Origin of the sequence: Amphritea atlantica (assembly GCF_900111095.1) — a bacterium.
Taxonomy (GTDB): Bacteria; Pseudomonadota; Gammaproteobacteria; order Pseudomonadales; family Balneatricaceae; genus Amphritea; species Amphritea atlantica.
The window spans coordinates 342,091-399,761 of the sequence record NZ_FOGB01000002.1 but is presented as its reverse complement, the minus strand read 5'-3'; the positions used below and the strand labels follow the sequence as shown (position 1 = coordinate 399,761).

At 52.8% G+C, this 57,671-nt stretch carries 51 protein-coding genes, 1 tRNA gene and 1 other RNA gene (2 of these 53 only partly in view); 21 read left to right on the top strand and 32 right to left on the bottom strand.

Annotation, left to right across the window (positions count from 1 at the left end; translation table 11 throughout):
* Positions 1-1,027 carry the final stretch of a malate synthase G gene (locus BMY09_RS05135; RefSeq protein WP_091354859.1) on the top strand. Its footprint begins 1,151 nt before the window's first position, so 1,027 of the gene's 2,178 nt are visible here — the last part of the coding sequence; its start codon lies off the left edge, out of view; its stop codon occupies positions 1,025-1,027.
* An 83-nt stretch (positions 1,028-1,110) separates the two neighbouring features.
* Here BMY09_RS05135 and BMY09_RS05130 read toward each other — a convergent pair whose 3' ends face one another.
* Entirely contained in the window at positions 1,111-1,707 is a 597-nt protein-coding gene (locus BMY09_RS05130) for a DJ-1/PfpI family protein (protein WP_091354857.1), read from the bottom strand.
* A gap of 127 nt (positions 1,708-1,834) precedes the next feature.
* Between BMY09_RS05130 and BMY09_RS05125 the strand changes: the two genes are divergently transcribed.
* From BMY09_RS05125 to BMY09_RS05105, 5 genes are all read left to right on the top strand, one after another.
* Positions 1,835-3,169, top strand: a complete 1,335-nt coding sequence (locus BMY09_RS05125) for an aminotransferase-like domain-containing protein (RefSeq protein ID WP_091354855.1) — start codon at positions 1,835-1,837, stop codon at positions 3,167-3,169.
* 89 nt (positions 3,170-3,258) lie between these two features.
* Positions 3,259-4,101, top strand: coding sequence for an NAD-dependent protein deacetylase (locus tag BMY09_RS05120; RefSeq protein WP_091354853.1), 843 nt, complete (start codon positions 3,259-3,261; stop codon positions 4,099-4,101).
* 87 nt (positions 4,102-4,188) lie between these two features.
* Positions 4,189-5,571: an ATP-dependent RNA helicase DbpA gene (dbpA, locus tag BMY09_RS05115; protein WP_091354851.1), complete on the top strand. Its 1,383-nt coding sequence runs from the start codon at positions 4,189-4,191 to the stop codon at positions 5,569-5,571.
* 34 nt (positions 5,572-5,605) lie between these two features.
* The gene (locus BMY09_RS05110; protein ID WP_091354849.1) at positions 5,606-5,884 is read left to right on the top strand and encodes a peptidylprolyl isomerase; all 279 of its coding nucleotides are present in this window, start codon (positions 5,606-5,608) and stop codon (positions 5,882-5,884) included.
* A gap of 44 nt (positions 5,885-5,928) precedes the next feature.
* Positions 5,929-6,120 carry a hypothetical protein gene (locus BMY09_RS05105; protein WP_091354847.1) on the top strand — a complete coding sequence of 64 codons (192 nt, stop codon included), beginning with the start codon at positions 5,929-5,931 and terminating at the stop codon, positions 6,118-6,120.
* A 220-nt stretch (positions 6,121-6,340) separates the two neighbouring features.
* Here the strand turns inward: BMY09_RS05105 and BMY09_RS05100 are convergent, their stop codons facing one another.
* The 4 genes from BMY09_RS05100 to BMY09_RS05085 form a co-directional block, all read right to left on the bottom strand.
* A complete protein-coding gene (locus BMY09_RS05100) occupies positions 6,341-8,062 on the bottom strand; it encodes a hypothetical protein (protein WP_091354844.1) in 1,722 nt (573 codons plus the stop codon).
* Positions 8,063-8,110: 48 nt separating this feature from the next.
* Positions 8,111-9,187: a DUF4297 domain-containing protein gene (locus tag BMY09_RS05095; protein WP_091354843.1), complete on the bottom strand. Its 1,077-nt coding sequence runs from the start codon at positions 9,185-9,187 to the stop codon at positions 8,111-8,113.
* 707 nt (positions 9,188-9,894) lie between these two features.
* Positions 9,895-11,238 carry an NAD(P)/FAD-dependent oxidoreductase gene (locus BMY09_RS05090; RefSeq protein WP_245756504.1) on the bottom strand — a complete coding sequence of 448 codons (1,344 nt, stop codon included), beginning with the start codon at positions 11,236-11,238 and terminating at the stop codon, positions 9,895-9,897.
* A gap of 426 nt (positions 11,239-11,664) precedes the next feature.
* On the bottom strand, positions 11,665-11,964 hold the full coding sequence (locus tag BMY09_RS05085; protein WP_091354840.1) for a DUF1127 domain-containing protein: 300 nt from the start codon (positions 11,962-11,964) through the stop codon (positions 11,665-11,667).
* A 151-nt stretch (positions 11,965-12,115) separates the two neighbouring features.
* On the opposite strand from BMY09_RS05085, the gene BMY09_RS05080 reads away from it, so the two are divergent.
* Entirely contained in the window at positions 12,116-13,000 is an 885-nt protein-coding gene (locus BMY09_RS05080; protein WP_091354837.1) for a LysR substrate-binding domain-containing protein, read from the top strand.
* A 99-nt stretch (positions 13,001-13,099) separates the two neighbouring features.
* On the opposite strand, the gene BMY09_RS05075 is transcribed toward BMY09_RS05080, so the two are convergent.
* The 5 genes from BMY09_RS05075 to trxA form a co-directional block, all read right to left on the bottom strand.
* The gene (locus tag BMY09_RS05075; protein ID WP_091354835.1) at positions 13,100-13,816 is read right to left on the bottom strand and encodes an NYN domain-containing protein; all 717 of its coding nucleotides are present in this window, start codon (positions 13,814-13,816) and stop codon (positions 13,100-13,102) included.
* Positions 13,817-14,037: 221 nt separating this feature from the next.
* Entirely contained in the window at positions 14,038-15,072 is a 1,035-nt protein-coding gene (locus BMY09_RS05070; RefSeq protein WP_091354833.1) for an FAD-binding oxidoreductase, read from the bottom strand.
* Positions 15,065-16,546 carry a 4-hydroxy-3-polyprenylbenzoate decarboxylase gene (gene ubiD, locus BMY09_RS05065; protein WP_091354832.1) on the bottom strand — a complete coding sequence of 494 codons (1,482 nt, stop codon included), beginning with the start codon at positions 16,544-16,546 and terminating at the stop codon, positions 15,065-15,067. Before ubiD ends, BMY09_RS05070 begins: the two co-directional genes overlap by 8 nt.
* 60 nt (positions 16,547-16,606) lie before the next feature.
* Entirely contained in the window at positions 16,607-17,866 is a 1,260-nt protein-coding gene (rho, locus tag BMY09_RS05060; RefSeq protein ID WP_091354829.1) for a transcription termination factor Rho, read from the bottom strand.
* Between the two features lie 270 nt (positions 17,867-18,136).
* Positions 18,137-18,463 carry a thioredoxin TrxA gene (trxA, locus tag BMY09_RS05055; RefSeq protein WP_091354828.1) on the bottom strand — a complete coding sequence of 109 codons (327 nt, stop codon included), beginning with the start codon at positions 18,461-18,463 and terminating at the stop codon, positions 18,137-18,139.
* 176 nt (positions 18,464-18,639) lie between these two features.
* On the opposite strand from trxA, the gene ppx reads away from it, so the two are divergent.
* Positions 18,640-20,154 carry an exopolyphosphatase gene (gene ppx / locus BMY09_RS05050; RefSeq protein WP_091354825.1) on the top strand — a complete coding sequence of 505 codons (1,515 nt, stop codon included), beginning with the start codon at positions 18,640-18,642 and terminating at the stop codon, positions 20,152-20,154.
* Between the two features lie 747 nt (positions 20,155-20,901).
* On the opposite strand, the gene BMY09_RS05045 is transcribed toward ppx, so the two are convergent.
* The 4 genes from BMY09_RS05045 to yrfG all read right to left on the bottom strand — a co-directional run bounded on the left by BMY09_RS05045 (position 20,902) and on the right by yrfG (position 24,751).
* A complete protein-coding gene (locus BMY09_RS05045; RefSeq protein WP_091354824.1) occupies positions 20,902-22,449 on the bottom strand; it encodes a phosphoenolpyruvate carboxykinase in 1,548 nt (515 codons plus the stop codon).
* A gap of 239 nt (positions 22,450-22,688) precedes the next feature.
* Positions 22,689-23,561 carry an Hsp33 family molecular chaperone HslO gene (gene hslO, locus BMY09_RS05040; RefSeq protein ID WP_091354821.1) on the bottom strand — a complete coding sequence of 291 codons (873 nt, stop codon included), beginning with the start codon at positions 23,559-23,561 and terminating at the stop codon, positions 22,689-22,691.
* A 98-nt stretch (positions 23,562-23,659) separates the two neighbouring features.
* A complete protein-coding gene (hslR, locus tag BMY09_RS05035) occupies positions 23,660-24,100 on the bottom strand; it encodes a ribosome-associated heat shock protein Hsp15 (protein WP_091354820.1) in 441 nt (146 codons plus the stop codon).
* Positions 24,101-24,751, bottom strand: a complete 651-nt coding sequence (gene yrfG, locus BMY09_RS05030; RefSeq protein WP_091354817.1) for a GMP/IMP nucleotidase — start codon at positions 24,749-24,751, stop codon at positions 24,101-24,103.
* A gap of 68 nt (positions 24,752-24,819) precedes the next feature.
* Here yrfG and nudE point away from each other — a divergent pair, with 68 nt between their 5' ends.
* Positions 24,820-25,362 carry an ADP compounds hydrolase NudE gene (gene nudE, locus BMY09_RS05025; protein ID WP_091354814.1) on the top strand — a complete coding sequence of 181 codons (543 nt, stop codon included), beginning with the start codon at positions 24,820-24,822 and terminating at the stop codon, positions 25,360-25,362.
* 90 nt (positions 25,363-25,452) lie between these two features.
* On the opposite strand, the gene BMY09_RS05020 is transcribed toward nudE, so the two are convergent.
* The gene (locus BMY09_RS05020; protein WP_091354811.1) at positions 25,453-25,734 is read right to left on the bottom strand and encodes a hypothetical protein; all 282 of its coding nucleotides are present in this window, start codon (positions 25,732-25,734) and stop codon (positions 25,453-25,455) included.
* 294 nt (positions 25,735-26,028) lie between these two features.
* Between BMY09_RS05020 and BMY09_RS05015 the strand changes: the two genes are divergently transcribed.
* Complete coding sequence (locus BMY09_RS05015; RefSeq protein ID WP_091354809.1) at positions 26,029-26,613, top strand: Fe-Mn family superoxide dismutase; 585 nt, start codon at positions 26,029-26,031, stop codon at positions 26,611-26,613.
* A gap of 131 nt (positions 26,614-26,744) precedes the next feature.
* Here the strand turns inward: BMY09_RS05015 and glnE are convergent, their stop codons facing one another.
* Positions 26,745-29,642, bottom strand: coding sequence for a bifunctional [glutamate--ammonia ligase]-adenylyl-L-tyrosine phosphorylase/[glutamate--ammonia-ligase] adenylyltransferase (gene glnE / locus BMY09_RS05010; RefSeq protein ID WP_091354806.1), 2,898 nt, complete (start codon positions 29,640-29,642; stop codon positions 26,745-26,747).
* Between the two features lie 286 nt (positions 29,643-29,928).
* Here glnE and BMY09_RS05005 point away from each other — a divergent pair, with 286 nt between their 5' ends.
* The 4 genes from BMY09_RS05005 to argA all read left to right on the top strand — a co-directional run bounded on the left by BMY09_RS05005 (position 29,929) and on the right by argA (position 34,541).
* A complete protein-coding gene (locus BMY09_RS05005; RefSeq protein WP_091354804.1) occupies positions 29,929-30,609 on the top strand; it encodes a TIGR00153 family protein in 681 nt (226 codons plus the stop codon).
* 47 nt (positions 30,610-30,656) lie between these two features.
* Positions 30,657-31,922 carry an inorganic phosphate transporter gene (locus tag BMY09_RS05000; RefSeq protein WP_091354802.1) on the top strand — a complete coding sequence of 422 codons (1,266 nt, stop codon included), beginning with the start codon at positions 30,657-30,659 and terminating at the stop codon, positions 31,920-31,922.
* A gap of 127 nt (positions 31,923-32,049) precedes the next feature.
* On the top strand, positions 32,050-33,201 hold the full coding sequence (argE, locus tag BMY09_RS04995; RefSeq protein ID WP_091354799.1) for an acetylornithine deacetylase: 1,152 nt from the start codon (positions 32,050-32,052) through the stop codon (positions 33,199-33,201).
* A 2-nt stretch (positions 33,202-33,203) separates the two neighbouring features.
* The gene (gene argA / locus BMY09_RS04990; protein ID WP_091354797.1) at positions 33,204-34,541 is read left to right on the top strand and encodes an amino-acid N-acetyltransferase; all 1,338 of its coding nucleotides are present in this window, start codon (positions 33,204-33,206) and stop codon (positions 34,539-34,541) included.
* A 51-nt stretch (positions 34,542-34,592) separates the two neighbouring features.
* Here the strand turns inward: argA and BMY09_RS04985 are convergent, their stop codons facing one another.
* From BMY09_RS04985 to BMY09_RS04955, 7 genes are all read right to left on the bottom strand, one after another.
* A complete protein-coding gene (locus BMY09_RS04985) occupies positions 34,593-35,942 on the bottom strand; it encodes an ATP-binding protein (protein ID WP_091354795.1) in 1,350 nt (449 codons plus the stop codon).
* On the bottom strand, positions 35,939-36,631 hold the full coding sequence (locus tag BMY09_RS04980; RefSeq protein WP_091354792.1) for a response regulator transcription factor: 693 nt from the start codon (positions 36,629-36,631) through the stop codon (positions 35,939-35,941). The genes BMY09_RS04985 and BMY09_RS04980 overlap by 4 nt, the downstream gene beginning before the upstream one ends.
* A 36-nt stretch (positions 36,632-36,667) precedes the next feature.
* Positions 36,668-36,973 (bottom strand): PepSY domain-containing protein, encoded by a 306-nt coding sequence (locus tag BMY09_RS04975; RefSeq protein ID WP_091354790.1) that lies wholly within the window; start codon positions 36,971-36,973, stop codon positions 36,668-36,670.
* Between the two features lie 29 nt (positions 36,974-37,002).
* The gene (locus tag BMY09_RS04970) at positions 37,003-37,551 is read right to left on the bottom strand and encodes a glycine zipper 2TM domain-containing protein (RefSeq protein ID WP_175483443.1); all 549 of its coding nucleotides are present in this window, start codon (positions 37,549-37,551) and stop codon (positions 37,003-37,005) included.
* A gap of 185 nt (positions 37,552-37,736) precedes the next feature.
* The gene (locus tag BMY09_RS04965) at positions 37,737-37,934 is read right to left on the bottom strand and encodes a YgaP family membrane protein (protein WP_091354786.1); all 198 of its coding nucleotides are present in this window, start codon (positions 37,932-37,934) and stop codon (positions 37,737-37,739) included.
* Between the two features lie 106 nt (positions 37,935-38,040).
* The gene (locus BMY09_RS04960) at positions 38,041-38,706 is read right to left on the bottom strand and encodes a Crp/Fnr family transcriptional regulator (RefSeq protein ID WP_091354784.1); all 666 of its coding nucleotides are present in this window, start codon (positions 38,704-38,706) and stop codon (positions 38,041-38,043) included.
* Positions 38,699-38,953, bottom strand: coding sequence for a hypothetical protein (locus BMY09_RS04955; RefSeq protein WP_091354781.1), 255 nt, complete (start codon positions 38,951-38,953; stop codon positions 38,699-38,701). Before BMY09_RS04955 ends, BMY09_RS04960 begins: the two co-directional genes overlap by 8 nt.
* Before the next feature lie 206 nt (positions 38,954-39,159).
* On the opposite strand from BMY09_RS04955, the gene ilvD reads away from it, so the two are divergent.
* Positions 39,160-40,995, top strand: coding sequence for a dihydroxy-acid dehydratase (gene ilvD / locus BMY09_RS04950; RefSeq protein WP_091354779.1), 1,836 nt, complete (start codon positions 39,160-39,162; stop codon positions 40,993-40,995).
* Between the two features lie 69 nt (positions 40,996-41,064).
* Here the strand turns inward: ilvD and BMY09_RS04945 are convergent, their stop codons facing one another.
* Both BMY09_RS04945 and BMY09_RS04940 read right to left on the bottom strand, forming a co-directional pair.
* Entirely contained in the window at positions 41,065-41,811 is a 747-nt protein-coding gene (locus BMY09_RS04945) for a sulfite exporter TauE/SafE family protein (RefSeq protein ID WP_245756503.1), read from the bottom strand.
* 2 nt (positions 41,812-41,813) lie between these two features.
* On the bottom strand, positions 41,814-43,049 hold the full coding sequence (locus BMY09_RS04940) for an EAL and HDOD domain-containing protein (protein WP_091354777.1): 1,236 nt from the start codon (positions 43,047-43,049) through the stop codon (positions 41,814-41,816).
* A 266-nt stretch (positions 43,050-43,315) separates the two neighbouring features.
* On the opposite strand from BMY09_RS04940, the gene BMY09_RS04935 reads away from it, so the two are divergent.
* The 5 genes from BMY09_RS04935 to BMY09_RS04915 all read left to right on the top strand — a co-directional run bounded on the left by BMY09_RS04935 (position 43,316) and on the right by BMY09_RS04915 (position 47,263).
* Positions 43,316-44,164: an SH3 domain-containing protein gene (locus tag BMY09_RS04935; protein WP_091354775.1), complete on the top strand. Its 849-nt coding sequence runs from the start codon at positions 43,316-43,318 to the stop codon at positions 44,162-44,164.
* Between the two features lie 101 nt (positions 44,165-44,265).
* The gene (locus BMY09_RS04930; RefSeq protein ID WP_091354772.1) at positions 44,266-44,481 is read left to right on the top strand and encodes a hypothetical protein; all 216 of its coding nucleotides are present in this window, start codon (positions 44,266-44,268) and stop codon (positions 44,479-44,481) included.
* A 40-nt stretch (positions 44,482-44,521) separates the two neighbouring features.
* Positions 44,522-44,926: an arsenate reductase/protein-tyrosine-phosphatase family protein gene (locus tag BMY09_RS04925; protein WP_175483442.1), complete on the top strand. Its 405-nt coding sequence runs from the start codon at positions 44,522-44,524 to the stop codon at positions 44,924-44,926.
* 125 nt (positions 44,927-45,051) lie between these two features.
* Entirely contained in the window at positions 45,052-46,563 is a 1,512-nt protein-coding gene (locus BMY09_RS04920) for a glycosyltransferase family 39 protein (protein ID WP_091354766.1), read from the top strand.
* A gap of 16 nt (positions 46,564-46,579) precedes the next feature.
* Positions 46,580-47,263 (top strand): phosphatase PAP2 family protein, encoded by a 684-nt coding sequence (locus BMY09_RS04915; protein ID WP_245756502.1) that lies wholly within the window; start codon positions 46,580-46,582, stop codon positions 47,261-47,263.
* Between the two features lie 33 nt (positions 47,264-47,296).
* Here the strand turns inward: BMY09_RS04915 and BMY09_RS04910 are convergent, their stop codons facing one another.
* The 4 genes from BMY09_RS04910 to BMY09_RS04895 all read right to left on the bottom strand — a co-directional run bounded on the left by BMY09_RS04910 (position 47,297) and on the right by BMY09_RS04895 (position 55,053).
* A complete protein-coding gene (locus BMY09_RS04910) occupies positions 47,297-48,109 on the bottom strand; it encodes a transglutaminase-like domain-containing protein (RefSeq protein WP_091354759.1) in 813 nt (270 codons plus the stop codon).
* Positions 48,110-48,205: 96 nt separating this feature from the next.
* Positions 48,206-49,102 (bottom strand): transglutaminase family protein, encoded by an 897-nt coding sequence (locus BMY09_RS04905; protein WP_091354756.1) that lies wholly within the window; start codon positions 49,100-49,102, stop codon positions 48,206-48,208.
* Positions 49,099-51,657, bottom strand: coding sequence for a circularly permuted type 2 ATP-grasp protein (locus tag BMY09_RS04900; RefSeq protein ID WP_091354753.1), 2,559 nt, complete (start codon positions 51,655-51,657; stop codon positions 49,099-49,101). The genes BMY09_RS04905 and BMY09_RS04900 overlap by 4 nt, the downstream gene beginning before the upstream one ends.
* 51 nt (positions 51,658-51,708) lie before the next feature.
* Complete coding sequence (locus BMY09_RS04895; protein ID WP_091354751.1) at positions 51,709-55,053, bottom strand: transglutaminase family protein; 3,345 nt, start codon at positions 55,051-55,053, stop codon at positions 51,709-51,711.
* Positions 55,054-55,676: 623 nt separating this feature from the next.
* Here BMY09_RS04895 and BMY09_RS04890 point away from each other — a divergent pair.
* The gene (locus BMY09_RS04890; protein WP_091354748.1) at positions 55,677-56,993 is read left to right on the top strand and encodes a hypothetical protein; all 1,317 of its coding nucleotides are present in this window, start codon (positions 55,677-55,679) and stop codon (positions 56,991-56,993) included.
* A gap of 34 nt (positions 56,994-57,027) precedes the next feature.
* Here the strand turns inward: BMY09_RS04890 and BMY09_RS04885 are convergent.
* The 3 genes from BMY09_RS04885 to BMY09_RS04875 all read right to left on the bottom strand — a co-directional run.
* Positions 57,028-57,103: transfer RNA gene (locus BMY09_RS04885), tRNA-Thr, on the bottom strand.
* Between the two features lies 1 nt (position 57,104).
* A non-coding RNA gene (locus BMY09_RS04880) (RtT sRNA) lies at positions 57,105-57,229 on the bottom strand.
* 332 nt (positions 57,230-57,561) lie between these two features.
* Positions 57,562-57,671, bottom strand: the 3' end of a protein-coding gene (locus tag BMY09_RS04875; protein ID WP_091354745.1) for a helix-turn-helix domain-containing protein. 907 nt of this gene lie beyond the right edge of the window; the window shows 110 of its 1,017 coding nt (coding positions 908-1,017); its start codon lies beyond the right edge, outside the window — the gene reads right to left on this strand; the stop codon is at positions 57,562-57,564.

Below are 57,671 nucleotides of genomic sequence, written 5' to 3'. Positions count from 1 at the left end.
CAACACCACCACCGGCTCCATGTATATCGTTAAGCCGAAGATGCACGGCCCTGAAGAGGTGGCTTTCGCCAATGAGCTGTTTGGTCGTATCGAAGATGCCCTGGGTCTGGACCGCTTTACCCTGAAAATGGGTATTATGGATGAAGAGCGCCGCACCACCGTTAACCTGAAAGAGTGTATCCGTGCAGCAAAAGACCGTGTGGTCTTTATCAACACAGGCTTCCTGGACCGTACCGGTGACGAGATCCACACCTCCATGGAAGCGGGCCCGATGATCCGCAAAGGCGAGATGAAAGCCGCCGCCTGGATCGGTGCCTATGAAGACTGGAACGTGGATAACGGTCTCGCTTGCGGCCTGCAGGGCCGTGCACAGATCGGTAAAGGTATGTGGGCGATTCCGGATCAGATGGCTAACATGCTGGATGCCAAGATCGGCCACCCACTGTCGGGCGCTAACACCGCCTGGGTGCCATCGCCAACGGCTGCCGCCCTGCACGCACTGCACTATCACAAAGTTGATGTATTCGCCCGTCAGGATGAACTGAAGAGCCGTCCACGGGCCAGTCTGGACGACATTCTCACCGTACCGGTGGCGAGCAATCCAGACTGGTCTGCTGAAGAGATTCAGAACGAGCTGGATAACAACGCACAGGGTATTCTGGGCTACGTGGTACGCTGGATCGATCAGGGTGTCGGCTGCTCTAAAGTGCCTGACATCAACGATGTCGGTCTGATGGAAGACCGCGCCACACTGCGGATCTCCAGCCAGCATATCGCTAACTGGTTGCACCACGGTATCTGCTCTGAAGCTCAGGTGATGGAAACCATGCAGCGGATGGCCGCCGTGGTTGACCAGCAGAATGCTGGCGATCCCCTGTACCGTCCGATGGCACCCAACTTCGACGACAGTGTCGCCTTCCAGGCCGCACTGGAACTGGTTATTCAGGGCCGTATCCAGCCAAACGGCTATACTGAGCCGGTGCTGCACCGCCGCCGTCTGGAAGCGAAGGCTAAGTTCGGGGTATAAGCTCGGGGTATAAGTTCAGAACATAAGCTTTAATCATTAAAAAACCGCGCCCAGCGCGGTTTTTTTGTCTCTCCGGATCAGTTTTATAAATAGGGCGAGATATTCGCCAGCATCCGCCTGACATACTCCGCTTTCTCCCCCACCGGGGCAACATAGTGAATCGCCTCTTCAGCAACTTTAATACCCTCCAGTCGTGCCAACACCCAGCAGGCAAGATACTGTGAAGCCAGACACCCCCCCGCACTGGCGACATTTCCCCGGGCAAAGAACGCCTGATTCAGCACCTCAGCACCGCTGTCCTGCACCCAGGGTTTAGTGGTCAGATCGGTGCACACCGGCAGATCCGTCAGCAGCCCCAACTCAGCCAGCATCAACGCCCCCGAGCACTGCGCGCCAATCAGCTGTCGTTCAGGGTCCAGGCTGAGCTGCGACATAATCGACCTGTCCGCCACGACGTCGCGGGTTTTCATGCCACTGCCCACCAACACCACATCCGCATGGTTAGCCTCACTAAGCGTAAGCTGCCGTTGCAGCACCACACCGTTCATCGACTCGACCCGCTCAGTCGGGCTGGCAATTGAGACCCGCCAGTCCGGGCGTTTCACCCGGTTGAGAATCCCCAGGGCGATCAGTGAATCCAGTTCGTTAAAGCCGTCAAATGTCAGAATCGCAATATGCATAGCAGCTCTCCTCATTAGCTCTCTTCATTAGCTCTTACAATTAGCACTTAAAAGTAGTCAGTTGCGTTGCCGCATTGTATGACCTAAATTCATGACAATAAAAAAATTGTCATGGATACAACTGAAGATGCCCCGCGCACGCTATAAACAACTGGTCGACCGGTTTGCCGACGAGATCCGTTCGGGCAGGCTGCCGCCTGGCACCCAGCTACCCACCCACCGGCAGCTGGCGGCCCGGGAAGGTCTGGCACTGGTGACCGCCTCCCGGGTCTATGCTGAACTGGAGCGAATAGGGCTGGTTAGCGGCGAAACCGGCCGCGGAACCTTTGTCAGAGAAACCGCCCTGCCGCTGGGCCATGGCATCGACCAGCCCCCGACAACAGAGGGGATGATCGATCTTAACTTCAACTCACCATCCATCCCCGGTCAGACCGGCATGCTGCGTCAGGCACTGCGACAACTATCGATCTCCGGCGACCTGGAATCCCTGCTACACTATCAGCCCCATGCCGGTCGTCTGCATGAAAGAGCGATCGTCGCACAACACCTCAAACACCGTGGATTATCGATACCCCCTGAGCAGCTGCTGATTGTCAGCGGTGCCCAGCACGGGCTGGCAACCACCGTGATGTCACTTCTCAATCCCGGCGATGTGGTTGCCGTCGATGCGCTCACCTACTCAGGCTTTAAAATACTCGCGGAGGTACATCGACTCGAGCTGGTCGCAATACCGGTCACCGCCACAGGCCCCGACCTGACAGCCCTGGAAGCACTCTGCAAACATCGGCCGATCCGCGCGGTGTATAGCATGCCCACACTTCACAACCCCCTGGGCTGGGTGATGAATAGCGAGCAGCGACAGCAACTGATCACCATTGCCCGCCAGCATAACCTGCTGATTATCGAAGATGCCGCCTACGCATTTCTTGCCGATAACCCACCGCCGCCGCTGGCCGCCCTCGCACCGGAGTTGACCGTTTACGTCTCAGGGCTATCAAAGAGTGTGGCCACCGGTTTTCGTATCGGCTTTATTGCCGCCCCTGAACGATGGATTCCAACGCTAGAGCGAACTATCCGCGCCACCACCTGGAATACCCCCAGTCTGATGACGGCTATCAGTTGTGGCTGGATAGAGGATGGCACTGTTGCCCGACTTGAAGCGGAGAAGCGCGGGGATGCACAGGCCCGTCAGACAATCGCCAGAGAGGTATTAAAAGGCTTCTCTGTTATCAGCCACCCCTCATCTTATTTTGTCTGGTTAACCCTGCCAGAGGAGGTGCGGGCTGATCAGGTAGCGATGACACTCATGACATCAAACATCTCCGTTTCGACCGCAGAACCGTTCGCCGTGACTGACCATCTTCCCCATGCGATCCGGCTGGCACTGGGATCGGTGGCGATCGACTCGCTTAAAGAGGCGCTCACGCAGGTGAGACAGGCGATTGAAAGGTTCGCCTATTAAGATCACAGTGAACCAACTGAGCGCTTCAATACGTATCTTTTAGTACTTATTCCGTTGGCCTGAGAGACCTCACCGATTACACTGAACCTATGGCCCATTCGACAGCAAGCGCCCTCAGCGACTTTATCCAGCAGCATCCCCGGTTATTTATTCTCACCGGCGCAGGCTGCAGCACCCAGTCCGGGATACCCGATTACCGGGACCATAACGGTCAGTGGAAACGCCAGCCCCCGGTGCAACACCGCGACTTCATGACCAGCCATGCCACCCGGCAACGATTCTGGGCGCGCAGCCTGATCGGCTGGCCACTGATGGCCAATGCCCGTCCCAATGCCGTGCATCAGAGTCTGCAACGGCTAGAAGAGAAGGGCTATTGCCGCCAACTGGTCACTCAGAATGTCGACCGGCTGCATCAGTTGGCCGGTCAGCAACGGGTGATCGACCTGCACGGCCGCTCTGACCAGGTGATCTGTATGGACTGTCACACACTGCATCAACGTAACCACGTGCATCAGTTGATGGCCGAAGCAAACCCAGCGTTCAGAGAGTATACCGCGACCGCTGCACCGGACGGCGATGCCGATCTGGATGGCATCGACTTCAGCCGCTTCAGGGTGACCGACTGCCCCGATTGTGGCGGCATGTTAAAGCCCAATGTGGTCTTCTTCGGCGATAATGTACCGAAAGAGCGGGTTTTCTCAGCCCTCGACAGTTTACAGCGGTCTGATGCCCTGCTCGTGATCGGTTCATCACTGATGGTGTATTCCGGATTTCGCTTTTGTAAGCAGGCGGTTCAGCAGAACATTCCGATTGCGGCGATCACCCACGGCAAAACCCGCGCCGATGACCTACTCAGCCTGAAACTGGATGGCGATATCAGCGGTTTCCTGCAGCCTGGCATCCACGCACTGCCCAGCTTAACCGCTGACTGAATCGTCCTGCGGCCTCACTTCAGGGCAGCGATTAAGCACTATTTCAGGTATACTGGCGGCCAATTTAACTCTTATCCCGAGTACACCGTGTCTGATACCGCTTTCGCCTCCCTGAACCTTCCTCCCGCTATGCTCAGCAACCTGGCTGACCTTGGCTACCACGAGATGACGCCGATCCAGGCGGGCAGTCTGCCCCATGCACTGGCCGGTAAAGATCTGATCGCCAAAGCCAAAACCGGTAGCGGTAAAACCGCCGCCTTTGCCATCGGCTTACTGTTACAGATCAATCAGCGGGATTTCGGTACTCAGGCACTGGTACTCTGCCCCACCCGGGAGCTCAGCACCCAGGTAGCCCAGGAGATCCGCCGTCTGGCGCGGTTTAAAGACAACATCAAACTGGTCATCCTCTGCGGTGGACAGTCCGTCGGGCCGCAGATCGGTTCACTGGAGCATGGCGCACACATCGTGGTAGGCACCCCCGGCCGGATTCAGGATCTGATTCGCAAAGGCAAGCTGGACCTGTCCCGCTGCAACACCGTGGTGCTGGATGAAGCCGACCGCATGCTGGATATGGGCTTCTACGAGCAGATCGAAGGGGTGATCAGAAACACACCGAAAAAGCGCCAGACCCTGCTGTTTTCCGCCACCTATCCCGAAGGGATTAAAAAACTCAGCGCCGATCTGCAGGTTGACCCGGTCGAGGTCACCGTGGAAGCGGTGCACAGCACCAGTCAGATAGAACAATCGTTCTATGCCCTGGAACAGACCAAAAAGCCGGAAGCGCTGGCGCGGATACTCAGCCACTTCAGCCCGGAATCCACCGTAATTTTTTGCAACACCAAAGATCAGTGTCGTGAAGTGTCCGATCACCTGCGCAATCTGGGCTACTTTGCCGCCGCCCTGCACGGTGATCTGGAACAGCGCGACCGGGATCAGGTGCTGGTGCAGTTCGCCAACCGCAGCAACACTATCCTGATCGCCACCGATGTTGCCGCCCGCGGCCTGGATATCAGCGACCTGACCATGGTGATCAACTACGACCTACCCCGTGATCCGGAGATCTACGTTCACCGTATCGGACGTACCGGCCGTGCAGGCAAAGATGGCACCGCCATCAGTCTCTACCGCGACTCCGAAACCTATAAGCTGGAAACCATCAGCGAATACCTGTCGCAGACCCTGGAGACCAAATCCCTCAGCAGCCTGAAAAAAGCCCGCAACGAGGAGCCGGTTAAACCGGTGATGCGAACTCTCTGCATCGCCGGCGGTCGAAAAGATAAGATACGCCCAGGCGACATCCTTGGTGCCCTCACCGGCGAAGCGGGTATCGACGGCAGCGCGGTCGGCAAGATCGATATCTATGACTATGCTGCCTATGTAGCCGTGAAGCGGGAAGAAGCCCGCAAAGCCCACAGCCGCTTAGTCGACGGCAAGATCAAAGGGCGCCGCTTTAAAGTCAGAATGTTATAAAAAAGTTTTACTGTGTGAGCAAAGGTATTTTAATATGGCTGTAGCATCGGCCCGGCATATTCTGGTAAAGACCAAAGCGGAGGCCGAAAAGCTGAAGCAACAACTGGAGAAAGGGGAGGACTTTGCCCGTCTGGCAAAAAGACACTCTCTGTGTAACTCTGCCAAACGGGGTGGTGATCTGGGTGAGTTCCGGCCCGGCACCATGGTGAAAGCGTTCGACGATGTGGTTTTCCGTAAGAAAGTATTGGAGATCCACGGACCGGTGAAAACGAAGTTTGGTTTTCATCTTATTCAGACCCTCTATCGCACCTAGGCTAACGCCGCGATACACGTCGCCAACTTACGGAGGTAGTTCCTATGAAACCGGCCAAAAAACAGAAACAACACCCCAAGTTTATCGAAGCGATGCAGAAACTCTCTGCCATGAATGAAGATGAACGCCTCTCCGACGAGAACAAAGACCTGTTTGACCAGGCGATCGCCTACGCGCCGCTGGAAGCGCAGCCTGCGTTGATGGCGATACAGCGGAAGTATGAGGAGCTTCACTAAAGGCTAAGAAGAGGCTAGACGTCGCTTCGCGACTTGCTAGTGGTTAGTCGCTAGAAAAAGCTTAAAGATCAAAAGATTAAAGAGAGCTGGGAAGCTCTCTTTTTTTGTTTGTGAATATGGGATCGGTTAAAATGGCTTCACGACTCAGGGCAACTGTCGGTGAATTGTACTTATAATAAGTGAGCTGAAGGAAAGGCTATCCAAGGGCAGCTGAGTGAAATTAATTTCTAACTAAAACTACTTCATCATACTCAGAACGGAGAGTTTCGTAATGCGCTCTTTGCAACAAACGATCCCCATCCAACTCAATAATATGGGAATCTTGCTTGTATGTGTATAGAGCCTCGTTATCCATGGCACATAGAATGACTTGATATCCGCCTGGGACGTTATCCCTTATTACATCAAGTACACTTTTATATCTGTGCTCTGCTTGTTCCTGCTGATTAGGAGTATCAATAACAAACGGGGCTAGTTCACAATGCGCTGCATGCTCAATTTGACGTAGTATTGCCAATTGGTATGCTAAAGTTCCACGAGTTCCTTCAGCTGCGCCACCACCAAGAATCTTTTTATAATCAACAGGAGACTTAACTCCGTTGAGATTTACACCTTTGGCCGATAAAGTTTCGATATTTTCTGTAAGATTACCCATGAACATCTCATTAAGTTCATCTTTATCTTTCTTTTTAAGAAGCTTTCTTTGATCTGCTTTGAGTTTCTTTTGTTGATCTTGGGCTTCTTTAGATTGCAATTGATAGCCTTCTTTAGTTTGAGCTACGCTGTAGTTCACTTTATTTTGAGATACAACGTGAAGTGCCTGCTCAAAAGCAGCCTGCTCATCAGTCGCTACGTCATCGTATTGAGATAGATACTTATCGTTTATTCTATCAATTTCAGATGATACGAGGCTAAGCTCATCTATAAGTTCCCCTTGTTGTTCGTATTTCTCATTCAGCATTGCTCTAATATTGCTTGCCTGCTGCTCAAGTGCTTCTCTATCAGCAAGAAGCCCAGCTCTACTAAGGAGTGAGTTATCATGTTCAACACCACATAAAGGACACTCTAATGAATTAGATGGGACGTTTTCTACAGCAAATCTATAGTCCTCATCTAGCTCTTTTGCCGAAGCTATCGCAATATGGCACTGCTGTTCTAAGTCATGGATTTCATTAGCTAATATAGATTGTTGCTCATACAGTTTAAACTGTTGATGTGAGAACACTTGAAGTTCTTGCTTAATCTCTGATTGAATTGATTCAAGCTCCTCCAGAGTGATCGCAATAGTTTGTGCTGGCGCAATCTCTTCAAGAACTTCAATTGCAGCAGTAATACGGTTAACTTGATGATTGGCAGCATTCTGCTTAGCTTTTTGTTCGAAAATCTCTTCTTCGATTTCAAAGTGATTAGGGGATAGGTAACCGCAAAAGTATTTAATAAGGTTTCTTCGAAAATTACTGTATTGAGCAAGGTTTTCAAAACCATTCCAAGGCTCATCCCAGCTTCTCTTCTGATCAATATAGAAAGGTAAAAAGTAAAAAGCTGGAGGAGGACAATCTAGACCATTTTGTCTGTTCGCCAAAAGTAGGTCGAAGCCCGTAACTTTTGCAAAGGCTTGTGCAAACTCCCCTGTAACCCTTGAATACTTATCCAAAAGTGAGTCTGACTTACCAAAATAAATGATGTCTTGATAGCGACTAACGATGTAGTCGACCTCATTAATCTTAAAGTAGAGAATCGCCTTCACATCATTTGATTTCCATTCTTGGTCAAATTGGGGATCGCAACCAATAGCCCAAAATAAGCTTTTAACAAGTGTAGATTTACCAATACTATTGTCTTTTCCGGTAACGAGATTGAATCTCTTCGGAAACGAGAACTGATTCCCCAGTTTTTTCGAATCGGACAAGAGAACTAGACGTTGAAAATGCAAGCCTTTCATTTTTGTGCTTCCTAAGATTCCTAATCAAGAGTTTGTAATTATTTTTCATTACTCAACCTTCAATAAGCAGTAGATAACTTCCATCAAAAGTGCATTTTGATCTTTAACTTTTCTTAGTAGCCCTTCCCTAATAGCCTGTTGCTCTAAGGCATCCACATAAGCGTTATCATTGGAAAAATCGTCTTCATTGATTTTGTCATGAGATGCCCTAAATGAATTAGTGATATCAATATCTAAGGCACTCATGAAACCTGCTCTTCGAAGGGCTAGTAATGATAGCTCTCGTTTAAAAGAACGTTTCCTCTTAGATTTCCAACACAGATCATTTGCCAAATCATCAAAGTCATTTTTGATGTCATCAACGCATGGGTGTCTTGAATGCTGCGTAATAACTTGATGTAAACTTGTCGAAGTCAAAGATTTTTTCTCGATGAGCCTAGCCCAGTCTTTGTAGTCATACTCCAAACGACCAATTCGGCCCATTTCATCAATAACCGCGCGGTAGATTGCAACTGCATTGCAAAGAGCTCCTGGGAAGAGCTTGTCTACAAGCCTTGCAAAATTTGATAGAACATAGTCTTCTTGATTTCGAAGTTGTATTTCAGGAACGATGAACTGCAAATGCCCTGGCAATATATCGATACCTAACTCTTTATGAATGCTTTGTGTCATAGTCGCTAGATCTTCTTCAGCAATATCACCCATTTTAATTACATCCAGCTTTAACCCCTTATCTAAAGCTAAGCTAAAGCCGCTAGATGAAACTAAACCAATCGTTGTAATGCGTTCCTCATATTGGTTGTGAATGCAAGAACTAAGTAATTTACCTAGAACTGAGCTTTTCAGTGCCTTTACAGTACCTTTTTTTCGCTTAATTAATGAATCTGCAGTAAATTTGGCTGCCTGATTTTTCACCTGATAGAACTCAAATTTCGCTTTATCAGCCTCCAAAGCATCTGCGATCACAACATTCTCATGGTGCTCAATGAGAATAGCGTACTCTTTCTGCTGCTCATGTTTTTTAATTATCTCGCACAAAGCCCAATGGAATTGAAAATTATACTTTCCAAAGGTGCTAGCCCCAGCGGACTCACGCTGAGCTACTGCAAGTGGGTTATCTAACATGTCACCGACTTCCAACTAAAAGATCAAAGAGTCAAAGCCCTTTTTGATCACTACAAAATAAATGCAATCAAAGTAAATATCATTCTGACGTCATTCACTTCGTATCTTTGATAACAAGAGAAAAGCCTAAAAACAGCTACTACATTCTCGTCCACTGAAAATGAGCGGGCTCATTGGTCAGTTTGTATAGTGGAACTACACATATCCATTCACTGAGTGTGCCTGAAAGAGAAAGTGGGGGCAATTGCTTAATGATAGGTGCTAAAGAGAGCCAATAGCCCTCATCTTTTTGCTTTTACGCTTTTTCTAACGACTAGCGAGTCGCGAAGCAACGGTCTAGCAAGGGCGAAGCCCGTCTAGCGAGCAACGCGCTCTTCGTTGCGTTCTAAAGAGGCAACGGGGTCAGGTCTTGTATTTTGCAGGTAAATAGACCAAACCCAGAATCTGGCACTGACCTATTCCCTTTCTATGCAGCCGGGCATTACTGACTGTGAATAGACTACTGCGGTAATGAAACAGGTCTCAAAAATATCAAAGCCTAATCGGCGCAAGATGCACCTCCTACAACAAAGAAAGAGCGCCAACGGCCCCCTTCTTTTTGTTTTTACGCTTTTTCTAACGACTAGCGAGTCGCGAAGCGACGGTCTAGCAAGGGCGAAGCCCGTCTAGCGAGCAACGCGCTCTTCGTTGCGTTCTAACAACTGCCTTTAAACATTAGGCCCAATTTCGAGCTGGCTGCCATCCGAGAACCGGGAAAACCGAAAGCGCGACAAATCATGCTGACTCTCTTGTTTATTGACGATCTGAGAGACGATTCTGCCGAAGGCGGGGCCTATGCCAAACCCATGCCCGCTCATGCCGGTTGCGACGATAAGGCCTTCCAGATCGGGGACTCTGTCGACAATGGGGACGATATCGGGCATCGCATCGATCATGCCCGCCCAGGCATCCAGTATGGGAGGGATGCCGATCTGTGGGAACCGCTCTGCGAAACGCTGTTGCATCACTTTCACCTTACCTTTGGCGGGGGCGGGATCGAGAACGCGGGTGAGTTCGAAGGGGGTGATCTCATCAGCGCTCCAGTGGCGTTGTACCCGCCAGGCATCCGGGGAGTTAGCGATTTCGTTTATCCAGGGTCGGATCTCATGATAGTTTTGCAGTCCCGTTCTGAGCCACTTAGGTAATAAACGAAACGAATCCGGGCCAATAAAATGATCATGGGAATCGGTGAGCGCGAGGGTGTAACCGCCATCATTGCGGCGGCGCACTGCCAGTTTTTTATCCGCAAAACTGGCGGTGGTGATACTTTGCAGCGGGGCGGTTCGGGCAACGGAGGCGCGTACCGATAGCTGAGGGATATTGATACCGTGACGGCGCAGAAACAGGGATGACCAGGCACCTCCGGCGACGACTACCTGCGATGTTCTGATGCGGCCTGCCTCAGTGATCACCCCGACAATCTGGCCCGCTTCGATATCCAGTGTACGCACGGCGCAATTTTCCCGGATAAGAACCCCTTCGCTGTGGGCCAGTTCTGCCACGGCAGGCACCGCTTGCCATGGCTCGGCGCAGGCATCACTGGCGGTATAGGTCGCGCCGACCCAGGTATTTTTTGCCCGAGGGTCCTGTTGAATATGTTGTTTTAGCTGGGTGCTGGACAGTGCCACGGTATCGACGCCATGGGCTGCGGCAATACTCAGCCACGCTTCCCGTTGCGCCTGCGCCGCTTCGGTTTGTGACAGATACATCACCCCGACCCGCTTAAACCCGGTACGACCTTTAACCTCTTTATCAAAAGCCTCCCATAGCAGGGAAGCTTCCATCATAATCGGCAGCTCTGCGGCATCACGACCATGTTGTCTGATCCAGCCCCAGTTGCGTGACGACTGCTCTCCGGCAATACGGCCTTTTTCGATCACCATCACACTCAGCCCCGAACGCACAATATTCAGGGCAGAGAAAATACCGATAACGCCGCCACCAATCACCACCACATCAACCTCATCAGGGAGCGGGTCATTAAACGCAACAGGCGTGTTCAGGGTGATCATCATAAGAGCCTTAAGATTAGCCTAGCGTTATAAGTGAGCTTCAAACCTTCGAACCCACAGTGGGGCGAGACGTTGAAATGAGCCAGTCGCCAAGAGACGTTTAAAATCAATGAGATCTGAGCAGTTGGCTCAGATCTCCATTAACCTGAGTGTGCCTGAAACATAAACCCGGTTCAATTACTCAAAAAGAGAGAGGTTCCGCTGGCAATCTATAGTCATGTTCGCGTCTCCCACAAAAAAGAGAGCCACCCGCTCTCTTTCTTTTTGTTCTTATGCTTTTTCTAACAACTAGCTAGTCGCGAAGCGACGGTCTAGCAAGGGCGAAGCCCGTCTAGCGAGCAACGCGCTCTTCGTTGCGTTCTCAACCCAAGCGAGAAAAGAACTAATTTATCCCAGCAACCGCTCAGATCCATTTATCGTGCAAAGTTAGTCGCCGCGCTTTCCGTTGCGGTCTGATCTTAGCTGCTTCAGCACTTCATCAGCATCCGCGCTCAGGGGCAGCTTCGCAATCGCCTGTATGTCCTGGCGGGTATACCCCATATCGTCCAGCATATGATCATCATAACGAAGCAGGTCCAGTAATACCTGACGGCGACGATAAGCATCATACCAACCCTTCAATGCCTGGATGAGCCGGTGCTGCTGACGCCATGAACGCGCCTTTTCCTGTCTGGACGGAGTCACAGTGGTCGACGATGTTTGAATCAAAAGATCACAACTGGACATAGCGGAATCTCCTCACCGTTCACTTCACGGTGTTAGTGGTTAACAAAAGATGATCAGGGTGCGACCTGTTACTGAATGATGATTTTTGTACATTGTTTAATCAAACTAAAAATACTAAACTCAAGATTCAGAAAATCTTAACGGTGTAGTTATGTCTCTGTTTGCAAATACCCCTCCCTTACTGGAATTCGACCTGCTTCGCTCGTTTGTGGCCATTGCCGAAAGTGGAAGTTTTACCCGCGCGGCCGAGCAGGTATTTCGCTCTCCGGCTGCCGTCAGCATGCAGATCAAGCGCCTTGAGGAAACCCTGGGGAAGAGTTTATTTCTTCGCGAGGCAAGACAGGTTCGCTTAACCTCTGAAGGCGAGGTATTACTCAGCTATAGTCGTCGGTTACTCAGGCTGAATGAGGAGGCGGTCAGCCAGTTTATGGCCCCCAGCATCGAAGGAACCATCTGCTTTGGCTCTCCGGAAGATCTGGCAACCGGGGTATTACCGAAGGTGATGGCACAGTTCGCACGCTCTCACCCCGCCGTCGCCGTCAACGTCATCGCCGGTAGCAGTACAGAGCTGTTGTCACTGTTGGACGCAGGCGAGCTGGATATGGCGCTGTTAACCGCAGGCAATGTCGGTCAGGACCCGACTCGCGGAGAGGTGGTGTTTACTGAACCGCTCGTCTGGGCTAACCGTAGCGGCGGTCTGGCGGTAGAAAGTCATCCTCTGCCACTGGCGGTTGCCAGTCGGGGCTGCTGCTGGCGCACCATGGCTCTCGAGGCATTAGACAAGCAGGGAATTGAGTACCGTATCGCCTATACCTGCGATCAGAGCTCAGGCATGCAAGCCGCGATGGAGGCCGATCTGGCGATCGCACCAATACCGCAAAGTCATATGAGAGCCCCTTTTGTGAAGGTCGATGATAGATGGGGCCTGCCTGAACTGGGTGAGTATCAGTTACTCTTCGAACACCGCAAGGAATTAGGCCCTGCGGGAAATGCCTTAGCCCGCTATATCGTCGATGCCTGGAAAACACCACGCTAAGCTGGATAGCGATTTTTCCAGCCACTAGCAAGCGGCGAAGCCGCGTCTAGCCAGTCGCGCAGCGACGATCTGGCAAGCAACACGCTCTTCGTTGCGGTCTTACACTTTTTTCCCCTTCCGCGCATCCCGCACCAGAAAAGAGCGTCCCTGACCCCGTTTCAGCTCGAACAGGTCGACCGCTTTAAACAGGCTGCTGAGATTTTTATAACCATAGTTGCGGCAATCGAATGATGTGCGGTTGGAGATATTGGCCCCCACCGGGCCTAATGCGGCCCAGCCATCCTCATCTTCCGTAGCTTCAATCGCCTGACGCAACAGGTTGATCAGTTTGGTATCGGATTTGATATTTTTAGGTTTAGCACTGCTGGCGTTTTCGACCGCTTCCGGCTGGTCAAGAAAGAGGAATTTTGAACAGGCATTAACAAAGGGCGATGGCGTCTTCCGCTCACCAAACCCCAACACCATTTTGCCTTCCGCCAGCGCCCGGGTAACCATCGGGGTAAAATCACAGTCGGAAGAGATAAAGCACATCACATCGATATCTTTGGTATACATAACATCCATCGCATCGATGACCAGCGCGATATCAGAGGCATTTTTACCCTTGGTTAAATCATACTGCTGCACCGGTTGAATAGCGTACTCATGCAGCAACTCCTCCCAGGATTTAAGGGTGGGCGACTTCCAGTTGCCGTAAGCTTTACGGATAGTCACCACACCATACTTTGCCACTTCACTCAGAACATCGACAAACTTGCTGGCGGGTGCGTTATCCGCATCGATAAACAGGGCAATCTTTTGCTTTATTTCGCTCATGTTAAAACCGCATCTCTGAATTGACTTAACAACGTATCCCCGCAACACAATCGCTAGCGTGTCCCTAAAAAAAAGAGCGTATCCGCTCTCTTTTCTTTATGCCTTTTCTAGCGAGGGCGAAGCCCGTCTAGCCAGTCGCGAAGCGACGTCTAGCAACGGCTTTGAACGCGATGCGACGATCTGGCAAGCAACGCGCTCTTCGTTGCGCTCTGCTTTATGCTCTATTTCCTCGGCGCATAAGCAAAGACGTCAGAATGGATCTGATCTTCCTGAAGCCCCTTAGCCTCGCAAGCGTCAACCAGCGCATAGACCATCGCCGGTGAGCCGCTGGTGAAGATCTCTGCATTATCGAAGTTGTCGAAGTCAGCCACCACCGCAGCCGGTAACAGGGCGGTACGACCACCCCAGCCGGGGCTGTTTCCGGGTTCACTGACCACCAGATGGACATGTACATTGGTGTGTTCGTGGGCCCATTGCAGCGGTAGTTTTTCCAGATAGAAATCCGCTTCGACCCGGGCACCCCAGTAGATATGGATCGGATTTTTTACCTGATTGGCCAGCAGGTGTTCAGCAATCGCTTTGATCTGGGCAAAGCCGGTGCTGGCTGCTGCCAGGATGATCGTGGTATCGGGTTTTAGCGATGCCGCTTCCAGATAGCACTCGCCCTTGGGCAATTCAATCTCGACACTGGGGTTATTTTGCAGGTGCTCCATAATGGCAACCGACAGCTCACCCTCCGGCATCCGCCGGATATGCAGTTCGATATCGCTGCTGAAGTCCGGCGCACTGCCGATTGAGAAGGCAGCGCGGCGCTGATCCGGTAAAATTATTTCCAGATACTGACCCGCATGGAACTCAACCGCATGCCGACCGGTGACCGGCAGATGCAGTCGCACCCGGTAGACATCATGGCTTAACGGTTCAACGGCGGCGATATCACAAACCAGTTTTTTCACGCGTAACTCTCCAGGGCGTAGCAGCCCATCAATGTTCACCCTGATATCGCTGCGCGGTACAGCGGTACAGGCAAATATCTGTGCGGGTTTATCACCCTCACTTAATTGTAGTTCCAGCTCAGGATAACGCTGCCGGATACTACCCACTATCAGGGTTGCTTTACAAATTTCACACACGCCGTTGCGACAGCTGAAACGCATGCTGTAACCTGCGTTTCGCAGACTGTCAAAGATCGACACTCCGGCTTCAGCCTCAACAACATATTGATCATTAACGGTTATCTGGTAAGACTTAGTCACTCTTGATGCCTAACTGATCCCAGATATCATCGACCCGTTGTTTTACCTCGGGCGACATCACAATTGGTTCACCCCACTCCCGGGTGGTTTCACCGGGCCACTTATTAGTGGCATCCATACCCATCTTTGACCCCAGCCCAGAGACCGGTGAGGCGAAGTCCAGATAGTCGATCGGGGTATTGTCGATCAGCGTGGTATCCCGGATCGGATCCATCCGGGTGGTGATCGCCCAGATCACATCGTTCCAGTCCCGGGCGTTGATATCATCATCACAGACAATGACAAACTTGGTGTACATAAACTGCCGCAGGAAGGACCAGACCCCCAGCATCACCCGCTTGGCATGACCGGGATACTGCTTCTTCATGGTGACCACCGCCATACGGTAGGAGCAGCCTTCCGGTGGCAGGTAGAAATCGGTAATTTCCGGAAACTGTTTCTGCAGAATCGGCACAAACACTTCGTTCAGCGCGACCCCCAGCACCGCGGGCTCATCCGGTGGACGGCCGGTATAGGTGCTGTGATAAATAGGATCGGGCCGGTGGGTAATACGTTCAACGGTAAACACCGGAAAACTATCGACCTCGTTGTAATAACCGGTATGGTCGCCAAACGGACCTTCATCGGCCATCTCTTCGGGATCGATATAACCTTCAAGAATAAACTCGGCACTCGCGGGCACCTGCAGGTCACTGCCTATGCACTGAGTCACTTCGGTTTTACCACCGCGTAATAAGCCAGCAAAGGCATATTCCGACAGCGTATCGGGCACCGGTGTGACAGCCCCCAGAATAGTGGCAGGATCGGCCCCCAGCGCCACCGCAACGGGGAACTTTTCACCCGGATGCAGCTCTTTCCACTCACGGAAGTCCAGCGCTCCACCGCGGTGTGCCAGCCAGCGCATAATCAGTTTGTTTTTGCCGATCACCTGTTGCCGGTAGATGCCCAGATTCTGACGCGACTTATTCGGCCCGCGGGTGATCACCAGCGGCCAGGTCACCAGCGGCCCGGCATCACCGGGCCAGCAGCGCTGTACCGGTATTTTACCCAGGTCAACATCATCGCCCTCGATCACATAGGTCTGGCAGGCGGCGTTGCGAACCTTTTTCGGCCCCATATTCAGCACCTGCTTAAAGATCGGCAGCTTCTCCCAGGCGTCTTTCATCCCTTTGGGTGGCTCAGGTTCTTTCAGCATCGCCAACAGTTTGCCCACTTCACGCAGACTGGCGACATCCTCCTGCCCCATCCCCAGAGCAACCCGCCGTGGAGTACCAAACAGGTTTGCCAGTACCGGATAATCATAGCCCCTGGGGTTTTCAAACAGCAGTGCCGGACCACCCGCCCGAAGGGTGCGGTCACAGATCTCGGTCATCTCCAGATTGGGATCGACTTCGACACTGATTCGCACCAGTTCTCCTTGTTTTTCAAGGCTGTGGATAAAGTCTCGCAGGTCTTTGTATTTCAGGTTTGACATAGTATTCAGCAATAAAAAAGGGCAAGCGCTAAGCTTACCCTTTCAGAACAGAGATATGAATCAGGAACGACGCATCGAGAGGAAGAATTCGTCGTTGGTCTTGAAGTCTTTCAGCTTATCCAGCACAAACTCGATCGCCGCAGAGTCTTCCATCGGGTCCAGCAGCTTGCGCAGAATCCACATCCGCTGCAGCTCTTCCTCGGTGGTCAGCAGGTCTTCCCGACGGGTGCCTGAACGGCGGATGTTGAAGGCAGGGTAAACCCGCTTCTCAGCCACTTTACGGTCCAGATGCACCTCAGAGTTACCGGTACCTTTAAACTCTTCAAAGATAACCTCATCCATCTTCGAACCGGTATCAACCAGCGCGGTCGCGATGATGGTCAGGCTGCCGCCCTCTTCGATATTACGCGCCGCACCAAAGAAACGCTTAGGACGTTCCAGTGCGTGGGCATCCACACCACCGGTCAGTACTTTACCGGATGATGGGATCACAGTGTTGTAGGCACGGGCCAGACGGGTGATAGAGTCGAGCAGGATAACCACATCCTGTTTGTGCTCGGTCAGACGCTTGGCCTTCTCCAGCACCATCTCGGCAACCTGCACGTGACGTGACGGCGGCTCATCGAATGTCGAGGCAACCACTTCACCGCGCACGGTGCGCTGCATCTCGGTCACTTCCTCAGGACGCTCATCGATCAGCAGTACAATCAGGTGCACTTCAGGGTTGTTGCGTTTAATGGAGTTGGCAATATTCTGCAGCATCAGGGTCTTACCCGCCTTCGGCGGCGATACCAGCAAGGCCCGCTGGCCTTTACCCATCGGGCAAACCAGGTCGATTACCCGGGCAGTCAGATCTTCTGTACTGCCGTTACCCAGCTCCATCTTCAACCGTTCCTGCGCAAACAGCGGCGTCAGGTTTTCAAACAGAATTTTGTTCTTGGCATTTTCCGGCTTATCAAAGTTGATCTGATCAACTTTCAGCAGCGCAAAATAACGCTCGCTGTCTTTGGGCGGACGAATTTTGCCGGAGATCGTATCGCCGGTGCGCAGATTAAAGCGCCGGATCTGGCTCGGTGATACATAGATATCATCAGGGCCTGCAAGGTATGATCCTTCCGCCGATCGCAGAAAGCCGAAGCCATCCTGCAAAATTTCCAACACGCCGTCGCCATAGATATCTTCACCACCCTTAGCATGACGCTTAAGAATTGCAAAAATAACATCTTGTTTACGGGAACGGCCCAGATTATCCAGTCCCATCTCTTTTGCTATATCTAGCAGTTCAGGAACGCTTTTCTTTTTAAGTTCGGTTAGATTCATAGGTTTTTGTGTAGTGTTGGAAGACAGGAATGTGCCTTGAGCGGAATAGCATAACTATTCAGGTCAGATTGAATTGATAAAGTGAAATCAGAGTTCTAAACCAGAGTAATAATCCAGAGTTCTGGAAGCAATAGAGTTCTGGAAGAGAATCCGGTGTTTGGAGATCACACTATAATGCGTTGGTTAAAAAGAGTCCAGTAAATCAGGGAGCAAACCATGATCCCGGTCACTCCCTGCGTTTTTTACAGGCCAGAGGCCCACATTCAGCGTCTAAATGCTCTCTTCAATGAAGGTTGCCAGCTGCGACTTGGACAGCGCACCCACTTTAGTCGCTTCAACGTTGCCATCTTTAAACAGCATCAGTGTCGGAATACCACGAATACCAAATTTTGGCGGCGTTTCGTTATTCTCGTCGATATTCAGCTTACAAACTTTCAGCTTGCCAGCGTAATCTTTGGCGATCTCTTCCAGTACGGGTGCAATCATTTTGCATGGACCACACCACTCGGCCCAGTAATCAACCAGTACCGGACCGTCAGCTTTTAAAACATCATCTTCAAAGGAAGCATCGGTCACGTTAACAATATTTTCACTCATAAAAAGCCTCTGCAGTGAGATTCACTAAATATTAATAGTTACCGATCATACCATTGTCATTAAACGGTTGTGAATAAGCAGGGAACGCCACAGACATCAATATCCAGTGTATTCTCTCTAATCAGTAACATATATCTGTTAAGATAGCCCTATTCTCTATTTTGAAGCATACGCACATGAATCAGGAAACTACCACCAGCCCTGGCGAGCATTCGCTGCTGGCTGCCATCGACCTGGGCTCAAACAGCTTTCATATCGTAGTCGCCAAACTCGTTCAGGGCGAATTACAGCCTATCGATCTGTTATCAGAAAAAGTTCAGCTCGCTGCCGGACTCGATGAAAACCGTATGCTAACGACGGAAGCAATTCAGCGGGGGCTGGAGTGTATGGAGCGCTTTGCTCAGCGGGTCAGGGATATACCCGATCAGCAGATCAGAATCGTCGGCACCAATGCCCTGAGAGAAGCAAGCAACAGTGACGACTTTATTCTCGAAGCCGAAAAGATTATGGGCTGCTCTATCGAAGTCATCGCCGGTATTGAAGAAGCGCGGCTGATCTATCTGGGGGTATCCCATACCCTGGCGGGTGATAACGGCCGCCGGCTGGTAATCGATATCGGCGGCGGCAGCACCGAGTTTATTATTGGTGAACGCTTTGAACCGCTTGAACTTGAAAGCCTTGAGATGGGCTGCGTCAGCTTCAGTAACCGTTACTTTCCCAATGGAATAATCACCGAAAAGAACTTCCAGCTGGCTGTATTTGGCGCCTTGCGGGAGCTGCTGACCATCAAGCGCACCTATCGGCAACTGGGCTGGGATGATTGTGTCGGCGCATCCGGCACCATTAAGGCGGTGCGCAACGCCTGCATCACACTAGGGTATGCAACCGATAAAGTCAGCGCATCGGCACTGCAACAACTGAAAGAGAAAATACTCAGTTACAACCATGTCGATGAGATCGATATTGAGGGCTTAAAAGAGGATCGCCGCTCAGTCTTCCCCGCCGGTATCGCTATCCTTTCCGCAGCCTTTGAATCGTTGGGCATCAAAGAGATCCGCTTTTCCGAAGGCGCACTGCGGGAGGGACTGCTGTACGATATGGCCGGCCGCCTGCGCCACGAGGATGTTCGTGAACGCAGTATCAATGCGATGATGCAGCGTTACCGGGTAGACCAGGAACAGGCGATGCGGATTGAACAGACCGCCCTGATCGCCCTGACCCAGGTGCGGGAGAGCTGGAAGCTGGATACCACTGAATATCACAATATGCTCAGCTGGGCAGCACGCTGCTGTGAAACCGGACTGACCATCGCCCATAGCCAATACCATAAACACAGCGCCTACCTGGTACTGAACTCAGACCTGCCGGGATTTACCAAGCGACAGCAGATTCAGCTGGCTGCCGTGATACAGGGGCACCGGCGCAAGTTCCCGACGGCCACCTTTGATCAGCTACTGCCTCGCGAGGCGAAGCACTATAGCCGCCTGACCATACTGCTCAGACTGGCGTTTGTACTCAACCGCAGCCGCAGCCGTGAACGCCTGCCCGCCTTCCACCTCACCGCAGAGGACAACGAACTGACCCTGGCCTTCCCGGACAACTGGCTCAGCCATCAGCCCCTCACTCAGGCGGACCTGGAGCAGGAAGCGGGATATCTGGCGAATGCGGGGTACACACTGGCGTTTAAGTAACTAGACGCGGCTTCGCCGCTTGCTAGAACGGCGCTACGCGCCTGCTAGTGGCTAGGAAGAGCGGATACGGAGTGGTTCAGGGCTTTTGTTTTTTTGAATTTGCGCCTTTGCAAAAATCACTTACAAAGAGCAAAACCAAACTACGCTGCGCAAGCTATTAAGAACGTTTTTTCTAGCGACTAGCAAGCGGCGCAGCCGCGTCTAACCACTAGCTAGGAAGAGCGGATACGGAGTGGTTCGGGGCTTTTGCTTTCTGCACTTACGTTTTTGAAACAATCGCTTACGAAGAGCAAAACCAATCTACGCGGTGCAAGCATTAAGATCGTTTTTTCTCGCGACTAGCGAGCGGCGCAGCCGCGTCTAACCACTAGCTAGGAAGAGCGGATACGGAGTGGTTCGGGGCTTTTGCTTTCTGCACTTACGTTTTTGAAACAATCGCTTACGAAGAGCAAAACCAATTTTCGCGTTCAAGCTATTAAGATCGTTTTTTCTCGCGACTAGCGAGCGGCGCAGCCGCGTCTAACCACTAGCCAGGAAGAGCGGATACGGAGTGGTTCGGGGCTTTTGTTTTCTGCACTTACGTTTTTGAAACCATCGCTTACGAAGAGCAAAACCAATCTACGCTGTGCAAGCTATTAAGATCGTTTTTTCTCGCGACTAGCGAGCGGCGCAGCCGCGTCTAACCACTAGCAACTGCTCTACAACAAAAAAGGCTCCCGAAGGAGCCTTTTTTCATTCAATCTGCGTTCAGGCTTGTGGGCCTGCGGCGATGATTGCTTCAGCCACACCTTCAAACTTGGTGAAGTTGCTGGTGAACTGACCGATCAGGTCTTTTGCCGTAGCATCGTATGCACCCTTGTCAGCCCAGGTATCACGTGGATTCAGCAGTGAAGAATCAACACCCGGTACAGAGGTAGGTACTGTCAGGTTGATACCGTCCAGATGCTGGGTCTGAACATCGACCAGCGCGCCACTCTGAATCGCAGCAATAATACCGCGGGTGGTCGGGATATTGAAACGTGATCCGGTGCCGAAAGAGCCGCCTGTCCAGCCGGTATTTACCAGATAAACCTGACTGCCAAACTCTTCGATACGCTTGATCAGCAGGTCAGCATATTCGCTGGCTGGACGCGGGAAGAATGGCGCACCGAAACAGGTAGAAAAGGTCGACTTGATGCCGCCGCCTGACCCCATCTCAGTTGAGCCGACCAGTGCGGTATAACCAGACAGGAAGTGGTAAGCCGCTGCTTCTTTAGACAGGATAGACACAGGTGGCAGAACACCGGTCAGGTCACAGGTCAGGAAGACAATCGCCTTCGGCTCACCGCCCTTATTCTCCTCTGTACGTTTTTCAACGTGCTCCAGAGGGTAGGCACAACGACCATTCTCAGTCAGTGAAGTATCGCTGTAATCTGCGGTACGCTTTTCATTCAGGGTTACGTTCTCGACGATCGCGCCAAAACGGATAGCATCCCAGATAATCGGTTCATTTTTCTGGCTCAGGTCGATAGTTTTTGCGTAGCAACCACCTTCCAGATTGAAGACAACACCTTTACCCCAGCCATGCTCGTCATCACCGATCAGGTAACGCTCAGGGTCAGCAGACAGGGTGGTCTTACCGGTACCGGACAGACCAAAGAACAGAGTGGTATCGCCATCTTCGCCGACGTTTGCAGAACAGTGCATCGGCAGCACATCTTTTTCAGGCAGCAGGAAGTTCTGTACAGAGAACATCGCTTTCTTCATCTCGCCCGCATAACGCATACCGGCCAGTAACACTTTACGCTTGGCAAAGTTGATAATCACACAGCCGTCGCTGTTGGTGCCATCACGCTCAGGGTCACATTCGAAGCTGGCTGCATTAATAACCTGCCACTCTTCTTTAGACTTCGGATTAAATTCTGCTGGACGGATAAACAGATTCTGGCCAAACAGATTCTGCCATGCAGTCTCAGTGGTCATCAAAACCGGCAGGTAATGATTAGTGTCGGAACCCACATGAACATTGGATACGAAATGCTCCCGAGCCGCCAGATATTCCTCAACACGAGCCCACAATGCATCAAACTTGTCTGCATCAAACGGACGGTTGATAGGACCCCAATGAATCTCATCAGATGTACTGGCTTCTTCAACGATAAAACGATCCATCGGAGAACGACCTGTACGCTTGCCAGTTTTGACAACCAGCGCACCTGTGTCAGCGAGAACGCCTTCGCCACGCTGGATGGCTTTTTCAACTAGCTGAGCCGGGCTCAAATTTTCGTGTACAGTGTTCACGGTTTCTTTGCTCATTGCTTGATTCCCTTGGCTTCTAGCCAAAAAAAGTAATTTACCTGATAAAGCTGCCTGATAGCCCCTGTTCCTGAAATTTCCTGCCGGAAAGTCAACGGGGCCGTTATTATAAGGAGGCGTATTATGTCAAAAAAGCCAGCAAAACACCATCGGCCAGGAGATTTCTTGGCGGCAAAAAAAAACCTCGCTGATCCGAACAAAAACAGACTTTAAAACAGTAACTTATAAAAATAGTCGGATTAGTGGAGCTGATCAGACCCTTCAATATTGGCGCTGTCCGAGAACATCATCGCGATATCAGCCAGGTCAAAACGGTACAATTCGTTACAGAACTGGCAGCTGACTTCGATACTGCCCTCCTCCCGAACGATCTGTTCCAGCTCCTCCCGGGTCATATAACGCAACGCATCGCCGGTACGCTTGCGGGAGCAATCGCACTTAAACTGCAGAGATTCCGGATCAAACAAACGACAATCTTCCTCATGAAACAGGCGGCGAATAATGGTGTCATTATCCAGTTGCAGCAGCTCGTCATCGGAGAGCGTGGCGCCGAGACAGCTGAAATGCTGCCAATCGGCCATGGAGTCACCCTTGGCAGGCATCACCTGTAGCAGAAAGCCCGCCGCCCGCTGTTCATCCGCCGCCAGATGGATCTGTGTCGGCAGCTGTTCGGAACGGCTGAAATAAGCTTCCAGACAATCACTCAGTCGCGCGCCTTCCAGCGGTACCACACCCTGATAACGTTTGCCCTGATCCGGCTCTATCGTGATGACCAGTTGACCACCCTGCAGCAGTTCGCAAAACTCAGCCTGCTGCGGCAGTTCACCATCAAAACGGGCGATGGCACGCAGATCTCGCTGATGATTGCATTCAGCCATCAGCACCTTAACCTGGTTATTACTCTGGGCCTGCAAGAGAAGCCGTCCATCAAATTTTAGCGTAGCGCTGAGCAGGCTCACCGCTGCCATCATCTCGCCCAGCAGACGATTAATCAGCGCAGGGTAGTTATGCTTTGCAATTGCCTGTTGATAACTCTGCTCGAGGCCCGCCAATACACTGCGGATATCCGCCTCTTCAAAAATAACCCGCTGAAGCTGATCAGAACTGCTCATTATGTTCTCTGAAACCCATTTTTTAATCTAAATATGGCTACCATTACCAGTAAAAATCACGCTGGCAAAAAACCGATATTAGCATATGCAGCTTAATGCTAGCGATCCTTAAACTGGATAATCTTGCGCCGTTCTTTTTTATTGGGGCGGTGATCCGGTGCGCCACTACCGCGCATGATTTTACGCACTGCAGCGTGCTCTTCGCGGCTTTTGATACTCTCTTCGGTCTCCTGATACAGCAGCTGCGCTTCAGGCGCTCCGCGGCGCTGGCCGGAAATTGCCATCACAATAATTGTCTTTTCATCAAACCCCTGGCGAATGACCAGTTTTGCACCGATCTCGACAGTGCGGCTACATTTAGCCCGCTGCCCCTGATAATGCACCTTCCCCCCCTCGACGGCCTCTTTCGCTGCGCTGCGGGTTTTAAAGAAACGGGCCGCCCAGAGCCATTTATCCAACCGGACCTGTGAGTCTGTATCACTCTGCTTACCCAAGCCCTGTTTAGCGGGGCTCTGTTTACTATGACTGTGTTTACTCATCTATCTCTTCATCAACTCATTAAAATGGCCAATTGCATTAAAATCGGTTATCTCACGTTCGGGCTGTTGACTATCCGGCTGGAGGATACTCAACAGCCAGGCGATGCCGTATTCGCGGGCAGAGGCCAATACCGGCAGGCTGTCGTCCACCAGCAGGGTGCGGGCCGGATCAAAGGGTTCATCCTCCTGCAAGCGGTGCCAGAACGCCTGCTGTTCCTTTGGAATCTGATAATCGTGCGAGCAGATAATCCGATCAACTAATTTATCCAGACCGGTCTGTTCCAGCTTCAGTGCCAGGCTGTCCTGATGTGCATTGGTGACAATTACCCGACGAATCCCCAGCGCGTCAAGATGCATGAGAAAATCATGCACATGGGGACGAAACGCAATCCGTTCGCTGATCTCCCGTTTCAGCGCTTTAATATCAACCTTCAGCTCCTTCGACCAGTAATCAAGACAGTACCAGTTGAGCGTGCCCTGTTCCTGCATAATGCGCGCATGTAACCACTGTTGCGCCTCATTCTGATCCATTCTATGCAGCTGGGCATAGCGCACCGGCAGATGCTCAAGCCAGAAATAGGTATCAAAATGCAGATCAAGCAGAGTGCCATCCATATCCAGAAGCACGGTATCAATATTCGTCCAATCCATATAAAAAGTCAGGGTTGCGGGTTAGTATTACGTCAGATTTGTCACTGATTGACGAGGAACAATCCAGTATGCCTGTAAAACCGGATATTTTGAAGGTAACTGCCACCGCTAAGAGCCGACTGTTTCAGGTGGAAGAGATCGAGTTACGTTTTTCTAATGGCGTCGAGCGAACCTACGAGCGATTGGCCACCCGTGGCCGCGGGGCAGTGATGATTGTGGCGATTGATGCCGACCAGAATGTGCTGCTGATAAAAGAGTACGCTGTGGGACTGGAAGATTATCTGCTAACCCTGCCCAAAGGACTGATCGACCCCGGAGAAGACGCCCTGCAAGCGGCTAACCGCGAACTCAAAGAGGAAGCGGGTTTTGGTGCCGAAAAGTTAAACCTGATCAAGCAGATGACCTCGGCCCCCAACTATATGGGGCACAAAATTACCGTGGTATTGGCTGAAGGATTATTCCCCTGCCGCCTGCCGGGTGATGAGCCCGAGGTGATGGAGGTTATTCGCTGGCCGCTGGCCCGACTGGATGAGCTGGTCAGCCGCGATGACTTCTCCGAAGGCCGCGCCATCGCCGCACTCTATATGGTACGACAGCGACTGGCGGACTAGGACTATTATTCCTTCCACAACCGCCGGGATATCCGTTACGGCCTTCCGGCGGCTATTCAAACAGCCAGCGCAGAGATTGGCAGGAGCGGTTTAAGGATTCTTGCACTCTCTGGAGCCAACCCGGACAATGCCCTCAACTTTCTGCTGCATCGCCGGATCGGTAATTATCCCCTTCATAATCTGCTCCACCTCATTATCACTGAAGTGCTTATGCACATAATTCGACAGACAACTACACTGCTCCTCTGTTGCAGTCCCACCTGCCATACAGCCCTGCTTAAAAGGCTCCCAGGTCTTTGATGTCAGATACTGAGTTTTCACGGTAAATACCACCAGCAGCACCGCTGCAATCCAGAGAAACACTTTACCCATAACCCGTTATCGCCTGTGTTGTTCTATTATTTGTGATCCGTTTAAGGAGATCGATTCTAACAGTTCCGAAACATCTGTCAGCTAACTTTAGTCTGAGAAGGGGGGCTGGCACTTAATTTCCCTTGTTTCCACAAGGATTTACAAGCGATGAAAAGGTGAAATAAGGGTGTTATGATTCCCCTCCAACGGGTCAACAACGCTTGAAATATTACAATAAAGACCCTATATAAATATTCTGGTTTATATAACAGTTTCACAATCTATGCTGAACCTGACACTAAAAGGTAATTAATCATGAGCTTTGAACTACCAGCACTGCCATTCGCCAAAGACGCACTGGAACCTCACATCTCCGCGGAAACCCTGGACTTCCACCACGGCAAACACCACAACACCTATGTTGTGAAGCTGAACGGTCTGGTACCAGGCACCGAATACGAAGGAAAATCTCTGGAAGAGATCATCATGTCAGCACCTGCTGGCGGCGTATTCAATAACGCGGCTCAGATCTGGAACCACACTTTCTACTGGAACTGCCTGTCTCCAAACGGCGGCGGTGAACCAACCGGTGCGGTTGCAGACGCGATCAACGCTAAATGGGGCTCTTTTGCGGCATTCCAGGAAGAACTGAACGATAAAGCGGTTAACAACTTCGGTTCAAGCTGGACCTGGCTGGTGAAAAACGCTGACGGCTCCCTGGAGATCGTTAACACCAGCAACGCTGGCACGCCGATGACCAATGGTCAGACTGCACTGCTGACAGTTGACCTGTGGGAACACGCCTATTACATCGATTACCGCAACGTACGTCCGGATTACCTGAAAGGTTTCTGGGCGCTGGTCAACTGGGACTTCGTTAACCAGAACTTCGCGGCATAACTGAAAATCCGGCGCTGCGTTACCCCGAAGCAACTTCCGCCGAGGGGAAACGAAAACCGATCATAAAACTCCGGCCAGTCAGCCGGAGTTTTTTTGCGTATAAGCCCTTAAAAAACGGACGCCAACCTCAGTTAGCAGTTAAGCTGGCTATTCCAGATGCGGATGACGGCCTCCCGACAATCCTCCAGCTCATCCGGACTCACCGGCCCTGAGCGATTTTGCAGCACCTGACGGTGTCCCACAGAGCGATATTTTTTATACGCCTCCCGAAGCGTCTCGGCATCATCCGCAGGGATCACTCCCACCTGTTCCATAGCATCCAGAATCCTGATATTATCAGTATATTCAATCAGTTGCGGATATCGGTGTGAGTAGGCCAGCGCACTGTACTGCACAATAAACTCGATATCGACAATACCTCCCCGATCCTGCTTCAGGTTAAACAACGCCTGCGCATCTTTTTCTGCGGTGCCCAGATGCTCGCGCATTTTTTCCCGCATCTTCACCACCTCACCCGTCAGCTCGCCCTGTTCCCGCGGTTGCGACAGAATCTCAGCCCTGACCTGCTCAAACCGCTCTCTGAGCGACTCCGAACCCGCGATAACCCGGGCCCGCACCAGCGCCTGATGTTCCCATGTCCAGGCCTCTTTTTGCTGATATTCAGAAAACGCTTTGAGCGAACTGACCAGCAAACCCGAGTTACCGGATGGTCGTAAGCGCATATCCACTTCGTAAAGATGACCGCCGGTAGTAAAGGTATTGAGGATGTGAATAATTTTCTGCCCCAGGCGGGTGAAAAAGACGGAGTTCGCGATCGGCTTATGGCCCGGCGTGAATAAACTGGCATCAGCATCGTGGACAAACACCAGGTCCAGGTCCGAACCATAGGAAAGCTCGATTCCTCCCAGTTTGCCGTATCCGACAATAATAAAGTCAGGATCACAGGGCACACCCGATGCTTTCAGCGGTACACCATGCTTTTCTGTCAGTTGCCGCCAGGCGATCTCCAGCACCTCCTCGAGAATCACTTCCGCCAGCCAGGTCAGATAGTCACTGACCTTCATCAGAGGCAATACACCGGTAATATCGGATGCGGCAACGATCAGCACATGGGCACTCTTGAAATAGCGCAGTGTATCCATCAACTGCTCTTCATCCTCTTGCGGTATACGCAGCAACTGCTGACGCAGGTCCGACTGCAACGCTTCCTTAGAGGGGGGCGAATAGAGGCTTCGCTGATCGATCAGTTCGTCCAGCAGCACCGGCTGCCGGGCCAGGGTTTCACTGAACCAGGCACTGGCAGAACACAAACGAACCAGTTGGCGCATGGCACCGGGGTTTTCTGCCAGCAACACCAGATAAGAGGAGCGCCGGATAACGGCCTGAATCAGTAACAACACCCATTCGAGGGTTTCCGCGGAGTTATCAACAGCCACCACCTCATCCATCAGCTTTGGCAGCACTGCCTGTAAGCGCTGATAACCTACGGCCTGCATCACCTGTACTGAGCGACTGGTCTTCAGGTTATTGAACGCTTTCCAGGCTTGTTGCGGATCATCCAGCCCGTGCCGGGCAAAAAACGACTCACCTTCTTCCTCATCAAACTCACTATTCCAGAGCTGTAGCCAGTCACTGGCCTGAGCTGCGTTGTGGGGAGCCGCCTCCGTCGGGGCAATAACATCGGCAAAATGCCGGGTGACCCGGTCACGCTGACGCTCCAGCTCCACCAGAAAACTATCCCAGCGATCGAACCCCATGCTGTATGCAATGCGGGCCTGCCCCACCTGATCAATGGGCAGCTCCTGGGTTTGCCGGTCGGCGACAGCCTGAATCGCATGTTCCGTATTACGCAGGAAGGTATAAGCCTCGATCAGTTCATTGGCCGCCGTTTCAGGGATACCAACGGTTTCTGGCAGCAACGGCAGAATGTTGAGTAACTCGCGCTGCTGCAGCCGGGGATCACGCCCCCCGCGGATCAGTTGAAACGCCTGGGCAACAAACTCCACTTCCCGGATGCCGCCAGCTCCCAGTTTTACATTGCCGTGCAACCCTTTGCGGCGCACCTCTTTATTGATCATCTCCTTCATCGAGCGCAACGAATCAAACGCACTGAAGTCGATATATTTGCGATAAACAAAGGGCCGCAGCATCTGCAGCAGTTCTGCACCCGCGCACTGATCGCCACCGACCACCCGGGCTTTGATCATCGCATAGCGCTCCCAGTCCCGCCCCTGATTCTGGTAATACTCCTCCATCGCGGGAAAGCTGCAGACCAGCGGGCCGCTGGCACCATAGGGACGCAAGCGCATATCGGTACGAAAGACAAAACCATCAGCAGTGATACTGTCCAGCGCCTGGATCAGTTTCTGCCCTAGTCGGCTAAAAAAGTCCTGATTAGCGAGCACCCGCCGACCTCCCTCAGTCATCCCTTTTTCCGGGTAGGCAAAGATCAGATCGATATCCGAGGACAGGTTCAGTTCGTAGGCACCCAGCTTACCCATCCCCAGTACCACCAGTTTTTGCGGCTGGGCAGGGCTGCCTTCCGAGGGGGTCGAGTGCGGTGTTCCCCATTTGCTGCAGCAATCATTGTAAAGCCATGTCAGCGCCTGATCGATACAGGCATCCGCCAGTGCAGACAGGTCTGCTGTGGTACCGCGCATATCCGTAGTGCGGGTCAGATCGCGCCAGATAATCCTGACCATCTCACGCTGACGAAACTGGCGCAGCACGCTGTGCAGTTGCTCTTCACTGTCCACCCCGGCCAGCCGGCGTTCCAGCCGCTGCTGATAAGCATTAGCGGGATAAGCGCTAAACAGGTCACCGCTGTCTGACAGATCATTCAGCAGTCGGGGATGGCGGCTCAACTGATCCGCGACATAATCACTGCCCGCCAGAACCCGGATCAACGCCTGCTGCAGACCGGTTTCAGAATCGCTAAGGGGTTCCAGTGAGCCGGAACATTTCTCAACATTCAGTGCGGCACAGGGCTGAATCAGAGGCGGTAATTTTTTTATTAACTGGCTGAGCATATCTGGGTACTCTGTCGGTGACCGATCTTTCCTGTCAGCTTACCAAAAAGCTTTTTTTCGCACGACCGCTATCTCGACAAAGCAACTGTAATAAAAGCTTAACAATTATTAAAACACCCTGAATAAAAACCAAAAATCAGCATGTTACAAAGCCAGAATGGCAAGATATTAAGCAAAAACAACACCATTGGCGTCAGTTTGGTTACACTTATGTTTCATTTTGACTACAAATACGTGAGCTGCCAACGTATACTCGCGCAAAATTTGCACGAATACCGGTGATTCTATGGTGACTAACAACCCGATTATGCAGATGTTTGCACGATCCCCTTTTCAGCCAATGCAGGAACATATTGCAAAGGCTCACTCCTGCGCTATCCAGTTGATCCCCTTTTTTGATGCGGTGATGGCAGAAGACTGGGAAAAGGCCAGTGAAATTCAACACAGCATTGCCGTGCTGGAAGGTGAAGCAGACACCATGAAAAAGGAGATCCGTATGAATCTCCCCAATAGTCTGTTTCTACCGGTTCCCCGCACCGATCTCCTTGAACTGCTGCGCATGCAGGACAAGATTGCCAACCGGGCGAAAGATATTGCCGGTCTGATACTGGGTCGCAAAATGCTGATTCCAGTACAGATTCAACCGGCTGTCTCAGAGTATGTCCGGTCCTCCCTGAAGACCTCGGGTCAGGCGCTGATGGCGCTGAATGAGCTCGATGAACTGATCACCGCGGGCTTCCGTGGCCATGAAGTCGATGTTGTTGAACAGATGATCCACGACCTCGATGATCTGGAGCACGATGCCGACGAGATGGAGCGCGAAGTGCGTTCATCCCTGTTTGATGTGGAGAAAGAACTGCATCCGATCGATGCGATGTTCCTCTATCAGATTATCAGTTGGATCGGTGACCTCGCTGACAAGGCGCAACAGGTGGGCAGCCGCCTGCAATTGTTGTTAGCCAAGTAAAGCTTGCGAATAAATTTTCTCTGAATCTTAAAAATTAGGTAGTTATCATGAGCATCATTGCGGACTATGGCTCCATCCTGGTCATCATGGCATGTGTGTTTGGATTTTTTATGGCCTGGGGTGTGGGCGCAAACGATGTCGCAAATGCGATGGGAACCTCAGTGGGTTCCAAGGCTTTAACCCTGAAACAGGCGATTCTGATCGCAATCATCTTTGAATTTGCCGGCGCCTACCTTGCCGGGGGCGCGGTTACCGCAACAATCCGCAAAGGGATTATCGACCCGGCCATTCTCTCCGGATCACCGGAACTGCTGGTTTACGGCATGTTATCAGCACTGCTGGCGGCGGGGATCTGGCTGCTGATCGCCACAGCGATGGGCTGGCCGGTCTCCACCACCCACTCAATCGTCGGCGCAATCGTCGGTTTTGCCGCCGTCGGCATCTCGGTAGATGCGGTGCACTGGAGCAAGGTGGGTAAAATTGTTGCCAGTTGGGTGGTCTCGCCGCTGACCGCCGGCTTTATCGCTTTCTTCCTCTACCGCACCGTCCAGATACTGATTCTCGATACCGAACACCCCTTCAAAAACGCCAAAAAATATGTTCCCGCCTACATTTTTGTCGTCGGCTTTATGATCTCCATGGTGACCTTTACCAAGGGACTGAAACATATCGGTCTGAATCCCGGGTTTGGCAACAGCGCCATGATCTCCATCGGCATCGCCTTTGTTACCATGATCATCGGTATGCTGATGCTGCGTAAAATACACGCCCGGGCTGAAGATAATGTTGACTACCACTTCGCCAGTGTTGAAAAGGTATTTGGTGTCCTGATGATGTTCACCGCCTGTGCGATGGCTTTTGCCCATGGTTCGAATGACGTTGCCAATGCAGTCGGTCCGCTGGCAGCAGTGGTAGGGGTCGTGAACTCCGCTGGTGAAGTGGCCCAGAAGTCAGCGATGCCGGTCTGGATTCTGCTTCTGGGTGGTAGTGGTATCGTGGCGGGGCTGGTGATGTATGGCCATAAGGTTATCGCGACGGTGGGCAACAATATTACCGAACTGACCCCCAGCCGGGGCTTTGCTGCAACGCTGGCGGCAGCGTCAACGGTGGTATTTGCCTCAGGCACCGGGTTGCCTATCTCGACCACCCACACCCTGGTGGGTGCGGTTCTGGGTGTGGGTATGGCAAGGGGCCTCTCTGCCCTGAACCTGCAGGTGGTTGGAACCATCTTCGTTTCCTGGCTGGTCACCCTGCCAGCGGGCGCACTCCTGTCGATTGTGATCTTCTTTACCCTCAAAGGTATTTTTAGTTGAACAGGCTCTTCAGTTAAAAGAGCTTCCGCAGCGAATAAATTAAAGGCGACCCGGTAAGGGTCGCCTTTTTTATTTCTGCTGAAAGCTGCACAATATGGTGATAACTCAATAAGAATCGGATACAGCTATGCAACCCTCCACACCTGACCTGCTGACAATGCTTACAGAACTGATCGCCACCCCCTCTGTCAGCTGCACCGCTGCGCATTGGGACCAGAGCAATCTGGGTGTGATTGAGAAACTGGACACCTGGCTATCCGATCTCGGATTCAGCACCGAGGTGATGCCGGTGCCGGGATACCCGGGAAAAGCTAATCTGATCGCCACCCTGGGCAGTGGTCCCGGCGGGCTGGTGCTGTCGGGTCACACCGACACCGTGCCATTTAATGCTGAACGGTGGAACAGTGATCCGTTCAAGCTGACCGAAAAAGATGGCCGTTTCTACGGCCTGGGCAGCTGCGATATGAAAGGTTTCTTTGCTGTCGCAATTGAAGCGGCCCGCCAGTTCGTCGATAAGCCACTGCAACAACCGCTGATCATTCTGGCGACGGCCGATGAAGAGAGCTCCATGAGTGGAGCCCGGGCACTGGCAGAAGCTGGCCGGCCAAAAGCCCGCTATGCGGTCATTGGCGAACCTACCAGCCTGCGGCCCATCTACATGCATAAAGGGATCATGATGGAGCAGGTGCGCATCAAGGGGCGTGCAGGCCACTCTTCAGATCCCAACCTGGGTGCCAGCGCGCTGGATGCGATGCATTCCGTGCTGGGCGAGCTGATCAGCTTTCGCCGGGAGTTACAGAGAGATTATCACAACAGTGATTTTGCAGTGTCGGTCCCAACTCTCAATCTGGGTTGCATCCATGGTGGCGACAACCCTAACCGTATCTGTGGCGCCTGTGAGCTGGAGTATGACCTGCGGCCACTGCCAGGGATGTCTCCAGAGAACCTGCGCGAAGCAGTAAGCAAGCGCTTACACCCCCTGGAGCAACAATTTGGTGTAGAGATCATCACCGAACCACTGTTTCCCGGACTGCCCCCATTTCATAACGACAAGCACTCTGAACTGGTGAGTACCGCGGAAAAACTGACCGGCTATCAGGCCGAAGCGGTTGCCTTTGGTACTGAAGCCCCGTTTTTACAGGAATTAGGGATGGATACCATCGTCATGGGGCCGGGTTCAATCGATCAGGCCCACCAGCCCGATGAATATTTGGCTTTTGATCAGATTAAGCCTACAGTAGCGGTACTGGAACAACTGATTGCAAGGTACTGTTTTTAATCGTGATTAATGATAACCCATACGTAAACTGGTTTCGTCACAGTTCTCCCTATATCAACGCCCACCGGGGGAAGACCTTCGTCCTGATGTTGGGAGGGGAGGCGCTTGCCGATCCCAACTTTGCCAATATCATTCACGATATCGCCCTGCTGAACAGTCTTGGTGTCAAACTGGTGTTGGTGCACGGCTCACGGCCGCAGATCGAAGCAAAACTTGAACAGCAGAATATTGAAGACTGGGTTCACCACCACCTGCGGGTCACCGATACAGAGACGCTGCGTTGCGTTATCGAATCCGCCGCCAGCCTGCGAATCGAAATTGAGGCAAAACTGTCAATGGGGCTGGCCAACTCGCCCATGCATGGTGCCAAAATCCGGGTCTGTAGCGGCAATTTTGTCACCGCCAGACCTTTTGGAGTCTACAACGGGGTGGACCTTTGCCATACCGGCGAGGTGCGCCGGGTCGATCAGGATGCGATACGGCAACAACTGAATATCAACAATATTGTGCTGCTGTCCCATCTGGGTTACTCCCCCACCGGCGAAGTGTTTAATCTCTCCGTTGAGGATGTCGCCACTCAGGTCGCCATCAGTCTGGATGCCGACAAACTGATTCTCTTTGGTGAGGATGGCGGCGTACGGGACAGTACCGAGGCACTGCGCTCTGAGTTACTGGCCGACACCGCCGAACGCCTGGTCAACCAGTATATGGCAAAGCACAGCTCGCCCGATCAGGTGCCATCGGAGCTTTGTCGCCATCTGCAAGCGGCCGTAACAGCCTCCCGGCATGGGGTGGCCCGCAGCCACCTGATCAGCTACCGGGAAGACGGGGCACTGCTGTCCGAACTATTTAGCCGTAATGGTATCGGCACCATGGTGATTGAGCACTCTTACGAACAGGTAAGGGCCGCTACGATTGAGGATGTAGGTGGTATTCTGGAGCTTATCAGGCCGATGGAAGAAGCCGGTATTCTGGTACGTCGTTCCAGAGAACTGCTGGAAGCCGAGATCAATCAGTTTACGGTGGTTGCGCTGGATGGTGCTATCGTGGGCTGTGCTGCGCTTTACCCCTTCCCGGAGGAACAGATCGGCGAACTGGCCTGTGTGGCGATATCTCAGGAATATCGCGGCGGTGACCGGGGAGAGAAACTGCTGCGGGCGATTGAGGAATCGGCCCGCGAACAGCACCTTACCCGGCTGTTTGTCCTGACCACCCGCACCGCCCACTGGTTTATTGAGCGGGGTTTTGAACCTGCTACAATCAGCAGCCTGCCGAACAAAAAGCAGGAGATGTATAACTATCAACGAAACTCCAAGGCCTTTGTTAAGCCGCTGGAGTGACGTTAGCGGGAAAGAGCCCGGTCTGATTAACCGGGCACCCGCGCGACGGAGTTAATTGAGCGGCATCCTGATCGTAAACAGGGCCCCACCCAGCGTCGACTCGCCAATCTCCAGCTCGCCGTCGTAACTACTGAGAATATCCACGGCAACCGACAAACCGATCCCCTGTCCCGGAGCGGAAGTGTCGGCCCGCTCGCCACGTTTGAGAATCGTCTGACGCAACCCGGGAGAGATGCCGTCTCCATCGTCCGCGATATCGATCTGCAACATCCCTGCGCCATTACTGAAACAGACCGCTACCTGACTGTGGCCATATTTATAGGCATTTTCGAGGATATTACCCAGCAACTCCATCAGGTCCCGCTCATCAGCAGGCAGTTGATATTCACCGTCCAGAGTCAGTTCCACCCCGATGTTTTTATCCCGGTAGACCTTATTCAAAGCGGTGACCATCCGCTCAATAATCGGTGCCACCGGGGTTTTCTTTGCCAGGGTCCGCCCCTGACTTTTAACGGCACGGGACAGCTGATACTGTACAATCTGATCCATCCGCCCCGCCTGGTCCGTTACCAGGGTCTGATACTCATCAAAACTAAGACGCTCCTGCCGGGCTCCCCGGATCACCGCCAGCGGGGTTTTCAGGCTATGGGCCAGATCTCCCAGAGTGTTGCGATAGCGCTCCCGCTGCAGACGTTCATTACTGATCAGCAGGTTGAAGTTATCGGTAACCGCCTGAACCTCAGTGGGATATTCGCCGGTGAGTCTATCGCTCTGCCCCAGCTCAATGCGCTTGAGGTCTCCTGCCAGCCGGGTCAGTGGCTTCAGCCCCCAGCGGATCAGCGCCGTTTCCACCAGCAGAAAGAGAAAAATCGCCGCGCCCAGCCAGCCCCATAGCTGGGCATTAAAGGCTTTCTGTTCAGTTTTTACCTGGCTATCGGACTCCAGAACCGTGAACACATAGTTATGTTCACGCCCGGCAATCTCCCACAACAGGGCAAACTGATAGACAAATACACCGTGCTCCGGCAGCCGATAAAAGCGTGAATCACCGGTATTGAGTCCATCCACCTTTAGCTGTTCGACCAGTGCATCGGAGATCAGCTTGGCAGACTCTGAATACCATACCAGCATATCTTTGCTGTCATGGAGGAAACCGTAAAGACCCGACTCAACCTGCGCGTAGCGGGGCTCCTGCAGGCTATCAGGGATCATAATACGATCACCCTGAAGCTCTGCAGCCCCCAGAATAAGATAGACCTGTAGCTTCAGCCGCTCTTCCTCGGCCGCCTCCAGGCTGTGGTGAAACGCCTGCTGCAGGGCAAACCCTGTCAGGCCGAAGAATACCGGCAACAACAAAAGTGAAGCGAGTAGCAGGCGAGCACGAAGAGCACGGGGCATCATGCGTTATTTGACGCTCCGGCAGGCAGATCAAAGCGATACCCCAGTCCACGCACGGTGGCAATGGGCTGGAGTGACTGGTCCGGATCCAGCTTTTGACGCAGCCGTCGGACAAACACCTCTAACACGTTACTGTCACGGTCAAAATCCTGATGGTACAGATGTTCAGTCAGTTCACTCTTGGAGATCACCTTACCGGCATTCAGCATCAGATATTCCAGTGTTCTGTACTCATAGCTGGTCAGCTTAACTGAGCTGTCATTGAGATAAACATTACGCCCACTGCTGTCCAGCTTCAGCGGCCCAAACTCCAGCATCGGTTTGGCATGACCCGCCGCTCTTCGCAGCAGGGCGTTCAGCCGGGCCATCAGCTCTTCAATATGAAATGGTTTAACCAGATAGTCATCGGCACCCGCTTCCAACCCTTCGACTTTATCCTGCCAGTCCCCCCGGGCGGTCAGAATAATAACCGGGAAGTTAATATCCTGCTTACGCCAGCGACGAATCACCTCAACCCCCGACAGTTTTGGCAGGCCGATATCGACAACCGCCAGATCATACGGAAACTCACTGCCCAGGTAGAGCCCCTCTTCACCATCTTCCGCTTCTTCAACGGTATAGCCGCTATCATTCAGGGCCGTCACCAGTTGACGACGCAGATCCATATCATCTTCTATTACCAACAGTTTCATTCTGTTACTCCATTCCTGTGGATGGCGGTTACCACCTTAAGGCGATAGCTCCTGACCGGTCTCGGCATCGATCATAATGGTTTTTACCCGGCCATTATTGATCAGCCGGATAAAATGCACGATTCGCCCACCGCGATTCCGGGTTTCCGCCTTTACAACTTTGCCCCCATGATTCTGCCTGGCAGTGGCCGCTGCCTGTTGCAGGGACACCCGGTTTGCGGCAAAAACCATGGATTCTACTCTGAATTCAGCGCGGGTCTCATCCACCCCCGCCGCCGCAACAGTCGCCGCAGTCGTTACCATCAGCAGGGCAAGGAGTGTATATGAGAACGTTCTGAACATTATTATCACCCATTCATTTACAGCTTAAATCAGGAAACAGGACTAACGCTGACGCGTACCCGGATCCGATCACCCGGATCATGATCCATACGGGTCTGATAGGTTTGACCATTATAACGGTAGGTCACCTTATAACCGGTTACCCGCTCATAATACTCAATATCGTGCTGAACGTTACAGCGTGTTTCAGTACGATATTCAACGTTGTTACCACGATGGTGACTGTTACGGCTGATATCGTTACCGATGGATGCCCCCAGCACGGCCCCGACAACGGCACCCACCTTCTTGTTATCCTGGCCTGCGCCCAGCTCGTTACCGATCGCTCCGCCTATGATACCGCCAAGTATAGGCCCTGTGTAAGATTTACGGTGATGAGCCGGGGTTTCGTAACGCACATCTTCTTCCCAGCATTCACGGCGGGGGATGCGACGCTCGGTCTGCACCACAATCGGTTCAACATGGGTCACCCGGGCGAATTCCTGATGATGCCTTTTCTCTTTAAAGCGGGGGTCCGCCTGAGCCATTCCGGACGTAAGTCCCAATAGTATAAGACTGCCTGCAATGATCTTTTTCATGACTACTCTCCCATCTCTGTTCTTTGGAGTATGTAGCCTATTGTCGTGCCACAGGACTGAACCGATCCTGAACTGTCCGCGGTCCTGCTCCGCTTTACCTATCTTTACACTGCTGCATTCAGGCATAAAAAAACCGGCCAGTGTGGCCGGTTGGTTTAATACATCATAGTCGAGCTGCTGATTGCTTACTCAGCTGAGCACTTTTTACAGGTACTGACACCCAGCACCCGGTATAGCGGGCACCAGCCAAACAGAGCGATCGCAATCACTGGTACACCGATCCATCCCCAAACGGTTTGAGGCCCCACAAACACAAGAGCAATCAGCACCAGACCGACCAGAATACGTACCGCTTTATCAACAGATCCGATATTCTTTTCCATTTTTCCATCCTCAGGTTTATTCAGCTTTGGGGGTATTATCAATTTAATAGAGAACCCTGTCTGTGACAAAGTCACACTGAAGGCACTAGTCACTCTGTTTTTTTACTTAGCTCTCTTTTGCCGCGCGTTTAACCGCGCTCTTATTCAGAAACAGCACCTGATTACGGCTCAGGGCCACCCACTCTTTCTGCTCAAACTGTTTCAACTGCCGGCTAACCACTTCTCGGGCGGTGCCCAGCTCGTCGGCGATCTCCTGATGGGAGCGTAACAACACAAAGCCAGGACCAACATGTTCAATCAGATAGCGGGCCAGTCGCTTTTCGATACGTTCAAAAGCGATCTCCTGCACCAGACCAATCAGCTTTGCCAGTCGCTCACCGTAGGAATCAAATATAAATCGCCGCAACCCTTCCGATTCGGCAATCGCCCGCTGAAACTCAGAAAGAGGGATCAGAAATGCAGTCACCTCGGTCTCGGTAATCCCCTCCGCAGGATAATCCTCAGCCCCCAGCAAGCAGGAGGTAGTCAGTACACAGGACCCCTGATTTTCGATCCGGTACAGTATCAGCTCCCGGCCATTGGCGTTTCTTCCCAGCACCTTCACCACACCGGAAACGACAATAATAAAGTGAGTGCAGGCACTGCCCTGATGAAACACCACCTGATCTGCCGGCAGCTGGACTCGCTGCGCCCGGCTGAGGATTGCCAGTCCGACCTCATCCAGCTGTTGCAGCAGTGGAAACTGATCGGTCAGCAGGGTCAGGTCATTCATGATTGGAGCTGCTGTCTGCCGCCTGACGCCGGGCGCGCAACGCCAGCATCACGTATCGAATGTTGTAAATAAACCCGATCAGCAGCGCGATCGGCATGGTCACCAGAAAAACACTTCCCAGCGCCGGGGATGCCATTAACTGCCCCAGCCAGAGACAGAGAATACTCACAATAGCCACCGGTACACCGGTACGCATCATCATTTTCAGCCAGCGATCAGAACGGATCTGTTTTTTATCTATAACCATTAACGCCTCCCGGAATCAGACTCCCTCTAAGAATACGTTTTTACTGCGCTAAACAATAGCCCGTTATGGCCGTCCAGATGCGGGTAATCCGCAATTCATACCCCAACTTGCCCTGATAAAATGGATTGTTAGATATTCCCGCGGAGAGTTTTGCTATAATCCGCGGTCTTATACAAAAATCCACTACAGCCGCAGAGGATCTGTGCATGCCACAATATCGCTCCAAGACCTCAACCGCAGGTCGAAATATGGCCGGTGCCCGCGCACTTTGGCGCGCCACGGGGATGAAGGATGACGATTTCCAGAAGCCGATCATCGCTATCGCCAACTCCTTCACTCAGTTTGTTCCAGGCCATGTCCACCTGAAGGATATGGGCCAACTGGTCGCCCGTGAAATTGAAAAGGCTGGCGGCGTAGCCAAAGAGTTCAATACCATCGCTATCGATGACGGTATCGCTATGGGTCACGATGGCATGCTCTATTCACTGCCATCACGGGATATTATCGCGGATTCCGTTGAGTATATGGTGAATGCTCACTGCGCCGACGCACTGGTGTGTATCTCCAACTGTGACAAGATCACTCCGGGGATGCTGATGGCGGCGATGCGCCTCAACATTCCGGTTATTTTTGTTTCCGGCGGTCCGATGGAAGCGGGTAAAACCAAGCTTTCAGAGCACAAACTGGATCTGGTTGATGCGATGGTGATGGCGGTTGATCCGTCCGCCTCAGATGAGATGGTTGATGCCGTTGAGCGTTCTGCCTGCCCAACCTGTGGCTCATGTTCCGGGATGTTCACCGCTAACTCAATGAACTGTCTAGCGGAAGCACTGGGACTGGCACTGCCCGGCAATGGTACCGTTGTTGCTACCCACGCAGATCGCAAAGAGCTGTTTCTGGAAGCCGGTCGCAGCATTGTCTCGATGGCAAAGCGTTATTATGAGCAGGACGATGCTTCACTGCTTCCGCGATCCGTTGGCTTTAAAGCCTTCGAGAACGCAATGACACTGGATATCGCCATGGGCGGGTCAACCAATACCATTCTGCACCTGCTGGCGATCGCTCAGGAAGCTGAGATCGATTTCACCATGACCGATATTGATCGTCTGTCACGCAACGTGCCTCAGCTGTGTAAAGTGGCTCCTAACACGCCTAAATACCATATCGAAGATGTTCACCGTGCCGGTGGCATCATGGCGATTCTGGGTGAACTGGACCGCGCCGGAAAACTGCATACCGATGCCCCAACCGTACACGCTCCCACGATGAAAGACGCGCTGGATAAGTGGGACATCATGCGTAATCCATCGGCAGAAGTGATGGAGTTTTACAAAGCGGGCCCTGCCGGCATTCCCACCCAGACCGCCTTCAGTCAGGCCACCCGCTGGCCCACCCTGGACGGTGATCGTGCCAACGGCTGTATCCGTTCGCTGGAACACGCCTTCTCTCTGGAAGGCGGCCTCGCAGTTCTGCGGGGGAATATCGCGCTGGATGGTTGTGTGGTGAAAACCGCCGGTGTCGATGACTCTATCCTGGTGTTTGAAGGTCCGGCCCACATCACGGAATCTCAGGATGAGGCGGTCGCCAATATCCTTGATGACAAGGTTAAAGCGGGCGATGTGGTTATCGTACGTTACGAAGGCCCTAAAGGTGGCCCGGGCATGCAGGAGATGCTCTACCCAACCTCCTATATTAAGTCGAAAGGGCTGGGCAAAGAGTGCGCGCTGCTAACCGACGGCCGCTTCTCCGGCGGCACATCGGGCCTGTCGATCGGTCACGTGTCTCCGGAAGCCGCAGCAGGCGGTGCCATCGGTCTGGTGCGCAACGGTGACCGTATCCGCATCGATATACCTAACCGGACGATCGACGTGTTGCTGTCCGATGAAGAGCTGGCTCAGCGTCGGGCCGAGCAGGATGCACTGGGCTGGAAACCTGCTGAACAGCGGCCCCGTAAGGTATCTGCTGCACTGAAGGCGTATGCACTGCTGGCAACCTCTGCAGACAAGGGTGCAGTACGGGACCTGTCCAAACTGGAAGATTAATCCGCCCGGGCGGATCTTCATCCACAAAAAAGCAGCCCATGCGGCTGCTTTTTTATACCTGCCTATTCATCAGCTGCTAAACACCTGCGTTACAAGACGCAAAGCCAGTACGGTCACCAGCAGTCTGAAAATCAGCTGAAACCGTTCGGCAGGTAGTCGTTTTAATATATGCAGTCCGATCCAGGTGCCGGCAAAGCCGCCAGCAACCATCGCTAAAATCAGCGGTAACCAATCGCTAAAGGCAAAGCCCAGCAGACCAAATACCACCATTTTCAACAGGTGTTGCGCCGTCATGCAGGCGGCAAAGGTTGCGACTGTACGGTATTTTTCATAGCCCAGCCGGTGAACAAAAGCGGCCACCAGCGGGCCGGTGGCGCCCACAAACATGGTCATCAGAGTGGTTCCTACCCCCGCCAGCACCAGACCGGCAGGCGGCATCTCCTGTTTACCCAGTTTCGGTCCCCAGACCAGAAACAGAATAAACCCGGCGACGCTGAGTTGGATAACCTCGACCGGCAGCTGCACCACGACAAAATAACCAATCACCGCTCCGACCGCAGCACCGGCAAAAAACAACCACAACAGAGACCAGTCGATATGGTCGCGGGTTAATAGCGCCCGGTTACCATTTGAACCCAGCTGTACCAGACCATGCACAGGAATCAGTGCCGCAGGCGGTACCACCGTTGCCATCACTGCCAGCAGTAACACGCCGCCACCAATGCCCATGGCCGCCGTCAGCATCGAGGTCAGGGTACTGGTGATGATCAGTAACAGCGCCATATCAGCGCCTACCAGATCCGGTAACCAGGCCACGATCACTCCTGGAGTGAAGCCAGTACCTGATCAGCCCAGTTTAAACTATGACGATATGCCACCTCGTAATATGGACGCTCTAACAGGTTGCGCATATCACCCCATTCGCCGCGCTCATAGTGCTGCACCTCGGTTAGAATCTCACCCATCTGATTCACCCGGGTGAGAATGGCATTTTTGATCGAGTCATCGAGGGGGATCTGATCCAGCAGCACCTGCATCTCGGTATCCATCATCGCATCAAGCTGCGACAGCAGGCCTACCATAAAAAAATTGATCGGCTGTGGATAACTGAGCATCTCAGCCAACAGCTCACACATCCGTCCACGAATCAGCATCACCCGTGTCAGCTCAACCGGCTTACCCGACTGGCCACTGAGAAGAAACAGTGTGGCCCATTTCTTGACCTGATCCATACCGATCAGTGAGATTGCATGGGAGATCGACTCAATCTGTTTTGGCGTGCTGAAGGCAGCGGAATTGACCAGGCGCAGAATCTTATAGGTCATAGCCGGGTCATTGATCACAATCTGTTCAACTGATTCGGCGGTTGCCGCCGGGTTGTTCAGTTCTGCCAGCAGCTCCAGAATCAGGGCTTTAGCGCTGCCAAAGCTCTTGCCTTTGATCGATACCGGACGACAGAGAAAATAGCCCTGAAACAGATTAAAACCGAAATCGAGTGCCCTGCGAAAATCATCCTGGCTCTCAACTTTATCCGCCAGCAGATGGACCCGGTAGGGCTTACAGAAGTTAACCAGCTGTTTAAGCTCAGCATCATCATGGCGCTGAATATCAATTTTAACCACGTACATCAGATCCAGCAGCGGAGTCTGCCCCTTATCTCCGGTATAGTGAGTTAAGGCAAACCGGTACCCCTGGGATTTACGCTCCCGCAGCACCGACAGCAGCTCTTTCGAAATACCATCTTCGCGCAGCAGCTCGAAAATAACACCTTCACGGGGAAGGTCTGGCAACATATCTGACAGCAGCATGCTCTGAGTCAGTTTTACAAATAGCGGCAGGTGCTTGGTTTTACCATCACTTGAGGCCACTGCATAGTTATTCAGAATAACCGAAGCCGTCGCCTGCTCATCAGAAAACTCCGCCGGCAGCATGCCGCTATCGGAGCGATACAACAGACTGTAAGCCTGCACATCCTGACTTTTGTTAAATACCGGTTGCCTGGCCAACAGAACAGAGCCATCTGTCAGCATATTTTCATCTAACGCAATACTCACTATTTATCCCCTGATCAGATATAGACCCAGTATAACTCATCATCTCCCGCCATAAGAGACTGGATATAAAAAACTATTGTCAATATATACCATCTCAACGCTCCGTAAAGTGCTGTTCATCACCCAGTTTAGGTAGTCGCATATTGACCCTACCGTTAATGAGCAATACTCTGACTCCACTGTTTCTCCGGCTATCGTGTTTTTATCGTGAGAACCTGACTGAAGTATGGATAGCCAACAATGCGAATTACTGATCTGAAGACTCTATGACTGTACTGCGCCGCCTCATTATCTGTACGATCCTGATGATTTCGTCCCTGCCGCAAACCCTGTCTGCAACTGAACGGCTCGAGGTCATGGTGCGCTCAACCATCCTCAATATCAGAGAATCAAGATCCACGCATAGCCCGGTGGTCGGGGTGCTGAGTGAAGGCGACCGGCTGACGGTTACTACCACTGATATGCGCGACTGGATCCGTCTGGACGACGGCCGGGGTTTTATCTCCATTCACTATGTCAGGGTGCTGTCCCGGACGCCGGTGCTGCTGGCGCCTCCCGAAGAGCGCTCTGCACAGTCGCTGGCCCCTTCGGCTGAGCCACTACGCACGGCATTCACATCGTCGCCGGAAACCGCCGCCGTCGATTCCCTGGATCACAGTCAGCCTGAAGATGAACTGATTGCGCCCACCACAGGAGCAACCGCCCAAGAATCGCCTATCCAGGCATCACCGGGCGACTCAACGGCTCATAACCTGAAGGTGGACACAGCAAACCAGCTGCTGAAGGCCAGTGTTACGGTTGAATCGGTGAGTAAGACCTGTCGTAAAAACCTGCATACATCAGGTTATGAATTCTGCCAGTTACTGTTCAAACTGAAACTCTCTGCTGAGCAGAACTCAGCCCAGCAGATAAAAATAACCTGTGCAGCAGAGGCGCTGGCAAGCAATGATCAGAACAATCAGATTCTTTATGAGTTAACCAACACCCGTTCCGTTAGCAGTTCACTGTCAAACACGTCCATCATTGTCGACTGGTCCCCCGCCAACGAACAGAGTGCAATCCGGCACGTGGCCCTGAAAGAGGGTGTTTGCACAGCAACAGCCACATCTGATTGACGCCATCTGAACCTATATTTAGCGTTCCGGGGATACCAATTTCTGCGCCATACCCTTATAGTTGTCAAACAACTGTTTGAAAACATGGAGAGCCTCTGTTGATGGAACAACAAAGACTGTGCAGCGACTGCTTTTTGCTGGTGAATCAAAAACAAGCCAATGCTCACGAGAATCTGGTGGAGCGGAATCATATCCATAATGATACGGTCTATATCTGCAATAACTGCCATAACCTTATCCGTTTAACCAATGTCCCCCACAAGTGGAGTATCCTGAACTATCATGATGCTGATAATCAGGACTGCGAATCCGCCTGAATCATTCAATCGTAATCGTAAAAACAGCGGAAGCCTCACCATGAACACACCTCATAGAATCCTGTTTGTATGCCGACACAACTCGACCCGCTCGCAGATTGCCGAAGCATTAGCCAATAAAATGGCTTATGGCAGGGTGGTTGCAAAAAGCGCCGGGCCAGAGCCTCTCCCGGTACCGGAGGAGGTCTCCAGATGGGTAAGCCAGTTGCTGGGAGGTGAGATAAAGCCAGAGAGCAAAAGCCTTGATGACGTAGCACAGGAGTCGTTTGATACCATCATCACCCTCTGCGATAAAAGCCACGATGCCCTGCCCGAGCTGCCAACCGATCAACACCATATCCGCTGGGACTTCCACCATGCAGACAATGCTGAAGGCCTCAAGCACCTGGAGATCGAAATATCTGAACGCCTTCGCCTGATGCTGCAGGCGAAGGGGCTGATCTAACTGACCAGAGCAGCAGGAACGACAAGCGGACATTTCTTTGCCTGAGGGCCTCTGTTAAACTTAGCGCCCCTGAAGAAACACCGGCCAATCGCCGGACACACAACCTGCCAGTCCGGAACTATAGAATGTCTGCTGCGTCCTCCGACACAACCACAGTATTTACCGCACACCCTTTCCGCTGGTTTCTGGCGCTGCTCGCCCTGCTATTCTTCTATCGTGAATGGGTTGTTATCAGCACCCCAATCACCCTATTTTACGATGAGGCCTATTATCTTGGCTGGGCTCAGACGCTGGACTGGGGATATTACTCTAAACCGCCCGTCGTGGGCTGGCTGATCGCGCTGACCACCGCGGTTTTTGGTAACGCCGAATGGGCAGTCAAACTGGCATCACCGCTGCTGTACAGCGCCGCCGCCATTATTATCTATCGTACCGCTGAACGCTTTTCAGACGATAAGGTGATCGCAGCGAAAGCGGCGCTGTTCAGCGGCTCGGTCTTTCTGCTGATGCCGCTGGTCGGTTTTAACAGCCTGTTTATCACCACCGATGCCCCCCTGATCTTTTTCTGGTGTCTCTGCTTCTACGCCTTTCTGCGTGCAAAAGAGAGCAATAACGCCGGTTGGTGGCTGCTCGCCGGGGTTGCTGGCGGGCTGGGGCTGCTGTCCAAATATACGTTTATTATTTTACCCACCACCTTTCTGCTATACGCCGTCCTCAGCACAGCAGGAAGACAACTGCTGCTTAATCCCAGGTTCTGGCTGACCTGTTTGCTGGCGCTCAGCTTTCTGCTACCCAATCTCTATTGGAACTACCAGCACGACTTTATCAGCTTCCAGCATACGGCACAGATCTCCCACCAGAGCAGCAGCTCCATCAGCTTTAGCCGTCTGATCGAATTCTGGAGTGGCCAGCTGTTTGTCTTTGGCCCGGTGTTGCTGATCTACATTGTGATCCGGGGCCTCAGGCGCCAGCCCCGCAGTGATATTGAAAAACTGCTCTGGAGTCTGTTCTGGCCAACCTTTGCCGTGCTCTCAGTCCAGGCGTTTATGGCCCGTGCCAACATCAACTGGGCAGGCCCCGCCTATGTTGGTGCCTCCCTGCTGGCGGGTTATTATCTGAGTCAGCTAAAAGGCTATCGTATATTGCTGATCGGCCTGCTCTCTAACCTGCTGTTGTCGATGGCTTTCTACCATTATGGCAGCATCACAAACGTGCTGGGCATAGAGCGTAAGTGGGGTAACGATCCCTACAAACGGATTCTCGGCTGGCCGGAGTTTGTACATCAGTTTCAGCCCTGGTTTGACCAGTATCCGGATTACAAGCTGGCCAGTGACTCCCGTAAACTGCTGGCTTACTTTGGCTATTACATCACGCCGCAGGATTTTAAAGGGGTCGCGCTGAGTGACGATAACTATATCGAGGATCACTATGAGCTTCAGTACCCACTGGCCAGAAGTCAGGAGAAACGGTTTTTATTTATCAGTGAACATGATGTAGAAGCCAAGCTGAAGCGTTATTTTACTGAGGTGACGCTGCTGACTGAACAGTCCCTGCCACTGTACAGCAACTTCACCCGCTCAGCCCGACTGTATAAGGTCAGCGGCTTTAAAGGGATGACTCAGAAGGACAAACAGTAATCCGATGGCCTACCTCATGTCGTTAACTCAACTCAAATACTGCCGGGATGTCGTACTGTTTCTGATCTGTGTTGCGGTTTTCATCGGGTTCCCTCAGATCGACCTGTCTATCGCCGGACTGTTCTACGACCCGCAGACGCAGCAGTTCATCTATAACAACAACCCGATTATCCAGTTTATCTACCGACTGTTTGCCTTCATTCATATCCCGATTCTGCTGGGCCTGATCATCGCCGGTTTGTTGATCCGGTTTACTAAACTGACGCTGAAAAACTATAAAAAATGGAGTATCACCTTTCTCTTAACCGCCCTTATTTTAGGCCCCGGCCTGCTGGTAAACACGGTTCTGAAGGATAACTCCATTGGTCGTGCACGGCCGGTGCAGGTGGAAAATTTTGGCGGCGATAAGCAGTTCACCCCGGCATTCGTATACTCCGGCGCCTGCAGTAGAAACTGCTCGTTCGTCAGCGGCCATGCCGCCATGGGTTTCTACTTTATGATTCTGGGATGGCTCTTTGCATCCCGCAAAGCCTTTTGGGGCGGTTGTATGGTGGGGGTTGTGCTCGGACTGACCCGTATTGTGCAGGGGGGGCACTTTTTCAGCGATGTGCTGTTTGCCTTCTGGGCGGTCTATTTTGTTATTGCGCTGCTGGGTGCCCTGTTTGGCTTCCGACACCCACTTTATTCATCCACCCGATAAACGAACACCGGCAGCTTTTCTCTGAGGCAGAGATCAGTCGGTCTCACTGTCACACAGCTGCACGGTGACATGCTGCTCGATGGGGAAAACCGCCGGGCCATACTGGTTGAAAATAGCCACGTCGGCGGCATCCCGGCCATACCCCAGGGCCACATACCCCCCTTTGCGCGAGGTCTCAGAAAGAGCGTACTGGGTGGCATCGAAGGTATACCAGCGCCCCCCCACATAGGCTTCAAACCAGGCGTGCAGATCCATCGGATAGAGGTCATGCAGATATCCCACCACCATTCTCGCCGGAATACAGAGACTACGGCACAGCGCGATACCGAGATGCGCCAGATCACGGCAGACCGCAGACGGCTGATGGTTGACCTCCTGAGCGGATAACAGCAGATCGCTGACGCCCGGCTCATAGCGAAAAGTGTTGCGCAACCAGGTTTCGATCGCTGCGACCTGATCATAGCCCGGCAGACAACCAGCAGTAATCTGGCTGGCCATCTGGCCAAACCGGTCTGCCTCACAATACCGGCTGGGCAGCAGATAGCTTAGTACCGCGTCGGGCAAGTTCTGCACTTCAACAAAAGCAGCTCCTGGCGCGCGATCGAGGCTATCCGCGGTCATCACCCGGGATGAGGTAGATATGGAGAAGTTGCCAGCCGGTGCCACCAGCCGCTGACACAGGTTGCCATAGTTATCGGTAAACTCCATCACCGGCAGGCTCGGCACAATCTTATATTCCTCCCGGGCAATCCACTGCAGGGCACCGCTGCGGGGGCGTAACATCAGCACAAAAGGGGTCGGTATAGCGATTTCAAATAAAAGATCACAGCTCGTTTGTAACCACATCAGGATATCCTTGCGGTTGAATGGGCGAATAGTTCGCAGATTAAGCTCGCCAGCATTGTGTTAACCTTCCAATGACTGGCGGGTGAACTGATCAACTTAGTTTTGCACCCTGCTGACATCAACAGAGACGGTGAGTTTCTGGCTTTTACCACCATCAAAAAACACACCTTTCAACGGCGAAACATCGCCATAATCACGCCCCCAGGCGGTTGTGATATGGTGCTCAGCGGGCATATTGTTATTCGTAGGGTCAAACTCAAACCAGCCCTCTCCGGGTGAAAAAACAGCAAACCAGGCATGGGAGGCATCGCTGCCAACCAGTTTTTCCTGTCCCGGCGGCGGCAGTGTTTCCAGATAACCGCTGACATAGCGGGCGGGAAACCCAAGAGAGCGCAGACAGCCAATCGCCAGATGCGCGAAATCCTGACAGACACCACGTTTATTGCGTAACACCTCATCCAGCGGCGTGGCGATGCTGGTGGATTCCGGGTCGTAAGTAAAGTCGGTATAGATCCGCTGCGTCAGCTCCCGCACTGCCGAGAGCAGGGGACGGTTGCTGGCGAAGGAGGATCGGGCATACTCACGCAGCGAGGCAGCGGTTTTGATCATCGGCGAATTCAGCACAAACTCCCGCGCTTCCAGCACCGGTAACTCGCGGCTTTCCTGCAGCGCCACCAACGCCTGACCACAGGTATTGCCAAAGTCGAGATCAAGCTCACACTCCCGGGCATATTTACTCTCATGCACCCGAATCTCGGTGGTTACATCAATTTTGAGTTCCCGGTGAGGTTGTTCCAGGGAAAAAAAGTACGCTTTATTGCCGAAATAATCACTGCGCTGCTGCCCCAGTGTATACGCCGGGAAGATCTGAATCCGGCTATCACTACAGCTCTGATACTCAGTATCACGTGGCAACAGGTACGCCCGGTTGTAGCACAACGTCACCGGCTTCTCATATTCGTAGTGGGTGATATGACGAATGCGATAGATCATAATTCCTCATCCCAGGCGGTGCGCACAAGTTGCTGGTGTACCTTGATCTGATCAAAGTATTTGGTGCTGATCTGATTTGAAGTTTCCTGCAGCAGATACTGCAACCTTGCCAACAACTGATCAAGCCCGGCACGGGTTTTGGTTTTTTCGTCTTCTGCCACCAGCGCATCAAGACTGCTCAGCTGAATAGCAGAGGAGGCTTCCAGCATATAGCGATCTTCCTCTGCCAGACCCGAGCCATGCACGGCTGAAGGAAGCTCCCCAAGGTGTCGGCGAAGCTGTTCAACCTGATAAAACACCGAACGCGGATTGCTGTTATCGTGCAGCAGCAACTCAAGCCCCTGGGCCATATCGCTGCCGGAATGGTCTCGCCGGCGGAAGGTGATCAGCACTTCGGAGCTGAGCAGAATCGATTCCAGCACCTGCAGCTGCTGATACTCTGGCAATACAGCCACCAGCGAGGAACGGATCAGAGACAATCCCTGAAGTGCTTTCTCAACCCGCAGCCCCATATCGATAAAGCGCCAGCCCAGTCCCCGTACCATGCTCTCCTGCCACAAACCGGAGAGTGCCAGCAGGGTTGTAACCAGAGGATCCAGCGCTTCTTCCGGGGCCGCTGTCAGCCCCTGTTTAAGCGAATCGGCCAGTCCACTCAGCTCATCCCGAAGGTCATTAATCACCCTCTGGGTATCCGCCGACAACATCTCCCTCACCTGATCAGAACACTCCAGCAGCGAGTTCAGATTGGCAGTAACACTACCGGTGCGTTTGCCATCCAGCACCACCGACAGCAACTCCGCTTCAGGTTGCAGGGACGCCGACTCAGCCGACAAGACAAAACCGGGGTAGGTGGTGGTCAGTTGGGTAACCGTCTGCAACAACACCTGGCGGGTTTCAGCCGGCATATGATAGGTGCTGTTCAGCTGCACGAATACGGTTCTGAGCAATCTCAGTGCCGATTCGGCCCGCACCGCGTAACGTCCCATCCAGTATAGGTTCTCGACCACCCGGCAGGGGAAAGAGGTGCGCGGCTGCATCTGGCTTTTAGCCGGAGCAGGCTGTGGTCGTTGCTCCATCAGGGAGACCTGTTTTTCAGGTTCCGATGCAAGGATCCAGGTATCCTTGCTGATCGCCCCCCTGAGATTACTCAGGTTAAGGCTATCGGCCTGATCGCCTACCCGGGTCAGCCCCCCCGGCATCACATTGTAAGAGGAGCTGGTTGCAACCGAGTAACCCCGCAGAATCGAAGGCCGGGGCAGCAGCTGGCTATCTTTCCAGGACGGAGTCGTGGAGGGACGAATATATTCCTGAGCAACAAACTTCAACGGGTCCAGGCGGATCTTCCCGATCAGCTCCTGACACTGGTTGTCATCTAACGAAGCACCAAAAACGCTCTGTTCGGAGGGTTTGCGAAAGCAGGATTTAATCACCAGCCGACGGATATTTTCAATCACATAGGTCAGGTCCTGAGGGTCTCCACACCAGTAGGTTTTAACCGAGGCGAGCTGTGGTTCCCGCCCGAGAAAGTGACTGGCGATCTGTGGCATATAACGCAACAACGCCGGGTTTTCCAGAAACCCTGAGCCCATCGGGTTGGCGACGATCACCCGCCCGGCCCGCACCACCTCAAGCAACCCGGGCACTCCCAGGCGGGAATCACTTTTGAGTTCTACCGGATCACAATAAAAATCATCGACCCGCCGCAACACCACATCAACCCGTTCCAGCCCGCCCAGCGACTTCATCCACAGATACCCTTTACTCACCCGCAGGTCACTCCCCTGCACCAGAGGGAAACCAAGATAGTTGGCCAGATAGGTATGCTCGAAATAGGTTTCGTTATAGGAGCCCGGGGTCAGAATGACAATCCGCGGTTGCTCATTGGTGATCGAGCTGGCAAGGCTGTTCAGTTTGAGACGTAACGATTGAAAGAAGAGTGATAACCGATGCACATGGCTGTCACGAAACAGCGATGGCAGCACCCGGGACATTACGGTGCGGTTTTCCAGTGCATAACCAGCGCCACTGGGCGCCTGTGTGCGGTCACCGATCACCTGAATCGCGCCGGTATGGTCCCGTACCATATCAGAGGCGTGCATCACCAACTGATGCTCACCAGGCAGAGCCAGCCCGTCACAGGCGCGCAGAAAGCCTCCATGACTGTAGAGCAACTCAGGCGGCAAAATACCCAGACGAATCAGGTCACGTTTGCCATAGACATCTTTAAGTACCAGGTCCAGCAGCTCAGCCCGTTCCTGCAGGCCGGCCTCAATAGCGGCCCACTCTTCACTGGAGATCAGTGCAGGCACCGGATCAAGTTGCCAGGTGGTCGCTGACAACGAGCCACTGTTATAGGTCGCGCCATCGTCCCGCAGAATACGTTCAGCTTTTAGCTGGCGCTCACGAATCCCCTGAACCCCCAGGGTTTTAAGGCCATCGAGCAGATATTGCCAATGCCCCTGGATCTGCGACTGATCGCCATAGACCTCGTCATATCCAGAGCCTTCGGCTGAATACTGCAACCCATCAGGGCTTTCTGCGGCTCGTGTTTCCATCAGGTTTCGGCACCAAAATTATATCAGGCTGCATAGTATGCCATGACTTGACTACGTTTCCATCTGTCTGCGCAGATCCAGGGTATGCGGGTACTCATTTGCAGGCATCTCCGCTGGCGGAGCCATCGGCCGCGGTGGCGCATTATTGGCGAAAAACTCCCGGATACCGGCGAACTCCGGCATATGAGTGGTCGCCGGCGGGGTTGGCGTATGTTCCGTATCACCAAAGCGGTTGATACGCCGGGACTCAGCCTCAAACGCATTGACCGGGAAGGTTTCATAACTGCGACCACCCGGATGCACCACATGGTAGCTGCAGCCACCAATGGTTTGTCCGTTCCAGGTATCGATCAGATCAAAAATCAGTGGCGAATGAACCCCGATGGTCGGATGCAGTGCCGACTGCGGAGCCCAGGCTTTGTAGCGCACAGCAGCAACAAACTCACCATGACGCCCGGTAGACCGAAGCGGTATGCGGCGGCCATTACACGCCAGCACATAACGATCCGGCGTCAGCCCTTCCACCCTGACCTGCAAGCGCTCAACGGAGGAGTCAACAAAGCGCGCAGTGCCGAAACTACCCACCTCTTCACCCAGCACATGCCAGGGCTCGATCGCCCAGCGCAGTTCGATCCGTACATCATCAATATCGACGCTGCCGTAGTGGGGAAAACGGAACTCTTCAAAAGGCGCCAGCCATTCCTGCTGGAATGGAATACCATGCTGCTGCAGATCCTTAACCACTTCACGAATATCAGCCCAGACATAGTGAGGCATCATAAAGCGGTCATGCAGCTCGGTTCCCCAGCGCACCAGCGGTTTTTTATAGGGATCTTGCCAGAAACGCGCCATCAGACAGCGGATCAGCAACGCCTGCACCAGCGCCATCTGCGGATGCGGTGGCATCTCAAAACCACGAAACTCCAGCAGTCCCTGACGCCCCGAAGATAGCCCCGGCGAGTAGAGCTTATCGATGCAGAACTCTGAACGATGGGTATTACCGGTTATATCCACCAACAGGTTGCGCATCAGCCGGTCTATCAACCAGGGCTGATCAACAATCCCGTCGGGCATCAGATCAAAGGCGGTCTCCAGCTCATAGAGCATCTCCTCCCGTCCTTCATCAACCCGGGGCGCCTGACTGGTAGGACCGATAAACATACCGGAGAACAGATAGGACAACCCAGGATGGTGCTGCCAGTAGGTCACAAAGCTACGCAGCAGGTCTGGCCGACGCAGAAATGGGCTATCAGCCGGAGTGGCCGCCCCCAGCGTGATATGGTTCCCCCCGCCGGTGCCGGTATGACGACCATCCAGCATAAACTTCTCAGCGCCAAGCCGCGACAAGCGGGCCTCTTCATAGAGGATCTGGGTATTGTCAGACAGCTCACGCCAGTTATCAGACGGATGAATATTCACTTCAATGACGCCGGGATCAGGGGTCACCTTAAAGCAGCGAATACGCTCATCTTTAGGCGCTTCATAGCCCTCAATCACCACCGGCACTTCAAGTTCTGCCGCGGTGTCTTCGATCAGCTCCACCAGGGCTACATAATGTTCAAGATGATCCAGTGGCGGCAAAAACAGATAGAGGCAACCGTTGCGCGGTTCAACACACAGAGTGGTACGTACCACCTCAACCGGAGTGGTCACGCTGCCGATCGATTCAGACGGCGCGGCGCAGGCCTGAGCAGAACTCAGTCCGGCATCGGGGAGGGTCTGGACGGCGGAGAAAGGGTCCCGGGGATGCTCCCGGTGCAGTTCCTCATCGGTCATCAGCGGCAGTGAGTTCAGCGGCAGGCGCAGCCCGATAGGCGAATCACCCGGAATCAGCGTCAGGGTATCACGGCGCAGTGGCCAGGGGCTTGAACGCCAGTGCTGAGTGGTGTAGTTCCAGCCCAGTGGCAGGCAGTAGCCTACCGGTTTCCCCAGGTCCTGCGACAGCAGTTGTGCCAGTTTCTTACGCTCCAGGTCATCCTTCAGATCCGCTTTAAGCGGATCAACATTGTCCGGCAGCGTTTGCTCTTTCCACAGATAATAGAGCGAATCTTCATAGGCAGGAATCACCCGTTTGGCGGGCAGCCCCGCCTTTTCAGCCAGCAGCTGGGCAAACTTCCTGGCGGTCTTGCGGGTCACACCATAATCTTTATCCACCCGTGCCAGCAGCTTAGCGTCGCGCCACAAAGGCTGGCCATCGGTGCGCCAGAAACAACCCAGCGCCCAGCGGGGCACCTCCTCACCGGGATACCATTTACCCTGGCCGTAGTGCAGCAAACCACCGGGGGCAAATTTTTCCCGCAAGCGCAGTAACAGGTCTTTGGCCAGCCGTAGTTTATCCTCTCCCAGGGCTTCGGTATTCCACTGAGCGCCATCCATATCATCGATCGACACAAAGGTAGGCTCTCCCCCCATGGTCAGACGAACATCCAGATCCGTCAGTTGCTGATCAACAGCGCCCCCCAGGGCTTCAATACACTGCCACTGTTGCTCCGTATAGGGTTTGGTCACCCGCGGGTCTTCATGGATACGGGTAACCTCATTGCTGAATGAAAACTCCACTTCGCAGGGATCGATCCCACCGGCAATCGGTGCCGCTGAACGGGGGGAAGGAGTACAGGCCAGAGGAATATGACCTTCCCCGGCAAACAGACCCGATGTCGGATCCAGGCCAATCCAGCCGGCCCCAGGAATGTACACCTCGCACCAGGCGTGCAGATCAGTGAAGTCTTTATCGGTTCCCGATGGACCATCCAGCGCTTTTACGTCCGCCACCAGCTGTACCAGATAACCCGATGCAAAGCGGGCAGCCAAACCCAGATGCCGCAGTATCTGCACCAGCAACCAGGCAGTATCCCGGCATGAACCCCGCTTCAGCTCCAGTGTCTCTTCACTGGTCTGAACCCCCGGCTCCATGCGGATATTGTAATCAATTTCACTTTCCAGACGCTGATTCAGATAAACCAGAAAGTCGTTGGTGGGCATCGGTTCCCGGGGCACGGAGCGGACCCACTCCTGAATTAACGGGCCGTTATCTACAATCTCCAGATAGGGTTTGAGTTCTGACAGCAGCTCTTTCTCATAGGTAAACGGAATCTTCTCGGCATACTCTTCAAGAAAGAAATCAAACGGGTTAATCACCGTCATATCGGCGATCACCTCCACCTCTACCCGCAGGTGATCACTCTTCTCCGGAAACACCAAACGGGCCAGGAAGTTACCAAAAGGGTCCTGCTGCCAGTTAATAAAGTGGTTTTCCGGACTTATTTTCAGGGAATAGGCCTTAATCGGAGTCCGGCTATGGGCCGCTGGCCGCAGTCTGATCGTGTGCGGGGACATTTTTACCGCTTTGTCGAAGCGATATTCAGTAATATGATGGATTGCGGTTCGTATGGCCATTCGGTACCCCGTAAATCGATAAAAAACCATTCTGGATAAAGCATAAAAGCTCAAACAGGCTCAACGGATTCCGGTCAGGATGACCCGAATCGCTGTTCGTCAGAAAAATAATCTCTGCGCCCCATCATCGCTGTTCAATATGACAAACTATGATCGTTTTCATCATAGTGCACTCTTTCAGGATTAACAGACAGGGTCTATACCTCAGACAGCCGTCCTTTCACTCTCCCGGTGCACCGCTGATCTTTGCACCACAACAATGCAGCGATATCAAAGCCGATGCAGTCAACGCTCCTGCACGCTGAGCCCCTGCACTCAAACAGCGCACAAATTGCACAGTTCGGGCTATATACAAGGTAGAGCAATAAACAGGCCAGCGACAGCAGATTGATCGATAAGGGTATACCTTTGATGCCGTAATAACAGCTTTTCAGGTTTCCCTGTTTTACAGGCTACGATAACCTTCCGCAGACAATGTATCCGCGCAATTCTCGTCTGAAGAGTTGTCTCAATAATGTTTGAAGAATATTCGGTGACGCTGCGGACAGTCTCAGGTGTTCGCGGTATGATCACGGATTAACCCGGCCCCAGCCCTTTTCTGCGCCCCACTGTACGGATTTATTATGGATCAAAAAACCATCTCCACTCTGCCACTATCAACCAGGGTGACAGGCTGGACACTGCTGCTGATGCTGCTGCTTTCACTGATCACAGCACTGACCCACGCCGTGCCTGACTATGTTGCCGGCGCGCCGGTATGGCTGGCAGCGGCGCTGCTGATTCGCCGCCAACGGCCTAACCAGCTGATCCAGAGCGCAGTACTGTTGATTGCCGGTGCCACAGGCCTTGCTATCGGTGTTTATCAGGGGGTCGACCACCGCTATCTGCTGAAAGCACTGGCCGCTAACCAACTGGTCATCGCCATGCTGATCGGCGTCAGCTTTCTGCGGATTGTCGCAATCCGGGGAATTGAAAATGATGATCGCCTGCCCGCCGGACGCAAACCGTTGCTTCGTACCCTGTTCGGCACCCACCTGATCGCCGCGGTGATCAACATCTCATCGGTCATGATTGTCGGCGACCGGCTGACTGCCCGGCGCCCGCTGAGCCCTTTGCAGGGGCTAACCCTGTTACGCGCATTCAGTATCTGCGCCTGCTGGTCCCCCTTCTTTGCTGCCATGGGGGTGGTGCTTATCAGCGCACCCGGGGCGCAGCTGAGTACACTGATCATCTATGGATTACCCACCGCACTAACGGCGTTGCTGTTCAGTGCCTGGCAGATAGCCCGCCACCCGGATGCAGTAGAGACTCAGGGATACCCGATGCATTTTGCCGCCCTGTGGATGCCGCTATTACTGGCAATTCTGGTGCTGATTGCGCACCTCTACCTGCCGCAACTGTCGGTAATAACACTGGTCACCCTGATCTCAATACTGTTTACCCTCATCTACCTGCTGCTGCGACAACCTAAAGACTGTGCCAGACTGCTGACAACCCATATCCAGGAAGGTCTGCCAAAGATGGGCAGTGAAGTGACTCTGTTTCTTGCTGCAGCGGTACTTGCATCGGGTGTCGCAGCACTGCTGGAGTCACTGCAGATCAGACTGGCGCCCGAGCATTTTAGCGCTCCGGAAGCCTCCCTGACACTGATCGCGCTGGTCGGTTTAGCACTGATCGGCATGCACCCGGTCACCTCTGCGGTATTAGCTGGCAGCATACTGATGCCCGCCGTCAGTGACCCCAACCTGCTGGGCATCACACTGCTGTTGAGCTGGTCGATCGGGGTCGGACTGTCACCGTTTTCCGGTGTTCAACTCAGTCTGCAATCACGTTATGGCATCTCTGCGATAGCATTGATGAAGCTTAACCGTATCTATGGTCCGGTCATGCTGGCAACAGGGTTTGCGGTGCTATGGACCTATTCAGCAATCAGTGGATAAAGTGGCGCTATTTTAGGGAGGAGGTAAGGAGAAATGGTGCCGGCACCAAGAGTCGAACTCGGGACCTACTGATTACAAGTCAGTTGCTCTACCAACTGAGCTATACCGGCACTGTGATAAGCGGGATTACCTGGCTTCGCCTTGCCCTTCGGGCCGTCGCTACGCTCCGTTGTCTCGCTTCGCTCGGCTCGAACCCCCGACCAACAGGATCGGAAACCGGGCATAGAAGACCCTCAAAAGCCGTCAGAACAACGATCTTCAAACCTCAATTGTTCGACGATTACACCAAAAACGGGAGGATTCGCGGCCACAGCGCTTTATGCAACGGCACTGTGACCGAAGTGTGCCTATATTTTTAATTCAAAAAACGCTTAACTACTTTTTTTAGGTTCTGATAGCTTTCGTCTGAACTTGGAGTAAGCGAAAGGGTAATTACTTCTCCTGATGGCGACCGAAGCATCCCATGTTTTTTCCTTCTAGAGTACGACCATCCGTTACCAACTAAACTTTTAACTAATTTACTCACATCCTTATTGCTTGAGTAATACATAATAAACTCCTCCCTAAGTTATGTGTTCAATTCTTTTCCCCACTCTACGACTCTTGAATTTTCAATGTCGGATCCTCTATCTGACTTAACCCCATCTGTAAGCTCATTCACAAATCGATTTTTCGAAC

Bases quoted from the DNA above. Each gene is read 5' to 3' on its own strand.
- BMY09_RS05100 (WP_091354844.1), bottom strand. From the start codon at position 8,062: ATGAAAGGCTTGCATTTTCAACGTCTAGTTCTCTTGTCCGATTCGAAA.
- BMY09_RS04960 (WP_091354784.1), bottom strand. From the start codon at position 38,706: ATGAATGACCTGACCCTGCTGACCGATCAGTTTCCACTGCTGCAACAG.
- BMY09_RS04890 (WP_091354748.1), top strand. From the start codon at position 55,677: ATGGATCAAAAAACCATCTCCACTCTGCCACTATCAACCAGGGTGACA.
- BMY09_RS04980 (WP_091354792.1), bottom strand. From the start codon at position 36,631: ATGAAACTGTTGGTAATAGAAGATGATATGGATCTGCGTCGTCAACTG.
- BMY09_RS05015 (WP_091354809.1), top strand. From the start codon at position 26,029: ATGAGCTTTGAACTACCAGCACTGCCATTCGCCAAAGACGCACTGGAA.
- BMY09_RS05085 (WP_091354840.1), bottom strand. From the start codon at position 11,964: ATGTCCAGTTGTGATCTTTTGATTCAAACATCGTCGACCACTGTGACT.
- BMY09_RS05130 (WP_091354857.1), bottom strand. From the start codon at position 1,707: ATGCATATTGCGATTCTGACATTTGACGGCTTTAACGAACTGGATTCA.
- BMY09_RS05120 (WP_091354853.1), top strand. From the start codon at position 3,259: ATGGCCCATTCGACAGCAAGCGCCCTCAGCGACTTTATCCAGCAGCAT.
- hslO (WP_091354821.1), bottom strand. From the start codon at position 23,561: ATGAGCAGTTCTGATCAGCTTCAGCGGGTTATTTTTGAAGAGGCGGAT.
- BMY09_RS05075 (WP_091354835.1), bottom strand. From the start codon at position 13,816: ATGAGCGAAATAAAGCAAAAGATTGCCCTGTTTATCGATGCGGATAAC.
- hslR (WP_091354820.1), bottom strand. From the start codon at position 24,100: ATGAGTAAACACAGTCATAGTAAACAGAGCCCCGCTAAACAGGGCTTG.
- ubiD (WP_091354832.1), bottom strand. From the start codon at position 16,546: ATGTCAAACCTGAAATACAAAGACCTGCGAGACTTTATCCACAGCCTT.
- argE (WP_091354799.1), top strand. From the start codon at position 32,050: ATGCAACCCTCCACACCTGACCTGCTGACAATGCTTACAGAACTGATC.
- BMY09_RS05005 (WP_091354804.1), top strand. From the start codon at position 29,929: ATGGTGACTAACAACCCGATTATGCAGATGTTTGCACGATCCCCTTTT.
- BMY09_RS04955 (WP_091354781.1), bottom strand. From the start codon at position 38,953: ATGGTTATAGATAAAAAACAGATCCGTTCTGATCGCTGGCTGAAAATG.
- BMY09_RS05080 (WP_091354837.1), top strand. From the start codon at position 12,116: ATGTCTCTGTTTGCAAATACCCCTCCCTTACTGGAATTCGACCTGCTT.
- BMY09_RS05020 (WP_091354811.1), bottom strand. From the start codon at position 25,734: ATGGGTAAAGTGTTTCTCTGGATTGCAGCGGTGCTGCTGGTGGTATTT.
- BMY09_RS04985 (WP_091354795.1), bottom strand. From the start codon at position 35,942: ATGATGCCCCGTGCTCTTCGTGCTCGCCTGCTACTCGCTTCACTTTTG.
- BMY09_RS04925 (WP_175483442.1), top strand. From the start codon at position 44,522: ATGAACACACCTCATAGAATCCTGTTTGTATGCCGACACAACTCGACC.
- BMY09_RS04900 (WP_091354753.1), bottom strand. From the start codon at position 51,657: ATGGAAACACGAGCCGCAGAAAGCCCTGATGGGTTGCAGTATTCAGCC.
- yrfG (WP_091354817.1), bottom strand. From the start codon at position 24,751: ATGGATTGGACGAATATTGATACCGTGCTTCTGGATATGGATGGCACT.
- BMY09_RS05045 (WP_091354824.1), bottom strand. From the start codon at position 22,449: ATGAGCAAAGAAACCGTGAACACTGTACACGAAAATTTGAGCCCGGCT.
- ilvD (WP_091354779.1), top strand. From the start codon at position 39,160: ATGCCACAATATCGCTCCAAGACCTCAACCGCAGGTCGAAATATGGCC.
- BMY09_RS04970 (WP_175483443.1), bottom strand. From the start codon at position 37,551: ATGAAAAAGATCATTGCAGGCAGTCTTATACTATTGGGACTTACGTCC.
- glnE (WP_091354806.1), bottom strand. From the start codon at position 29,642: ATGCTCAGCCAGTTAATAAAAAAATTACCGCCTCTGATTCAGCCCTGT.
- BMY09_RS05090 (WP_245756504.1), bottom strand. From the start codon at position 11,238: ATGATCACCCTGAACACGCCTGTTGCGTTTAATGACCCGCTCCCTGAT.
- BMY09_RS05105 (WP_091354847.1), top strand. From the start codon at position 5,929: ATGAAACCGGCCAAAAAACAGAAACAACACCCCAAGTTTATCGAAGCG.
- BMY09_RS04915 (WP_245756502.1), top strand. From the start codon at position 46,580: ATGTCGTTAACTCAACTCAAATACTGCCGGGATGTCGTACTGTTTCTG.
- BMY09_RS04965 (WP_091354786.1), bottom strand. From the start codon at position 37,934: ATGGAAAAGAATATCGGATCTGTTGATAAAGCGGTACGTATTCTGGTC.
- BMY09_RS05095 (WP_091354843.1), bottom strand. From the start codon at position 9,187: ATGTTAGATAACCCACTTGCAGTAGCTCAGCGTGAGTCCGCTGGGGCT.
- BMY09_RS04910 (WP_091354759.1), bottom strand. From the start codon at position 48,109: ATGTGGTTACAAACGAGCTGTGATCTTTTATTTGAAATCGCTATACCG.
- BMY09_RS04920 (WP_091354766.1), top strand. From the start codon at position 45,052: ATGTCTGCTGCGTCCTCCGACACAACCACAGTATTTACCGCACACCCT.
- BMY09_RS05110 (WP_091354849.1), top strand. From the start codon at position 5,606: ATGGCTGTAGCATCGGCCCGGCATATTCTGGTAAAGACCAAAGCGGAG.
- BMY09_RS05125 (WP_091354855.1), top strand. From the start codon at position 1,835: ATGCCCCGCGCACGCTATAAACAACTGGTCGACCGGTTTGCCGACGAG.
- ppx (WP_091354825.1), top strand. From the start codon at position 18,640: ATGAATCAGGAAACTACCACCAGCCCTGGCGAGCATTCGCTGCTGGCT.
- BMY09_RS04930 (WP_091354772.1), top strand. From the start codon at position 44,266: ATGGAACAACAAAGACTGTGCAGCGACTGCTTTTTGCTGGTGAATCAA.
- nudE (WP_091354814.1), top strand. From the start codon at position 24,820: ATGCCTGTAAAACCGGATATTTTGAAGGTAACTGCCACCGCTAAGAGC.
- trxA (WP_091354828.1), bottom strand. From the start codon at position 18,463: ATGAGTGAAAATATTGTTAACGTGACCGATGCTTCCTTTGAAGATGAT.
- BMY09_RS04935 (WP_091354775.1), top strand. From the start codon at position 43,316: ATGACTGTACTGCGCCGCCTCATTATCTGTACGATCCTGATGATTTCG.
- rho (WP_091354829.1), bottom strand. From the start codon at position 17,866: ATGAATCTAACCGAACTTAAAAAGAAAAGCGTTCCTGAACTGCTAGAT.
- BMY09_RS04975 (WP_091354790.1), bottom strand. From the start codon at position 36,973: ATGTTCAGAACGTTCTCATATACACTCCTTGCCCTGCTGATGGTAACG.
- BMY09_RS05000 (WP_091354802.1), top strand. From the start codon at position 30,657: ATGAGCATCATTGCGGACTATGGCTCCATCCTGGTCATCATGGCATGT.
- BMY09_RS04895 (WP_091354751.1), bottom strand. From the start codon at position 55,053: ATGGCCATACGAACCGCAATCCATCATATTACTGAATATCGCTTCGAC.
- BMY09_RS04905 (WP_091354756.1), bottom strand. From the start codon at position 49,102: ATGATCTATCGCATTCGTCATATCACCCACTACGAATATGAGAAGCCG.